Consider the following 49,516-nt stretch of genomic DNA (forward strand, 5'->3'; position numbering starts at 1 on the left):
TACCAGTTCATCAAGGCGATCCTCGCACATGTAGAGGACCTCGATATCGATAAGAACCACATGATGATCATCTCTCCGGATGAGGGTGGTATGAGCCGTGCGATCTACTACGCAAACGTGCTCGGCATCGACATGGGTATGTTCTATAAGAGACGTGACTACTCAAAGGTAGTCAACGGCCGTAATCCGATCGTGGCCCATGAGTTCCTCGGCGCAGACGTAGAGGGTAAGGATGTATTTATCATCGACGATATGATCTCCTCCGGTGAGTCCCTCATCGATACGGCCAAGGAGCTGAAGGAGCGTAAGGCGAGACGTGTATTCGCATGCTGCACCTTCGGTCTCTTCACTTCCGGCTTCAACAAGTTCGACCAGGCGTACGCAAACGGCACCTTAAACGGTGTCTTCACCACGAACCTGATCTACCAGCAGCCGGAGCTTTTGACGAAGCCGTGGTACATCAGCGTCGATATGGCGAAGTACATCGCCCTCATCATCGACAACCTGAATCATGATATGTCGATCTCCTCGATCCTGGATTCCAGCCAGAAAATCAACGATAAGGTCGCTGCCTACAGAGCACATCGCGAGGAGATGACCCAGCAGATGGAGCTTCCACTGTAAAACGCATGGATTGTGCCGTGTTCGGACGTGATACTGAATCAACTGCCCGGAGATGGCGGTGTGTATCAAAAGACGTTCCGATCCACAGGATCCGCTGACCGATATATGGATCGATATACGAAAGAGTCGCCGTTGCAGGCGGCTCTTTTTCTATGTAAAATAAAGGCTATGAATCCGACACAAGAAAACAGATTTCGAAATAAAATAAACTGGTTCGTCTTCCTGATGTCCCTGCTCGTCGTCCTGATTCACAGCGTAAACCTCGCGATCGACAACACGACGCTCAGCTCGATGATCCTGACCGCGGACCATACCGGCGCAGAGCTTGCCGGCATCACCGGCATCGCCGGCCACGTCGAGCATCTTCTGTCGAACGCCCTCGGGCAGATGGCGGTGCCGGGCTTCTTTTTGGTCTCCGGCTACCTCTTCTTCCGGACACTGCACGGCTTCCGGGATATCGGGCGGAAGTGGCAGGAGCGGGTCTGGTCGCTGCTCGTACCCTATGGTGCATGGAATGTGCTCTGGTACCTCGCTTACGTGCTGAGCGGCCGCCGACACTTCTCCCTCACGGCGATGAGTGAGGCTGCTGCGAACCACAGCTGTAATCCGACCTTCTGGTATATGTACCAGCTGATGCTGCTGACGCTCCTCGCGCCGCTGCTCTACCTGCTGCTCCGGAACGCGTTCGTGATGCTTCTGTCACTTCTCCTGCTCGCCACCGCGATCGGTGCAGGCGCCACGCTCCCGCTGGTCAATGCAGACGCCCTCATCTATTATGGCGTCGGCGCCCTGTTCGCCTGTCATGGACGGGGGCTGTTCGAAGGCGCCGCAGCGGACGCCCGGCTTCTCCGGAAGGCGATGCCTGGAAAGGTGAAAGGGGAGGCGGAGATCGTCGTCCTGCCGGTGGCAGCGAACGCCCGTCAGCGTCGCAGCTCCATGGAGAGAGGGTGCCGCATCGCCGGCATTGGCCTCCTGCTGCTGGCATGGCTGCTGCAGATCCTGACCCCGGCGAAGCTGATGAGCTTCGTGCTCTATGATGGGAGCGGCATCGCGCGGATGTCGATGCCGGCCTACCTGATGAGCGGAGGGGCACTGGCGCGCTGGATCGGAAAGTGCCTTCAGCAGCTTCCACTGTTTGTGCTTTCACTGTCCGGGAGTGGTCCGCAGGCGCTCGTCGCGATCGTGCGACGACTGCTGCTCGTGCTCGGCGTCTGGTTCGTCCTGCCCGGAGACCGTCTGCCGGAAGCGAAACCCTATATGAAAAACAGCTTCTTTCTGTACGCAGTGCATTATCCGATTGCGCGCGCACAGTATTATATGATACAGTACTTGGGCATTCCGTACGACGGATGGGGAGAAGCGGTGCGCCTCGCGCTGTACCTGCTGACCCCGGTGGTCGCTGTCGCGGCCGCGTATGGGCTGAAGCGTGTACTGAAACGGTACCTGCCGCTGCAGTGGAAAATTCTCAGCGGAGGACGATAGGAGTTCTATGTTTATTGCAGATCATTGGAAAGATTATGAGGTTATCGACACATCAAACGGCGACAAGCTGGAGCGCTGGGGGAAGTATATCCTCCGTCGCCCGGATCCACAGGTTATCTGGCAGACACCCTTCCGGAATCCGTACTGGAAGAAGCTGAACGGCCACTATCATCGCTCGAACAAGGGCGGCGGCGAGTGGGAGTTCTTCGATCTTCCGAAGCAGTGGAAGATTTCCTACGTGCTCGGTGGCGCGGATGCGGCCGCCTCGACCCTGAAGCCGGACGTGCGTGCGACCTACTGCCCGACGGCACCGGTCTATGCACAGCTCGAGAAGCTTCCTATAGAAAAACGCACCCTGACCTTCCACCTGAAGCCGTTTACGTTTAAGCATACCGGTCTCTTCCCGGAGCAGGCGGCGAACTGGGACTGGTTCGCGGATCGTATCCTCGGGGAAGTGGAGCGTCGGAAGCAGGCAGGTATCGACCGTCCGATGAAGGTGCTGAATCTCTTTGCCTATACGGGCGGTGCGACCCTGGCCGCGGCCGCGGCTGGTGCTCAGGTGACCCATGTGGACGCCTCGAAGGGCATGGTGCAGTGGGCGAAGGAAAACGCAGAGGCCTCCCATCTCAAGGATGCGCCGATCCGCTGGCTCGTCGACGACTGTATGAAGTTCGTAGAGCGTGAGATCCGCCGTGGAAATACCTATGACGCGATCATCATGGATCCGCCATCCTATGGTCGTGGACCGAAGGGGGAGATCTGGAAGATCGAGGATTCGGTCTATCCGCTCGTGCAACAGGCGGCGAAGCTGCTGACAGAAGACAGCATCTTCTTCCTCATCAATTCCTACACGACCGGACTGCAGCCGGCGGTCATGAGCTATATGCTCGGCACGGCGATCCGTGCACGCCTCGGCGGTGTGATCCACTCGGAAGAGGTTGGCCTGCCGGTGACGGAAACCGGACTCGTGCTGCCATGCGGCTGCAGCGGCCGCTGGGAAAGCTGCGAAAAGTCATAATAGTAGAGAAAACAGCATTGGCCGAAGGCGGTAGGCGTGACGAACGAAGCCACGGTGACGCGTGTGAATGTAAGAGAATCGTAAGCATTTCGCCGGGATTATTCAGTATTCTTCATGGAATAGAAATTGCATTTGCATGAGTGAAAGGCTATTATTATAGCATAAGTATGATGCAGACTGGAAAATCGTCCGGTGAGGCGCACACGAGCGCATACATCCGGTCCGAAAGAGGACGGCGGCGACCGGAGCCAGTGCATCCACAGGCGTTGGGGCCGGTAGAGCCGGGTCCGGAGGGATACGATATGATGAAAGAAAAGCTTAGAAAACTTCTGATCGCAGCCGGTGCGCTTGCGGTGATTTCCGCGACGAGTGCATTTGCGGCCGGCTGGACGACGAACACCAGCGGCGAGCCGGTATATATGCAGGATAACGGAACCGTGGCGGCGAACGCCTGGATCAAGGCGGAGAGCAACGGTCAGGTGATCTGGTACTACGCTACCGGGAACGGCACCCTGAAAAAGGGCGGCTGGCAGACCGTCGGCGGCTATCGCTACTACTTCGATGAGATGGGTGTGATGCAGACCGGCTGGGTAGATGGAAACAGCTACTACTGCAATCCGAACACAGGTGCCGCTGTTTCAGGCTGGCAGTACCTGACGATTCCGGAGGAGGACCAGAGCTTCTATGAGGACGATGTGAACTACAGCACGAATCATGCAGCCTGGTATTTCTTCGCCACTGGAACGAATAAAAAGTACGCGTCTGACAGCTATAACGTTACCGTAAAGACCATCAATGGCCTCAAGTACGGCTTCGATGAGAATGGCGTGATGCAGCTCGGATGGTCGAAGGTACAGGATACGACCCCGGAGATCAGCGGATACATGTATTTCGCGATGAAAACCGACGATCACTTCAAGCAGGGCCAGCTGATCGAGAACACCTGGTATACGACGACCGGACCGCAGAACAGCGACGGCTCCTATGATGAGAGTCTCGCCAGCGGTGATGTAGAGTATTTCTACTTCCGCTCGAATGGACGACCGGCAGCTGGAACGACCGGAAACTTCCTCGTGCAGTCGATCAGCGGTAAGAAGTACCTCTTCAACGAAAAGGGAAATCCGGTATATGGCATGCAGAAGGGCTCCACGACGACCGACGCAAGCGTGCATTACTACTACTGTGGATCCAGCAGGGCAGACTGCTCGGTAAAGACCGGACGTTTCGTGATGACTGAGGCGGATGGCGATAAGATCACTTACTATGCAGAGAGCAACGGCCGCGGCTACACCGGCGTGAAGAACGGTTACCTCTATTATGAGGGCAGACTGCAGCAGGCGGATCAGAGTGCGAAGTACCAGACCTGCTACGTAGATGGAAAGAACTACGTCATCTCTTACTCTGGATTGGTCATGAAGAGTAAAACAAATCTCCGCGATGCGGATGGTAATAAGGTATCGACTAATGCCGACGGTACGCTGAAGGCAAACCTCGATGGCAGCCTCGAGGCGATGACCGCGACTCCGCCGGATGTCGATGACATCGACTGAGGATGAGATTTCCTTTCTATATAGAAGAGGGCCCGTTTCCGAAAGGAGCGGGCTCTCTTCTGGTATAGAACAGATGGCTGCATTCGTTCATTTGCAGTCCGGGTCCCCGCTGAACTGCGATCAAAAAAGGTCTTGCAATTCAGAAAAACAGATGGTATGATATGACACGCACGGCGAGGTGGTTACCTGCTGTGCTGTACATTATATCGTGATACACACGGCAGTGTGGAAACGTGTATCGGATTTTATACACGTTTTCAGAAAAATTGCTTGCAATAAAAAAGCATGTGTGTTATCTTTGTACACGCTGTGACATGATAGCGTTGAAATGAAGATTGCTTGCATGGACGAAAGCCAAGATCCGTACAACAGTATCCTTTGGATCCAGTGAGCCTCCGGGCTCCGCCTGAGAGTTGAGACGGCAACCAAGTATAAGTCATGTAAGAGAACTTCAGGGAGCGAATGTCTAGTTTAGAAACTGACGGCAGGTCACTGTACTACAATTTAATCCATCAAACAGCAGATGGATTTGCGCAGATCGATCCTTTATCTCACATGGGACAGGTGTGCGCGTTAATGTACAGTCACCGACTTATCGTCAAATCACCGATAGGAGGCGACTTTTTTTATGGCAAGTCAAGTAATGAGAATCACACTTAAGGCTTACGATCACGTCCTTGTAGACGAGTCAGCCGCAAAAATTGTGGAGAACTGCAAGAAGACGGGTTCACAGGTATCCGGTCCGGTTCCACTTCCGACAAAGAAGGAGATCGTAACCATCCTTCGTGCTACACACAAGTACAAGGACTCTCGTGAGCAGTTCGAGCAGAGAACACACAAGAGACTTATCGACGTTATCAGTCCGAACCAGAAGACCATGGATGCTCTTCAGAGACTGGAGATGCCGGCTGGCGTTTATGTCGATATCAAGATGAAGAACAAGTAATGATTCTAGTATGAGTCTGAGAAATCGGGCTCCGCTGTAGAAAGGAGAACACATGAAGAAAGCTATTTTAGCAACAAAAGTAGGAATGACACAGATCTGGAACGAAGATGGCGTGTTAATTCCAGTAACTGTACTTCAGGCTGGTCCTTGTGTTGTTACACAGGTTAAGACTGTTGAGAACGACGGTTACGCAGCGATCCAGGTAGGCTTCCAGGATAAGAGAGAGAATCTCGTAAACAAGCCTATGAAGGGTCAGTTCGACAAGGCTGGTGTTCCTTGCAAGAGATTTGTGAAGGAGTTCAGACTTGAGGACGCTGAGAACTACAACGTTAAGGACGAGATCAAGGCTGACATCTTCGCTGAGGGCGACAAGATCGACGTTACCGCTATTTCCAAGGGTAAGGGATTCGAGTCCGCTATCAGAAAGTATGGCCAGTCCAGAGGACCGATGGGCCACGGCTCCAAGTTCCACCGTCACGCAGGATCCAATGGTACTTCCGCAACACCTTCACGTGTACTTCCGGGCAAGAGAATGCCAGGACACATGGGTGCTGTAAAGGTTACAACTCAGAATCTTACCATCGTTAAGGTAGATGCTGAGAACAACCTGCTTCTTGTAAAGGGAGCTGTACCGGGACCTAAGAAGGCTCTTGTAACTGTCAGAGAAGCAGTGAAGGCCTGAAACGTACGAAAGGAGGAACACATAAATGGCTAACGTATCAGTATTTGATATGCAGGGCAAGGAAGTTGGAAAGATGGATCTTAACGATGCCGTATTCGGCGTTGAGATCAATGAGCATCTCCTTCACCTCGCAGTTGTTGCTCAGCTTGCAAACAAGCGTCAGGGCACACAGAAGGCATTAACTCGTGCAGAGGTTTCCGGAGGCGGAAGAAAGCCTTGGAGACAGAAGGGCACAGGTCATGCAAGACAGGGCTCCATCAGAGCACCGCAGTGGAAGGGCGGCGGAGTTGTATTCGCACCGGTACCACGTGACTATACAACAACCATGAACAAGAAGGAGAAGAGAGCAGCTCTTAAGTCTGCACTCACCAACGCTGTTCAGGAGAACAAGCTCATCGTTGTTGATGAGATCAAGTTCGACGAGATCAAGACCAAGAACTTCCAGGCTATGCTGGATGCACTCAAGGTTGAGAAGGCATTCGTTCTTCTTGATTCGAACGATAAGAACACCGTTCTTTCTGCTAGAAACATCGCTGACATCAAGACAGCCGGTGTGAACGAGCTCAATGTATACGACGTTCTTAAGTACCAGACTGTAGTTGCTACGAAGGCAGCTGTAGAGAAGATCCAGGAGGTATACGCATAATGGCAGACATTAAGTATTACGACGTTATTCTCCGCCCGGTTATCACTGAGAAGTCCATGGGCGAGATGGCATCCAAGAAGTATACATTCCTTGTAAATCCGGACGCAACCAAGGCTCAGGTTCGTGAGGCCGTTGAGAAGATGTTCGAGGGTACAAAGGTAAAGGCTGTAAATACGATGAACGCTGACGGCAAGGCCAAGAGAAGAGGTCTCAAGCTCGGCAAGACAGCTGCAACGAAGAAGGCTATCGTTACTTTAACTGAGGATTCCAAGGAAATCGAGATTTTCAAGGGCCTTTAATTTACAGATAGCATAGTACGTCACGTGAAAAATTCTCTATTATACGTGACTAGTAAAAAGGAGAAAATAAGTCATGGGTATTAAGACATATAGACCTTATACACCTTCGAGAAGAAACATGACCGGTTCTGACTTTTCTGAGATTACGAAGAAGACTCCGGAGAGATCTCTTCTTTCTACAGTAAAGGAGAACGCTGGTAGAAACAATCAGGGTAAGATCACTGTTCGTCACCAGGGTGGTGGAAACAGACAGAAGTACAGAATCATCGATTTCAAGAGAAACAGCAAGGATGGTATCCCTGCAACTGTTATCGGAATCGAGTATGATCCGAACAGAACAGCCAACATCGCACTCATCGCTTATGCTGATGGTGAGAAGGCATACATCCTCGCACCGAACGGTCTGACCGACGGTATGAAGGTTATGAATGGACCTGAGGCTGAGGCAAGAGTAGGTAACTGCTTACCGCTTTCCAAGATTCCTGTAGGTACAAACGTTCACGCAATCGAGCTCATCCCTGGCAAGGGCGCACGTATGGTACGTTCTGCTGGTAACGCTGCTCAGCTGATGGCGAAGGAAGGCAAGTATGCAACTCTTCGTCTTCCGTCCGGCGAGATGAGAATGGTTCCTGTAGAGTGCCGTGCAACCATCGGTGTTGTAGGTAACGGTGACCACAACCTCATCAACCTTGGTAAGGCTGGTAGAAAGAGACACATGGGTTGGAGACCTACTGTTCGTGGTTCTGTCATGAACCCTAACGATCACCCGCACGGTGGTGGAGAAGGTAAGGCACCTGTCGGAAGACCTGGTCCTTGCACTCCATGGGGCAAGCCAGCACTTGGTCTTAAGACACGTAATAAGAAGAAGGCTTCCAACAAGCTTATCATCAGAAGACGTGATGGTAGAGCCATCAAGTAATTGAGGAGGAGAGAATAATATGGCACGTTCAGTTAAAAAAGGACCATTTATTGACGCTTCGCTGAAGAAGGCTGTCGATAATATGAATGCTTCCGGAAACAAGGCCGTTATCAAGACCTGGTCTCGTCGTTCCACCATCTTCCCGTCATTTGTTGGTCACACCATCGCAGTTCATGACGGTAGAAAGCACGTTCCTGTATATGTTACAGAGGACATGGTTGGACACAAGCTCGGAGAGTTCGTTGTAACCAGAACCTTCCACGGCCACACTGGCAACGAGAAGAGAGCATAACTCACGCATATTTGAAAGGAGGACATTTCTAAAATGTCAAAGGGTCATAGATCTCAGATTAAGAGAGAGAGAAATGCGAATACTGTAAAGAGACCTTCAGCTACTCTTTCATATGCAAGAGTATCCGTACAGAAGGCATGCTTCGTTCTTGACGCCATCAGAGGCAAGAACCTCGACGAGGCACTCGGTATCGTAACATACAATCCTAGATACGCTTCTACTTTAGTTAAGAAGCTTCTTGAGTCTGCTGCTGCTAATGCAGAGAACAACAACAACATGAATAGAGATAATCTTTATGTTGCTGAGTGCTATGCTGGTGCAGCTCCTACGATGAAGAGAATTCATCCGAGAGCACAGGGCAGAGCTTACAGAATTTTGAAGAGAAACTCACACATTACTGTAATTTTAGACGAGAGAAAGTAAGAAGGAGGCATATAAATGGGTCAGAAAGTCAATCCGCACGGCATGAGAGTCGGCGTTATTAAAGATTGGGATTCCAAGTGGTATGCTGACAAGAATACTTTTTCAGATGCACTTGTTGAAGACTACAACATCCGTAAGTTCCTGAAGAAGAGACTTTACTCTGCAGGAATTGCGAAGATCGAGATCGAGAGAGCTGCAAACGATAAGGTTCGCGTAGTGATCTACACTGCTAAGCCAGGTTTCGTTATCGGTAAGGGCGGCGCTGAGATCGAGAAGGTAAGAAAGGAAGTTCAGAAGCTTACCTCCAAGAATGTCAACATCGATATCAAGGAGATCAAGAGACCGGATCGCGATGCACAGCTCGTAGCTGAGAACATCGCGCAGTCCCTTGAGAACCGTGTATCGTTCAGAAGAGCGATGAAGCAGGCAATGCAGAGAACCATGAAGTCCGGCGTACTTGGTATCAAGGCTTCTGTAAGTGGTCGTCTCGGCGGTGCTGATATCGCAAGACGTGAGTTCTATTCCGAGGGAACCATTCCTCTTCAGACACTCAGAGCTGACATCGACTATGGCTTCGCTGAGGCTGCTACCACATACGGCAGACTCGGTGTGAAGGTATGGATCTACAAGGGAGAGGTTCTTCCTACCAAGAATACCAAGGAAGGGAGCGATAAGTAATTATGTTAATGCCAAAGAGAACGAAGTATCGTAAGCAGATTCGTGGAAACATGAAGGGTAAGGCTACGAGAGGTAATAAGGTTACTTATGGTGAGTTCGGTCTTGTCGCAACTGAGCCTTGCTGGATCAGATCCAATCAGATCGAGGCAGCCAGAGTTGCCCTTACAAGATACATCAAGCGTGGCGGTCAGGTATGGATCAAGATCTTCCCTGACAAGCCGATCACAGCTAAGCCACTCGGCGTCAGAATGGGTTCCGGAAAGGGCGCTGTAGAGTACTGGGTAGCTGTAGTTAAGCCAGGTAGAGTAATGTTTGAGATTTCCGGCGTACCTGAGGAGACGGCAAGAGAGGCACTTAGACTTGCTAGTCACAAGCTTCCTTGCAACTGCAAGATCGTTACGAAGGCCGATCTGGAAGGCGGTGATAACTAATGAAGAAGAAAACTTACGTAGAAGAGTTACAGGCGAAGACAACAGAGCAGCTCAATGCTGAGCTTGTTTCTGCAAAGAAGGAGCTCTTTAATCTGAGATTCCAGAACGCTACCAACCAGCTCGATAATACAGCAAGAATCACCGAGGTTCGCAAGAACATCGCGCGTATTCAGACAGTTATCACAGAGAAAGCAAAAGCGTGAGAAAGGAGAGCACAACAATGGAGAGAAATCTGAGAAAAACACGTACCGGTAAGGTCGTTAGTGCAAAGATGGACAAGACCATCGTTATCGCTATCGAGGATCACGTTAAGCATCCTGTCATCGGTAAGATCGTAAAGAGAACCGTTAAGGTATACGCTCACGACGAGAACAACGAAGCTGGCGTAGGCGACACTGTTAAGGTGATGGCTACAAGACCTCTTTCTAAGACAAAGAGATGGAGACTTGTTGAGATCGTTGAGAAGGCTAAGTAATTAAGAGGCAAGGAAGGAGCATTATATGATTCAGCAGGAAACAAGACTTAGAGTTGCTGATAACACAGGTGCAAGAGAGCTTCTTTGCATCCGCGTTATGGGTGGCTCAACCAGAAGATATGCTGCTGTCGGAGATGTAATCATCGCATCCGTGAAGGATGCCATCCCAGGCGGTCAGGTAAAGAAGGGTGACGTTGTCAAGGCTGTTGTAGTAAGAACCGTTGATGATATCCGTCGTAAGGACGGCAGCTACATCAAGTTCGACGAGAATGCAGCTGTTATCCTTAAGGACGATGGAACACCTAAGGGAACACGTATTTTTGGACCGGTAGCAAGAGAGCTTCGTGATCATGGTTACATGAAGATCGTTTCCCTCGCTCCGGAAGTACTGTAAGGAGGTTGCCAGATGCGTAGAATTAAGAAAGACGATATGGTAAAGATCATTGCCGGTAAGGACAATGGTAAGCAGGGCAAGGTCCTTTCCTTTGACCCGGCAACCAATAAGGTAGTCGTTGAAGGCTGCAATATGGTAACCAAGCACCAGAAGCCATCTCAGGTTAACCCGCAGGGTGGCATCCTTCACAAGGAGGCTCCGATCGACGCTTCCAACGTGATGCTCGTTGTTGACGGACAGGCTACTCGCGTAGGCTTCGAGGTTAAGGACGGCAAGAAGGTAAGAGTTGCGAAGAAGACCGGTAAGGTCGTTGAGTAAGAGAAAGGAGGAATTTTAAGATGGCTAGATTAAAGGATCTTTACAATAGCGAGATCAAGGAAGCTATGACGAAGAAGTTCGGTTACAAGAACGTTAACGAGATTCCTAGGCTTGATAAGATCGTTATCAACATGGGCGTTGGAGAAGCTAAGGAAAATTCCAAGGTTCTCGACAGTGCAGTGCGTGATCTCGAGATCATCACTGGTCAGCATGCTGTAACCACCAAGGCGAAGAAGTCTGTTGCAAACTTCAAGATCAGAGAGGGACAGGCTATCGGATGTAAGGTTACTCTTCGTGGCGAGAGAATGTACGAGTTCGCTGATCGTCTGATCAACCTCGCACTTCCGCGCGTAAGAGACTTCAGAGGCGTTAACCCGAACGCATTTGATGGCAGAGGTAACTATGCACTTGGCCTCAAGGAGCAGATCATTTTCCCTGAGATCGAGTTTGATAAGGTTGATAAGGTAAGAGGTATGGATATCATCTTCGTTACGACTGCAAAGACGGACGAAGAGGCAAGAGAGCTTCTTAGACTGTTCAACATGCCGTTCGCAAAGTAATCGGAGGAAAATATGGCTAAGTTATCAATGAAGTTAAAGCAGCAGAAGGCTCCGAAGTTCTCCACCAGAGCATATACCAGATGCAAGATCTGCGGAAGACCTCACTCTGTTCTTAAGAAGTACGGTATCTGCCGTGTATGCTTCCGTGAGCTTGCATACAAGGGCGAGATCCCTGGTGTTAAGAAGGCTTCCTGGTAATCAGGACCTTTCACCATTTGAGCCTGCGGCAATGTGATCCTTCGGGATTGTGTTGTCAAGGGCGATAATTTCTGGATTGTATTTAAAGAAGTACATAATTTACTTCAAAAAGATACGCCGGACCGGGTTGCAACTCGGAGAAAAATGGTTATAATGTAAATGTTGCGCCGCAGGCCGCACAGCATATGCTGTGCCATTTGACTAAGCATCGGATCCCGTATCCTATGGACTGGTCAGGTGAGATCACCCTGTTGACGCGGCATTTGCTTTGCCCGAAATTATACGGACATATAACAAACTATATTTTTTTAAGAAAGGATATCCGTAAACATGAGTATGAGTGATCCAATCGCAGATATGCTTACAAGAATCCGTAATGCAAACACTGCAAAGCACGACACAGTAACTATCCCATCCTCCAAGATGAAGCTTGCTATCGCTGACATCCTGGTAAATGAGGGCTACATCGCAAAGTATGAGCTCGTTGACAACGGCAAGTTCAAGGATATCAAGGTTACTCTTAAGTATGGCGCTACGAAGAACGATAAGATCATCGGCGGCATCCGTAAGATTTCCAAGCCGGGTCTGAGAGTATACGCTGGCAAGGAGAACATGCCTTCCGTACTGGGCGGTCTTGGTATCGCCATTGTTTCCACCAATCAGGGCGTTATGACTGATCGTGAAGCAAGAGCAAAGGGCGTAGGCGGCGAAGTTCTGGCATTTGTTTGGTAATTTAGTTTAATTAACCCACTAAACTATATTCTGAACAGTCTGAACAGGCTTACAAATAGTAACTAGTAATCTGAAAACTGTCTGAAAAGGCAGAGAATTTAAGAGAGGAGACATTAGTATGTCACGTATCGGAAAATTACCGGTAGTAATCCCAGCAGGCGTTACTGTTGAGATGAAGGACAACAACGTTCTTTCTGTAAAGGGACCGAAGGGTACTCTTGAGAAGCAGTTCGCTCCAGAAATCGGCATCGAGCAGAAGGACGGCGAGATCGTTGTTACCAGACCAAACGATAATAAGAAGGAGAAGTCCCTTCACGGACTTACCAGAGCGCTCATCCACAACATGGTTGATGGTGTAACCAACGGCTTCGAGAAGAAGCTTGAGATCAACGGTGTAGGTTACAGAGCAGCGAAGCAGGGCAAGACACTGACCCTTACACTCGGCTATTCTCACCCGGTTACCATGGAAGATCCGGAGGGTGTTGAGACTGTACTTGATGGCACAAATACCATCTTCGTTCGCGGCATTGACAAGGAAGCAGTTGGTCAGTACGCAGCTGAGATCCGCAGCAAGAGAGGACCGGAGCCATATAAGGGCAAGGGTATCAAGTATGCTGATGAGATCATCAGACGTAAGGTTGGTAAGACAGGTAAGAAATAATTAGGAGGAAAGTGAAATGGTAAGTAAGAGAAATAAAGCTGAACTTCGCCAGAAGAAGCACGAGAGACTTAGAAACCGTTTTTCTGGTACTCCAGAGAGACCACGTCTTTCCGTATTCAGATCTGACAAGCATATGTATGCACAGATTATCGATGATGTAGCAGGCAACACTCTTTGCGCTGCTTCTACTCTTGATAAGGATGCAAACTTAGAGAACACAAGCAATATTGAGGCTGCTCAGTACGTTGGTAAGGCCATCGCGGAGAAGGCTCTGGCTAAGGGAATCAAGCAGGTTGTATTTGACCGTGGCGGCTTCCTGTATCATGGTAAGGTTCAGGCTCTCGCAGATGCTGCAAGAGAAGCTGGCCTTGAATTCTAATCGAGAGGAGAAACAAGCAAGATGAAGCGTGAAAGAATTGATGCAAATCAGTTAGAATTAAACGACAACGTCGTAGCCATCAAGCGTGTTGCAAAGACCGTTAAGGGTGGTCGTACCATGAGATTCTCTGCTCTCGTAGTAGTTGGTGACGGCAATGGTCATGTAGGTTGTGGTATCGGTAAGGCAGTCGAGGTTCCAGAGGCGATCCGTAAGGCTCGTGAGGCTGCTGTAAAGGCTATCGTTACAATCCCTGTAACCGAGGAGAAGTCCGTGCCGCACGATTATGTTGGTAAGTTCGGAAGCTCTACTGTTCTTCTGAAGAAGGCACCGGAAGGAACTGGTATCATCGCTGGTGGTCCTGCTCGTTCTGTACTTGAGCTTGCTGGTATCAAGAACATTCGTACCAAGTCTCTGGGCTCGAACAATAAGACAAACGTTGTACTCGCTACCCTTCAGGGCCTCACTTCCATGAAGACTCCTGAGGAGTTTGCTGCACTCCGCGGCAAGACTGTAGCTGAGATCACAGGTTAATAGGGGGTATCAAAATGGCAGATAAGAAGTTAAAGATTACACTTGTTAAGTCTCCAATCGCAGCTATCCCTAAGCAGAGAGCTACTGTTCAGGCTCTTGGTCTCCGTAAGATCCGTCAGAGTGTAGAGCTTCCGGACAACGGTGCTACAAGAGGTATGATTCAGAGAGTTAACCATCTTGTAAAAGTTGAAGAAATCTAAGGAGGCATACAATGGAGTTAGCTAATTTAAAGCCGGCTGACGGCGCAAAGCAGTCAAAGAACTTCAGACGTGGCCGTGGCCATGGTTCAGGAAACGGCAAGACCGCAGGTAAGGGTGCAAAGGGCCAGAAGGCAAGATCTGGAGCACCAAGACCAGGATTTGAGGGTGGTCAGATGCCTCTGTTCAGACGTATCCCGAAGAGAGGATTCACTGATCGTAATTCTAAGGTTATCACAGGTATCAACCTTTCTACTCTTGACACTCATTTCAACGAGGGTGAGGAAGTAACCATCGAGGCTCTTCTCGAGAAGGGCATCATCAAGAAGGTTAACGATGGCGTTAAGATTCTTGGTAACGGCGAGCTTACAAAGAAGCTCAATGTAAAGGTGAATGCTTTCTCAGCATCTGCTAAGGAGAAGATCGAAGCTTTAGGCGGCACCTGTGAGGTAATCTGATAATGTTCAAATCACTACTTAATGCATTTAAGGTAAAAGAACTGAGGAAAAAGCTTCTCTTCGTTTTCCTGATGCTCGTAGTAATTAGGTTTGGATCGAATCTTCCTATCCCGGGTGTGAACGCGCAGTACTTTAGCGAGCTGTTTAACAGCATGTCCAATAATGATGCATTCGGTTGGTTCAATACGATGACCGGTGGCTCCTTCGAGCAGCTGTCGATCTTCGCACTGTCCATCACACCGTACATCACTTCATCCATCATCATCCAGCTGCTCACCGTGGCCATTCCGGCCCTCGAGGAGATGCAGAAGGATGGTGAAGAGGGAAGAAAGAAGCTCACTGAGTACACCAGATACGTAACGATCGGTCTGGCTCTTATCGAGTCACTTGCGATGGCTATCGGATTTGGCGGTCAGGGACTTCTGATCGGTTTCGCCGAGGCGAGCACAGGAAGAAAGATCGCTGATATCGCGATCGCTGTTATAGCGATGACGGCGGGCTCGGCACTTCTGATGTGGATCGGTGAGCAGATCACAGATAAGGGTGTGGGCAATGGTATCTCCCTCGTCCTCCTCTTCAATATTCTGTCTTCTGTTCCGAGCGATTTCCAGACGCTGTACATCAGATTCATAAGCGGAAAGAATGTGGCAACGATGGTTGTCGCAGCGATCATCATCGTTGCAGCAATTATCGGACTAGTTGTATTTACGATCATCCTCAACGACGCGCAGAGAACCATCCCGGTTCAGTACAGCCGGCGTGTGCAGGGCAGAGGCCTGGTGGGCGGACAGTCCTCCAACATCCCTCTGAAGGTCAATACAGCAAGTGTTATGCCGGTTATCTTCGCCAGCTCACTGATGACCATGCCGGTTGTGGTCGGTCAGATTATCAAGGTGGATTACAGCACGATTCCTGGTCAGATCCTTATGGCACTGAACTCAGGCTCCTGGTGCAATCCGGACAGACCGATCTACTCGATCGGACTGGTGATCTACATTCTGCTGCTTTACTTCTTTGCATATTTCTATACATCGATTTCCTTTAATCCGTTAGAGATTGCAAATAACATGAAGAAACAGGGCGGTTTTATCCCGGGTATCCGTCCGGGTAAGCCAACCAGCGATTACCTTGATAATATTCTTACATATATTATTTTCATCGGTGCGACAGGACTGGCCATCGTCGCGATCATTCCGATCTTTATCTCCGGAGTGTTCAATGTTGGTCGTATCTCCTTCGCCGGTACGTCTCTGATCATTATCGTCGGTGTCGTGCTTGAGACCGTGAAGGCAATTGAGTCTCAGATGGTTGTAAGAAACTACCAGGGATTCCTGAACGATTAATCGTCAACACCAAGCCTCCTCAGACATACGATCTGGGGAGGCTATCAGTGTTTATTACTATAGTACTATCGGGAGAACGCAAATGAAGATTGTTATGTTAGGTGCGCCTGGTGCCGGTAAGGGTACACAGGCGATCAAGATTGCTGATAAGTATGATATTCCACACATTTCGACGGGTGATATCTTCCGTGCGAACATCAAGGGTGGTACAGAGCTCGGACAGAAGGCAAAGTCCTACATCGATAAGGGCGAGCTGGTTCCGGATGAGGTAACGATCGGAATGCTGCTGGATCGTATCGCACAGGATGACTGTAAGAACGGTTATGTTCTCGATGGTTTCCCACGTACGATTCCGCAGGCGGAAAGCCTGACAGAGGCACTGAAGAGCCAGGGCGATCGGATCGACTTCGCACTGAACATCGATGTTCCGGATGAAGCCATCATCAAGCGTATGTCCGGCAGACGTGCCTGCCCGAAGTGTGGTGCAACCTACCATATCGTATACGCAGCACCGAAGACAGAAAACATCTGTGATAAGTGCGGTACCGAGCTCATCATTCGTTCGGATGATAAGCCGGAGACCGTAAAGGATCGTCTCAATGTTTACCATCAGCAGACAGAGCCGCTCATCGCGTACTACAAGGCCGCCGGCGTGCTTCGTGAAGTTGATGGAACACAGGAGCTTCCGAAGGTATTTGAGGATGTCGTAGCGATCCTTTCCGAGAACTGATTCTTCGGAAGGTGAGTGACAGAACAGCCTCTGCTGTAAAACATTAAGCGTATTCAGAAAGAAGTACTCATGATTGAAATCAAATCAAAACGTGAAATCGAACTGATGCGTGAGGCAGGCAAGATTCTCTTCGAGATGCACAATCGTCTCGGAGAGAAGATCGCCCCTGGTATCAGCACGAAGGAACTGGATGAACTGGCCGAGGGCATCATGCGGAAGCTCGGTGGCTTCCCAAGCATGAAGGGTTTATATGACTTCCCGGGAACCTGTTGCATCTCTGTCAACGAAGAAGTCATCCATGGTATCCCTGATCGTCATGTGATTCTGAAGGATGGTGATATCGTCTCCATCGACACCTGCACCAGCTATCATGGCTATAATGCAGATGCGACCAGAACCTGGGCGGTGGGTGAGATTTCCGAGGATGCGAAGCGGGTGATCAGAGTCTGCCAGCAGAGCTTCTTCGAAGGTATGAAGCAGGCCGTCGCCGGTAATCATCTGAACGATATTACGTCGGCCATCGGTAATTATGTAGAGTCTCAGGGCTGTGGCATCCTGAGAGAATATTGCGGACATGGTATCGGAGCGGAGATCCATCAGGATCCGGAAATTCCGAACTATGATATGCATCGGAAAGGACCGAAGCTCTGCGCTGGTATGACACTGGCGGTGGAGCCGATGATCACATCAGGATCACCGATCTGCCATACACGGGATAACGGCTGGAATGTCGTTCCGGATGACGGCAGTCTTTCCTGCCACTATGAAAACACGATTCTCATCACCGACGGTGAGCCTGAGCTGCTGACGATGCCGGGTGAGGATAAGAGTTTATTAATCACATTAAATAAATAAGAAGGAGAACTGAATGTCTAAATCAGATGTAATCGAGATTACTGGCAAAGTAATTGAAAAACTTCCGAATGCCATGTTCCAGGTTGAGCTTGAGAATGGCCATCAGGTACTGGCACACATTTCCGGAAAGCTTCGTATGAATTACATTCGAATTCTTCCAGGTGACAAGGTGACCATCGAACTTTCACCGTACGACCTTTCCAAGGGACGTATCATCTGGAGAGACAAATAAAGCGGTCGATATTCTTACAATTCCTTTAAAAAGGGCTTTACAATAGTGGAGCGCTTTGTTAGAATGATACGGCAACTTTGTTCGAATTCGTTATTAGAAAGGGGAATTACTATGAAGGTAAGATCATCAGTAAAGCCTATCTGCGAGAAATGCAAAGTCATCAAGCGGAAAGGCTCTATCAGAATTATCTGCGAAAACCCTAAGCACAAGCAGAGACAAGGTTAATTTTTACAGGAGGAAACAAAAATGGCTCGTATTGCAGGTGTCGATTTACCGAGAGAGAAGCGTATCGAGATTGGTCTGACATACATTTATGGTATCGGTCAGTCCAGCGCTGATAAGATTCTCGCGGCAACAGGCGTTAACCCTGACACACGTGTTAAGGATCTCACTGACGATGAAGTCAAGGAGCTTGCGAACTACATCGCTGAGCACCAGGTAGTAGAAGGTGACCTCAGAAGATCAACAGCTCTGGACATCAAGAGACTTCAGGAGATCGGCTGCTACCGTGGCATCCGTCACAGAAGAGGCCTTCCGGTTAGAGGTCAGAAGACCAAGACCAATGCCAGAACACGTAAGGGACCGCGTAAGACTGTTGCTAACAAGAAGAAGTAATCTATTAGAGAGTATTCTTCTTTAAGGTAAGAGAAAGTCCAGATCAGAAATGATCACACTGATGTAGAATCAGAAGTAACTATTGTGATCTTCATGTTTTAAATACAGGAAGACAGAAAAAGGAAAGTAGGTTAGTTTTAATATGGCGTCAGGTAAGAGAATTACAAAGAAGCGCGTAAAGAAAAACGTTGAACGCGGACAGGCACATATTCAGGCATCTTTCAACAACACTATCATTACACTGACAGATGCTGAAGGAAACGCTCTTTCATGGGCAAGTGCTGGTGGTCTTGGTTTCAAGGGTTCAAGAAAATCTACTCCATATGCAGCTCAGATGGCTGCTGAAACTGCTGTTAAGGCAGCTTTAGTACACGGCTTAAAGTATGTGGATGTAAGTGTTAAGGGACCAGGATCAGGACGTGAGGCAGCTATTCGTGCACTCCAGGCCAACGGTCTCGAGGTTACTTCCATCAAGGATGTAACACCGGTTCCACACAACGGATGCCGTCCACCAAAGCGCAGAAGAGTATAATCCTGATTTTTCTGGATTATCTTGAGTTGATTCACCACAGACATAGGCCGCAGTATGTATAAAATAGCGGCAGATCTGTCCGACGAAGCCCACGGGTGTAAAGGACGTATCACGTAAATTACTTGATATTATAAGGAGAAAGAATTATGGCAGTTGACAAAACTCCCGTACTTAAAAGATGCAGGTCACTCGGACTTGACCCTGTATTCTTAGGAATTGATAAGAAGTCAAACAGACAGCTCAGAAACCAGCGTCGTAAGATGTCTGAGTACGGTCTTCAGCTTCGTGAGAAGCAGAAGGCGAAGTTCATCTATGGCGTACTTGAGAAGCCTTTCCGTAACTACTATGCAAAGGCTAACCAGATGAAGGGCCAGACCGGTACCAACCTCATGGTTCTTCTTGAGTCTCGTCTGGATAATGTGATCTTCCGTATGGGCCTTGCTCGTACTCGTCGTGAGGCACGTCAGATCGTTGATCACAGACTCATCACTGTAAATGGAAAGGTTGTTAACATTCCTTCCTACCTTGTATCCGCTGGCGATGTAGTTGCTGTCAAGGAGTCCAAGAAGTCTCTTCAGAGATTTAAGGATATCCTCGAGGTTACCAACGGTCGTATGGTTCCGGCATGGATCGATTGCGACCAGGAGAACCTCAAGGCGACTGTAAAGCAGCTTCCTTCCAGAGAGGAAATCGACGTTCCAGTAAACGAGATGCTTATCGTCGAGTTGTATTCAAAATAATTAGCCTGCAATAAAGGAGGCATTGCATGTTCGATTTTGAGAAACCAAACATTGAGATTGTTGAGATTTCAGATGATAAGAAGTACGGCAGATTCGTATGCGAGCCGCTGGAAAGAGGCTACGGTACTACGCTGGGCAATGCGCTGAAGCGCATCATGCTCTCTGCTCTGACCGGTGCTGCAGTTTCTCAGGTCAAGATTACCGGTGCCGATCGGGATGGCGATGCGATCCCGGGTGTAAAGGAGTCTCTGACTGAGGTCATCATGAACCTTAAGAGTCTCGAGATTCAGAACACTTCAGCCTCCGATGACGCAATGGTTGTATATCTTTCGCATATGGGTGAGGGCGTCGTTACGGCGTCCGACATCCAGCTGGCAGAAGGTCTGGAGATCCTGAATCCGGAGCAGAAGATTGCAACTCTTGACGCTCAGGATGCGAAGCTCGAGATGGAAATCACCATCACATCGGGCAGAGGCTATGTCGGTGCAGACCGTTCCAGAATCGCAGAACTTCCGGAAGGAGTTTTCGACGTGGATGCGATCTACACACCAGTAGAGCGTGTAAATATGGCCATCAGCAACACACGTGTCGGTAACAAGATCGATTACGATAAGCTGACACTGGATGTATTTACCAGCGGTAAGATGAGCCCGGATGATGCTGTTTCTGAAGCAGCGAAAATTCTTTCCGAGCATCTGACCCTCTTCATTGATCTGTCTCAGAATACGCAGACGACCGAAGTCATGGTTGAGAAACCAGTCGACGGTAAGGAGCGTATCCTCGAGATGAACATCGATGAGCTGGAGCTTTCCGTTCGCTCATATAACTGTCTCAAGAGAGCCGGGATCAACACCGTACAGCAGCTCTGTGCGAAGACACCGGATGATATGATGAAGGTTCGTAACCTGGGTCGTAAGTCACTTGAGGAAGTTCTTGCAAAACTGAAGGAGTTAAATCTCAGCCTTTCCACTCAGGAGGAGTGATCCATCCGGGATGGTCTGATTCGTCTGCAGGGAGCTGCAGAAGCTGAGATACATAAAAACCGGTAAGACCGAAGTGCACGGTGGGGGAAATAGATTATGTCAAATTATAGAAAGTTAGGTAGAGAGTCCAGCCAGAGACAGGCCATGCTTCGCGCACTGACCACTTCTCTGATCGCAAACGGCAAGATCGTTACAACCGAGGCTCGTGCGAAGGAAGTTCGTAAGCAGGCTGAGAAGCTGATCGCACTTGCAGTTCGTGAGAAGGACAACTACGAAGAGGTTACCGTTAAGGCTAAGGTTGCTCGTAAGGACGCCGATGGCAAGCGTGTAAAGGAAGTAGTTGATGGTAAGAAGGTTACCGTTTATGACGAGATCGAGAAGACCATCAAGAAGGATAAGCCATCCAGACTTCATGCACGTCGTCAGATGCTTGCATACCTTTACCCGGTAACGGAGGTTCCTGCAGCTAAGGCTGGTCAGAAGAAGAACACCAAGAGTGTTGATCTCGCTGCCAAGCTTTTCGACGAGTATGGTGCGAAGTATGCTACCCGTAACGGTGGTTACACTCGTATCGTAAAGATCGGTCTCCGTAAGGGTGACGCTGCTATGGAGGTTCTTCTTGAGCTCGTTTAATGCTTAAGAGAACATCAGGCGATTTTTTAAAGACGAAATCATCTTCGGATGGTTTCGTCTTTTTTGTACATATCCATGAGAGGGCCATCCGCAGCGTGGTGCGTCAGAATTTCGTAAACTATTTGAGATTGATTGTTGATCCTGGTCTAGTATACTTAGATTAGAGAATACTAGGGAGGTTCGTATGAAAAGACAGATGAAGAAGAGCGCGAAACGATCCTTGTGGCAGTGCCTGCTGCTTATCGTCCTGCTTCTGATGATGAGTGTGACCGTCTGGGCGGCCGATCGAAATGCACGTATCAGTACGGTGAAGATTACGGTTTCAGACTATCTGAAGGATCTGAGCCTCGAGGGAGGAGATCATGAGCTTCCATCCCTGTCCGAGAGTGATTTCGCTGTCCCGGATACCGACCAGTATGTCATCGACAGTGCAGAGTGGTATGACACGAACGGCAGCCTTACGGTGGGCACGCAGCCGAAGGTTCTCCTCTACCTTTCAGCCCAGGAGAAGGAACACGCCAATGGCTACAGTACGTTTTACTACTTCAACGGCTCGTATAACAGCTCAAACGTCCGTATCAGCGGCGGTACCTTCGTATCGGCTCAGACCATCGGAAATTATGGGCTGCGCGTCGTTCTTTCACTGAAGGGGATCAAGGGCACTTACGGCGAGCCGGTTAGCCCGCGATGGAGTACGGCCCTCGGCATGGCGACCTGGGGTCAGCCGACGATGAGCTCCGGCTACTATAAGGTGACGCTTTTCCGGGATGGAAGCCGCGTTACGACGATCACGACCGACCAGACGAACCTGAACCTGTATCCGTATATGACACGGGCTGGCGGGTATTACTTCGAGGTCAGCAGCATACCGTATGGAACGAGCCAGAGTGGTGGACAGGCGTCCCTCGGCATTCAGTCCGACAGCCTGATCGTCACGGAGAGTCAGATCTCTTCAGGCTCCGGTCAGTATCCGAATGGCACGTATATCCTGAATCAGAACCAGAATCAGACGATCACCAACCTCTACGGTTCCGGCAGCACGAACACGGTGATCAGTACGAACGGTACAAGCACCGGCGTCGATCTGTATAACTCCGGTACCTCCTATACGGTGTATAATGCAAACACCGGGCACACGAGCACCCTCCCGGGAGTCAACCTTGGCACCGGTAATGGAACCACGACCGGGACGCAAACGCTCGGTACGGGAAACAACACGACCTATACGGTGTACGGCGATACGACGAACGACAGCATACAGTCACAGGGCGCACTCAGCGGCAGCTGGTATAAGAGCGGCGGAAGCTGGTACTTCCGTACCGTGACCGGTCAGAACATGGCGAACACCTGGCTCCTCTGGCAGGATCACTACTATCGCTTCGATGCGAGCGGTCGTATGCTGACCGGCTTCTACACGGATACCAACGGCGCCACCTATTACCTCAGGGATTCCGGGGCGATGAAGGTTTCCTGGGCCGTGATCAACGGCGCATGGTACTACTTCAATCCGGCTGAAGGCCCATATTACGGTATGATGTTTAAAAACCAGATCGCCATCGTCGGATCGAAGACCTACTACTTCGACCACGACGGACGCATGCGTACTGGCTGGGTGATCATGAAGGACAGCAGCGGCCAGGACCAGTACTACTACTTCTACCCAAAGACCTCGGAAAACGACAGCAATTACGGCCACATGGCGAAAAGCACCACCGTCCTCGGCGGGTACACCATCGCCGCCGACGGCCACTGGGTGCACTGAAGATCGAATTAAAAATCATACCCGTTCAGGTAGGGGCCCCTGCCCAAACTGCTACCTGAAAATGTATGAAAGAGCGGACCACAGGGGTCCGCTCTTGTGTTTTTCAGCCGTTTCTAATATACTAATTGGGCTATAAACCACAAAGCTGATATGAGGTTAACAAATTGAAAATCATAGATGCATTACATCTGGCGTATGACTACATCCGCACAGATGAGAACGATAAAGTCGTAGAGAGGACCCGGGCCCTGGATAACATCAACCTGTCCATCGAGGCCGGGAGCTTCGTGTGTGTGCTCGGCCACAACGGTTCCGGCAAGTCGACCCTGGCAAAGCTCATCAACGGTCTCAACCTGCCGAGTGAGGGAACCATGCTCGTCAGTGGCCGCGATACGAAGGATGAAAAGGAAATCTGGAATATCCGAAAGGAAACCGGCATGGTTTTCCAGAATCCGGATAACCAGATCATCGCCTCCGTCGTCGAGGAGGATGTCGGCTTCGGCCCGGAGAACATCGGCGTACCGACCGACGAGATCTGGACACGTGTGAATCGTGCGCTTGAAGCCGTCGATATGGTGCCGTACCGTATGAAGTCCCCGAACCGTCTCAGTGGCGGGCAGAAGCAGCGTGTCGCGATCGCCGGTACGATGGCGATGCTTCCGAAAACCATCGTTCTCGATGAGCCGACGGCGATGCTCGATCCGAGCGGTCGGAAAGAAGTGATCGAGACCATCCGGGAGCTGAATCAGAAGATGGGTGTGACGATCATCCTCATCACCCACTATATGGAGGAAACCGTCGATGCGGATCGAATCATCGTCATGGACGGCGGTAAGGTCGTTATGGACGGCGCACCACGTGAAGTGTTCTGCCATGTCGAGGAGCTGAAGGCCATCCACATGGATGTACCGGAGGTGACGGAGCTTGCGTGGAAGCTGCAGAAGGCCGGGATGCCGGTACCGGATGCCGTCCTCACCCGCGAGGAGCTCGTGGCCTGTCTCCAGTGCTGTCTTCCGAAGCAGGTGGATTTCGAGCCGAATTTCGTGAAGAAGAAGCCGGCTCATATGGACATCACCGATCCGGTCATCCGCGTACAGCATTTAAGCCATGTCTATCAGAAGGGTACGGCCATGGAGAGCTATGCCCTGAAGGATGTCTCCTTCGAGATCCAGCGGGGCTCCATCGTCGGATTTATCGGCCACACAGGCTCCGGCAAGTCAACATTGACCCAGCATCTGAACGGCCTTCTGAAAGCGACGGAGGGCACGATCGAAGTGAAGTTCCGGGACGAGACCGACTTCCGGAAGCCGCGGAAGGACCAGAGCGCGAAGACCCGGAAGGCGGCACAGGCAGCGGATGCAGCCGCGCTCGTCAGCCCGGACGGCTTCCTGAACATCTATGCACCGGAGTTCAACATGAAGGAGCTTCGCTTCAAGGTGGGCCTCGTGTTCCAGTACCCGGAGTATCAGCTCTTCGAGGTCGACGTCATCACGGATGTCATGTTCGGCCCGAAGAACCAGGGGGTGCCGGAGGCAGAAGCACGGAAGCGTGCAGAGGAAGCGCTGCGTATGGTCGGCCTCGGCGAGGCGTTCTGGCAGAAGTCGCCGTTTGAGCTCTCTGGCGGACAGAAGCGGCGTGTTGCGATCGCCGGCGTACTGGCGATGCGCCCAGAGGTTCTGATCCTCGATGAGCCGACCGCCGGCCTCGACCCGGCCGGAAGAGACGACCTCTTCCATCAGATCCAGCTCCTGCATAAGCAGAGCGGCATGACGATCGTCCTCGTATCACACTCGATGGACGACGTGGCACGCTACACGGAGCAGGTTATCGTGCTGGATCACGGTGAGCTGCGCATGAGCGGCACTCCGGAGGAGATCTTCAAGCGCTACCTCGAGCTCGAGGAGATGGGACTCGGCGCACCGCAGATGACCTACCTCATCCATGAGCTGAAGGATGTCGGCATCCGCTTCAAGGACCGCCCGGACACCGTAGATGAGATGTGTGATGCCATCGTGGACCTCTGGAAGCGCTATACGACATCCCTCGCCGGGAAACAGCCGGTGAAAACAGCACAGGAGAGCAGGACAGCAGCCGACGACTCGCTGGCACAGGATGGTCAGATCAAGCCAGCCGCAGCGACTCCGCAGGAAAGTAGAGAACAGGCAGGAAAGGAGGACGGCGTATGCTGAGAGAAGTAACCTTAGGACAGTACTATCCGGTCGACTCCGTGATCCATCGTCTGGACCCGCGGGTGAAGCTGCTCGGCACCGTGCTTTTCCTGATCTCCCTCTTCATCGTGAAGAGCTGGATCATGTATGGCGTCGCTGCGCTCGCCCTCGCGATTCTCATCAAAATCAGTAACGTGCCGTTCCGCTTCATGACGCGGGGGCTTAAGAGCATCGTGATTCTGCTCCTGATCTCCGTGAGCTTCAACCTCTTCCTGACTCCAGGCGAGGTGCTCGTGCAGTTCTGGATTCTGAAGATCACCCGTGAGGGTCTCCACATCGCACTCATGATGGGTGCACGTCTCATCCTTCTCGTGCTCGGCTCCTCGCTCATGACACTGACGACCACGCCGAACCAGCTCACCGACGGTTTGGAGAAGGGACTCGGTGTCCTGAAAAAGGTCGGCGTACCGGTTCACGAAATCTCGATGATGATGTCGATCGCACTCCGTTTTATCCCGATCCTCATCGAGGAAACGGATAAGATTATGAAGGCACAGCAGGCCCGCGGCGCCGACTTCGAGAGCGGGAATCTGCTCCAGCGCGCAAAGGCGATGGTGCCGATCCTGGTACCGCTCTTCATCAGTGCCTTCCGCCGCGCGAACGACCTCGCGATGGCGATGGAGGCCCGCTGCTACCACGGCGGCGAGGGTCGTACGAAGATGAAGCCGCTTCGCTATGCTGCGCGCGACCGCATCGCCTACGCCCTCATGCTCCTCTACCTCGGCCTGTCTGTGGTTTCCCGCTTCGTGGCGCTGCCGTTCTGACACGGACACCCATGACTTTGGTCGCCGTATCGCCTTTCCTGGGCCAATGCAGGCGACCTTCACTTTTATGGCGCTGCGGAGGAAGCAGCGTGCACAGGAAAGATCAGATGAGAAGAATCAGGCTCACAATCGCATATGATGGCACGAACTACCGGGGCTGGCAGATCCAGCAGCCTACAGCAGCCCACCCGGAGGGCAGTTTCCCGACGATCCAGGGCGAGCTCCAGCGTGCGCTCGGACAGCTCCTGCCGAAGGAGGCCGTCTACGGCGCAGCACCGGAAAAAAGTCTGGATCCGCTGACGTCACCAGACCATGTAGACGAAGCCACAGCTCCGGGCATCCTCCCGGTCGTGGGCGCAAGCCGCACCGACAGCGGCGTCCATGCGCTCGGGAACGTCGCCTGCTTCGACACCGAAAGCACGATCCCGGCGGCGAACTTTCCGAAGGCCATCAACCGCTACCTGCCCCCGGACATCCGTGTGATGCAGGCGGACGAGGTCAGCATGGACTTCCACCCGCGCTTCGTGCCACACGAAAAGTGCTACGAATACCGCATCGATCATGGCCGCGTCGCGAACCCGCTGACGCGCCTTTATGCGTACAACTACACCTACCCGCTCGACCTCGAGCGTATGCGGGCAGCCGCCCGTGAGCTCGTCGGCGTCCATGACTTCACGAGCTTCGTGAACCCGGACAGCCAGGTCTTCGAGCACGGCGGCGACGCCGTCCGCGAAATCTACAGCATCGATATCCTGAAGGAGGGGACACAGCTCGTCATCCGCATCCGCGGCGACGGCTTCCTCTACCACATGATCCGCATCATCGTCGGCACGCTCCTCGTCATCGGAAACGGACGACGCGCGCCAGAGGATATCCGGACCATGCTGGCGGCGAAGGACAGAACCACCGCGGGACCGACCGTGCCCGCGCACGGACTGTGCCTCTGCGCACTTCACTACGACGAAGCTGCCACCGCAGATGATGCGCGTGACGATGGGGATATAAAGACATTGGCCACACAAGATAGGGTTTCTGAAAATGAATGATACCCAGTCTGTGAAAGCAAGATGGAACGCGCCGAATATCGGCCAAGATGCAGAGACCATTTGATATAAACGTATCTGCAGAAAAAAGGAGAAACAGTATGACTTCAGAGAGACTTCCGATTAAGGCATTTATCTTCGATATGGACGGTACACTCTTCGATACCGAGCGCCTGTACCGCACAATGTGGTTCAAGCTCGCACCGATCCGTGGCTTCCACATCGACGACGAGATGCTCGATCAGATGCGCGGTGCCTCCCTCGAGTACGGATCACAGGTCTTCGAGGCCGCGAATCCGGGCTTCAGCTACGCCACAGAGCGCGCGATTCGCATGGAAGAGGTGTTCCGCTACGTCGACCGCGAAGGTGTGCCGAAGATGAAGGGCCTCGACGAGACCCTCGCCTGGCTGAAGGCGCACGGCTATAAGATCGCCATCGGCTCCTCCACACGCACCCCACAGGTCATGCACTACCTCCGCGAAGCGAAGATGGAGGATACCTTCGACTTCGTCGGCTGCGGTGACCTCACCACCCACGGAAAGCCGGAGCCGGACCTCTTCCTCATCTGCGCAGAGCGCCTCGGTGTAGACCCGCGCGCCTGCGTCGTCGTGGAAGACTCTGTAAACGGCGTGAAGGCTGGCTACGCCGCCGGTGGCTATGTGCTCGGCATCCCGGACATGAACGACCTCTCCGGCCTCGTGGACCTCTGTGACGCTCAGATCGACAGTCTCGACCGTATCATCCCGTGGATGGAGTCCCTCCCGAAGGAGATCTCTGGACTGAAATGAACGGTTACAAAGGTCGGCCCCGGAGCGCTGCCACCAGAAGCACAGTACTCCGGGGCCGGCCTGTGGGTTCGGCCTGCCAACGGAATTTCACGAAAATCCATTGACAGGCCGGACGATTCCGCATATACTATTAAAGCTGTCGCCTGAAGGGGCATATCATGTCCGGAATGCGACGGGGAACTAATTAAGCAAGGGCTCAGAAACTGAGACCCAGGCTACATTAAATACTGAAATCAGTCTCAGAGTGGACCACTTGCAGAGCGCGAGCATTCAAACCCAAATGCGGTGACCGTTTTACAGAAGTTCTGTTTTGGACAGAGACCAGAGTAAGTAGCCTTATCACAGGAGGTTGTTATGAATTCATACGTAGCTACAGCTTCTACAATCGACAGAAAGTGGTATGTAGTAGATGCAGAGGGCAAGACGCTCGGACGTCTTGCATCAGAGGTTGCTAAGGTTCTTCGTGGAAAGAACAAGCCAACCTACACACCGTTCCTTGACTGCGGCGATTATGTAATCATCGTAAACGCAGACAAGATCGCTGTAACCGGCAAGAAGCTGGATCAGAAGGTTTATCGCACACACTCTAAGTATGTAGGTTCCATGAAGGAGACCACACTTCGTGAGCTTCGCGATAACAAGCCTGAGAAGGTAATCGAGTATGCTGTTAAGGGTATGCTTCCTCACGGACCATTAGGCAGACAGATGTATAAGAAGCTTTTCGTATACGCTGGCGCAGATCACAAGCACCAGGCACAGAAGCCTGTTGAGCTTACATTCTAAGGGAGGATATTACAATGGCTACAAACAGAAATTACGGTACAGGTAGAAGAAAGTCTTCCGTTGCCAGAGTATACATCATGCCGGGCACTGGTAAGATCACAATCAACAAGAGAAGCCTCGACGAGTATTTCGGCCTTGATACCCTCAAGACCATCGTTAATCAGCCGATCGTTCTGACTCAGAACGAGGGCAAGCTTGACATCCTCGTAAATGTTTGCGGTGGTGGTATCGCTGGCCAGGCTGGTGCAATCCGTCACGGTATTGCAAGAGCTCTCTGCGAGATGGATGCTGAGTACAGACCAGCACTCAAGAAGGCAGGATTCCTCACCAGAGATCCGAGAATGAAGGAGAGAAAGAAGTACGGTCTCAAAGCCGCTCGTCGCGCACCTCAGTTCAGCAAGCGATAATTACATCTCCACAGTGCATTCAGGTGCATCAGACCCGGAAAGCTTCGGCTTTCCGGGTTTTTCTATTGTATTTCTTTTAGAATTTGCTTATCTGCCGAGATAAGATTATGATGATTGAGATATAATTCACAATCAGTCTGCTTCCGCGTCATCGCCCCGTTCGCTACAACGGTATGCGGTGTCGCGTGGGGCAGAGACCAGAATTTCATTCATGCTGATCAGGAGGACGATGATGAAAAAAATGAAATATTGGAATAGGATGCTCGCCGCTGTACTCGCGGCATCGATGCTCGCCGGCTGTGGCGCATCCACCACCCCGCAGGCGACGACCTCAGCTGTAACCGAGGCCAATGCAGACGACCAGAAGACGAGTGCTGCTGCCGAGGAGACGACGGCTGCAGAAACAGAGAAGGCGACGGAAACCGCAGCAGAAACAACCGCTGCCGCAGAAAAGACCGAAGAGACCAGTGCGGCAGAAGTGCTGACCATCGGCGAAGCTTCGGACGAGGTGCTGCGTGTCGGCTCCCTGAAGGGCCCGACCACCATGGGCCTCGTAAATCTCATGAGTGAGGTCGAGAGCGGTGCGAAGAGCGGCTACAGCTTCGAGATGCAGAGCCAGCCGGACGTCATCATGAGTGAGCTCGTTTCCGGCAAGCTCGACATCGCCCTGCTCCCGGCGAACGTAGCCGCGGTCGCATATAACAAGACGAACCACGGCGTCAGCGCCATCGACATCAACACCCTCGGCGTGCTCTACTGCGTGACCGGCGATGAGAACATCAAGTCCGTGAAGGACCTCGCCGGCAAGACCGTACTTTCCACCGGCCAGGGCGCATCCCCGGAGTACGTACTGAACTATCTCCTCGAGAAGAACGGTGTCACCGACTGTGACGTGCAGTTTAAGTCCGAGGCCACCGAGATCGCCGCGCTCCTGAAGCAGGATCCAGCCCAGATCGCGATCCTCCCACAGCCGTTCGTAACCGTGGCCACCGCGCAGAACGACCAGCTGAAGGTCGCCTTCTCTCTCACCGACGAGTGGAAGAGCGTATCCCCGGATTCGAAGCTCCTCACCGGCGTCACCGTCGTTCGTAACGAAGTACTCGAAAACCGTGCCGCAGAAGTCGACCAGTTCATCGCCGATCACCAGGCATCCACAGAAAAGGCAGCCACCGACGTCGACGCCACCGCAGAGCTCGTCGCGAAGTACGGCATCATCGCGAAGGCACAGGTAGCGAAGAAGGCACTCCCGAACTGCAACATCGTCGCCATCGCCGGTGACGAGCTGAAGACCGACCTCGCAGGCTACCTTCAGGTACTCTTCGACGCAAACCCGAAGTCCGTCGGCGGCACCATGCCAGACGACGACTTCTATTACATCCAGAAGTGATGAAAGCTCAAAATAGGGCCCCGGAAACCGGGGCCCTATTTATTTTGCAATAACTTAAAAGACATACTCAGAATGTCTGATATGCCAAATCCGAAAGACTGACGCTCGATTTCTACTTGCTATTCTACAAATCATGACGCATACTTATTTCATCAGAGCAAGTGATTTCTTTAAGTTATAAAGATCGCTCTGAACATGTTTCGGGATTCATGAAACAGGGGATTTGAAACAAAAAGACACGTGCAGAAAAAGAAGGGGGCTTATGTTTTCTGTATTCTACAGCAGTTAAAGACACAGAAACTGCGAACTTTTCCAGAACAGGAGGACTTCATCATGAGTGAGAAGAAAAAAAGCAGCGGCGCGCTCTTAGGAGCAGCATTTCTGATGGCCACATCCGCGATCGGACCTGGCTTCTTGACACAGACCGCCACATTTACCGGCCAGTACAAGGCGAGCTTCGGCTTCGTCATCCTGGTATCGATCATTCTCTCAGCGGTCGCACAGCTTAACATCTGGCGCGTACTCTGTACGACCGGTCTTCGCGGACAGGATGTCGCGAACAAGGTTCTCCCTGGACTCGGTTACTTCGTATCCTTCATGGTCGTGCTCGGCGGCCTCGTCTTTAACATCGGCAATGTCGGCGGCGGTTCGCTGGGCCTGAACACCCTGCTCGGTATTCCGACCACCATCGGATATGTCATCGCGGCAGCCATCGCCATCGTCGTTTTCCTCTTCAAGAACGCGAAATCCGCGATGGACACCCTGACGAAGGTTCTCGGCGCCATCATGATCGTGGTCATCTTTATCGTGATCATCGTGGTCAAGCCACCGGTAGGTGATGCACTGAAGAACACCGTCGCGCCGTCCACCGGTATTCAGCCACTCTTCCCGGCAATCCTGACCCTCATGGGTGGCACCGTCGGCGGCTACATCACCTTCTCCGGTGCGCACCGTCTGATCGATGCCGGCATCACTGGTAAGGACAATGCAGCCGAAATCAACAGAAGCTCGGTCATGGGTATCAGCATCGCCACCATCGTACGTATCTTCCTCTTCCTCGCCGTGCTCGGTGTTGTCAGCAGGGCAGGTGTAGAGCTCGATGCGTCGAACCCGGCAGCAGACGCGTTCAAGCAGGGTGCAGGTGAGATCGGATACCGCTTCGCAGGTCTCGTACTTCTGTGTGCAGCCGTAACCTCCATCATCGGTGCCGCGTACACTTCTGTATCCTTCTTAAAGACCTTCCACCCGGCGATCGCAAAGAACGAGAATGCCGTCATCATCGGATTCATCGTCGTTTCGACAGCCGTGATGATCGTCCTCGGAAATCCGGCGACCCTCCTCGTACTCGCAGGTGCATTCAACGGCCTCATCCTTCCGATTACCCTCGGCATCTGCCTCATCGCTTCCCAGAAGAAGTCGATCATGGGTGCGGATTATCATCATCCGACCGTCCTGCTGGTACTCGGCGTCCTCGTCGTGATCTTATCGGCCTATATGGGCATCCCGACCTTCGTTACAAAGATCGGCGGATTATTCTAAAAGACCTGCAGCGGCGAGGGTGATCTGAGCCGGAACCGATGCAGCACAGGGAATTGGTACAGCGTTTCACTGTACCAATTTTCTGCACATATATAGAACGGTCTACGCAACACATTTCGGACACATGGATGTGGTAGACCCGTATGCATGACATGATATCGTCTTCAGGTTTACGTACCGCGTCTTACCTGGAGAAAGGAGATTTACAGTATGGAAGATATTCGTATCTTAACCGCCGGGGACAGCTCGCTGCTGATCGAGTTCGGTCACGAGATCAACCCGGAGATCAATCGAAAGATCAAATCGATGGTGGAGCTCATGAAGGAGCAGCACATCGAAGGTGTGCTGGATGTCATCCCGGCCTTCTGCTCTCTGCTCATCAACTATGATCCGCGTGTCACCTCCTATGCGGAGATCACACGGCGGATCAAGAAGCTCCTGAAGGTGGAAACCAGTGCAGGCAGCGAGAAAAAGAAGGTGTATGAGATTCCGGTCTGCTATGGCGGTAAGTATGGTCCGGACCTTGCATTCATCGCGGAGCATGCCGGCATGAGCGAAGAGGAGGTCATCGCTCTCCACAGCTCGAAGGATTACCTGATCTACATGCTCGGCTTCCTGCCGGGCTTCTGCTACCTCGGTGGTCTCGATGAGTGCCTGCACACACCGAGACTCGCGACTCCGAGAATTAAAATCGACGCCGGCAGTGTAGGCATTGGCGGCTCCCAGACCGGCATCTATCCGATGGACTCGCCGGGAGGCTGGCAGCTGATGGGTATGACACCGGTGAAAACCTACGATCCGGAGCGTGAAACGCCGATCCTGTTCGAGGCGGGCGACTATATCCGCTTCGTGCCGGTGGATGAGGATGAGTACCTGCGAATCAAGGAGCAGGTGGCACGCGGTGAATACGAGTGCACGATTCGCGAAGGTGAGGTGTAGTATGGGGATTCGTATATTAAAAGCGGGACTGCTCACGACCGTGCAGGATATGGGGCGCACCGGATACCAGAGCCAGGGCTTCGGCGTTTCCGGCGTCATGGATGTTCGCTCCTTTAAGATCGCAAACCTTCTGCTGGATAACCCGGAGAACGAGGCGGTGCTGGAGTTCACCCTGATCGGACCGACGCTGGAGTTTACGTCCGCCTGCATCATCGCCATCACCGGCGGTGATTTTCATCCGGAGGTGAACGGGGAGCCGGCGCCGATGTACACGGCACTCTATATGAAAAAGGGCGATATTCTGAAGCTCGGAAGTGCGCGCACCGGAAGCCGCGGCTACATCGCCTTTTCCGGCTATCTCAAGATTCCGGTCGTGATGGGCAGCCGCTGCACGAGCTTAAAGAGTAAGATCGGTGGCTTCAAGGGAAGAAAGCTGATGGAGGGCGACTATATCAGCTTCCGTATCAAGCGGAATTACCTCCCGTTCTTCCTCTCGAGAAAGCTCGAGCTTCACGAGTATGACGAGGAGAGCGTGACGCTCCGCGTGGTGATGGGCCCACAGGATGACATGTTCAGTAAGCAGGGCATCCATAATTTCCTGAACGAGGAGTATACCGTCACCAGTGATTTCGACCGTATGGGCTGTCGACTCGAGGGCCCGTTTATCGCACCGAAGACCACCTCGGATATCATTTCAGAGGGGATCGCGCTCGGCTCCATCCAGGTGCCGTCGCATGGTAAGCCGATCATCCTGCTCGCTGATCGACAGACCACCGGTGGCTATGCGAAGATCGCGACGGTCATCAGTGTCGACATTCCGAAGCTGGTACAGCGGAAGACCGATCAGAAGATCCGCTTCGAGGCGGTGTCCGTCGAGGAAGCACAGCGACTGTATCAGGAAGAGGAAAACAGCTACATCGCGATGCACGCGCTGATCCATAAGCCATGTAAGGAAGTACTGGTTGTGCGGCAGGTAGCGAAGCGCATCCGCCGTCTGTTCCCGGATGAAGACTGATCGGGACCGGAGTAAACGATACGAACTTCTGTATGCGGGGCACGTGCAGACCGAAGCGGGAAGCCGACCGGTGTGCAGACAGTGCGTCAGAAGTGGTTATAGATTGATGATAAGGAGATGTTCATATGGATTTAGAGAAGATTGAAGGACTGGTAAAGATCGTTGAGAATTCCTCCCTGACAGAGTTTTCCATCCGAGATGGGGAGACGGAGATCACGATGAGTAAGCTCACCCATCCACCGGTGATCGCCGCTGGCGTTCCGGCTGCACCGCTGGCCGCAGCACCGGCACAGCCGGTCGCTGCAGAAGAGAAGGCGGAGGCCGCGGACGAGTTCGAGCTGATCCTCGCACCAATCGTCGGCACCTTCTACTCCGCTGCGGCACCGGATGTACCGGCCTATGTCAAGGTCGGCGATCATGTGAAGGCCGGTCAGACGGTATGTATCCTCGAGGCGATGAAGCTCATGAATGAGATTCAGGCGGACTATGACTGCGAGATCGAGGCCGTGCTCGTCAGCAATGAGCAGAAGGTCGAGTATGGTCAGCCGTTGTTCCGCGTAAAGAAACTATAAGAACAGGAGGCGCGGCCGATGTTTGAAAAAATACTAATTGCCAATCGAGGCGAGATCGCGGTCCGCATCATCCGGGCCTGCCGGAACATGGGCATCCAGAGTGTCGCGGTCTACTCGAAGGAGGACCAGAACAGTCTGCACACGCAGCTCGCGGATCAGCGGATCTGCATCGGAGAGGGTCCGGCGAAAAACAACTACCTGAATATGGACCAGCTCATCACGGCAGCCATCAACACCGGTGCCGATGCGATCCACCCGGGCTATGGCTTCCTGTCGGAGAACAGTGAGTTCGTACGCCGCTGTAAGGAAAACGGCATCGCCTTTATCGGACCGGATGCGGACGTCATCGACCGCATGGGCAACAAGTCCCATGCCCGGAAGACGATGATGGATGCCGGTGTGCCGGTCGTTCCGGGCACCCGCGAGCCGGTCTACGATGCCGAGACCGGAAAGAAGCTCGCCCGTGAGATCGGGTATCCGGTGATCATCAAGGCCTCCTCCGGGGGCGGCGGCAAGGGCATGCGCGTCGCGACATCTGAGGATGAATTCGAGTTTGAGTTCGGCCTCGCGCAGCGCGAGTCTGCAAACGCCTTCGGGGATGACACCATGTACATCGAACGCTATATCGAGAAGCCTCGCCACGTCGAGATCCAGATCATGGCGGATGACTTCGGTCATGTCGTCGCCCTCGGCGACCGTGACTGCTCCGTCCAGCGAAATCACCAGAAGCTGATCGAGGAGTCGCCATCCCCGGCCATCAACGACGAAACCCGTGCCGAGATGAACCGCTGTGCGATCCTCGCAGCGAAGACTGTACAGTATACCAATGCAGGCACCATCGAGTTCATCGTGGACCCGCAGGGGCACTTCTACTTTATGGAGATGAACACGCGAATCCAGGTCGAGCATGGCGTGACGGAGATGGTGACCGGCACCGATCTCATCATCGAACAGATCCGTGTCGCGGCGGGCGAACCGCTGAGCTTCACGGAGGAGGATGTGAAGCCGCGTGGACATGCCATCGAGTGCAGAATCAACGCGGAAATCCCGGCAAAGAACTTCATGCCGAGCCCGGGGGTGGTGAAGCACCTGCATCTGCCGGCCGGCAACGGCGTCCGCGTCGATACCGGACTCTATACCGGCTACCGGATCCCGTCCGAGTATGATTCGATGATCGCGAAGGTGATCGTCCATGCTCCGACGAGAGAAGCCGCCCTCATGAAGATGCGCTCCGCCCTCAACGAGATGCTCGTGGTCGGTGTCGAGACGAACCTCGACTTCCAGTACCAGATCATCAAGCATCCGGTTTTCGCCGAAGGAAAGGCGGATACCGGCTTCATCGAGGACATCATGCATCTTACGTGATGCAGACTTCGAAGTGCAGGACATCTGTACAGGGCAGGACCGGGGCAGCATGCAGCCTCGGTCAGCATGGCGCGAGGGGTGGCACCTCACGCGAATGATGGATAACAGGAGGAAGAAACGATGTATCGTGTAGATTTAAACAGCGACCTCGGCGAGAGCTTCGGCCGCTATACCCTGGGCTCGGATGATCAGATCATCCCGCTGATCACCTCGGCCAACGTGGCATGTGGATTTCATGCATCTGATCCGGTCGTGATGAAAAAGACCATCGAGATGGCACGGGAGGCCGGCATCCATGTCGGCGCACATCCGGGCTATCCGGACCTCATGGGCTTCGGTCGCCGCAACATGACGATCAGCCCGGCGGAAGCGAAGGCCTATACGCTGTACCAGATCGGCGCGCTGGATGCATTCTGCAAGGCTGCCGGTCTGGAGATGCAGCATGTGAAGCCGCATGGCGCGTTCTACAACATGGCCGCGAAGGACTACAAGCTCGCACACGGCATCTGCGAAGCCATCGCAGAGTACAATCCGAAGCTGATCCTCATGGCCCTCTCCGGCAGTGAGATGATCCGCGCCGCCGAAGACTGCGGCCTCCGTGCCGCTTCGGAGGTCTTCGCCGACCGCGCGTACGAGGAGGATGGTACCCTCGTGAACCGCGCGAAGGAAGGTGCGATGATCACCGACGAAGACGAGGCCATCGCCCGCGTCGTCCGCATGATCAAGGAGAAGAAGGTTACCGCCATCACCGGCAAGGACATCCCGCTGAAGGCAGACTCCATCTGCGTACATGGTGACGGCGCAAAGGCCCTCGCCTTCGTCGCAAAGATCCGCGAGACCCTCACGAAGGAAGGCATCGAGATCTGTCCGCTTGCGCAGATGCTGTAAGTGCGATCGCGTCCCAAACGCCGTCGGCATCATGATCTGTCTGCTTGCACAGATGCTGTAAATATATGATAGAATAGAGGAGTCGGCAGGGCGTGTATGCCCTGGCCGGCTTCTTGACGTCTACTGAACGTAGTTACTGTTCAAACGTAATTAAGTCAAGGCGTGGCTACTGCCTGCCGAACCACAAGTGAACAGTAACGAAATGTACGCGCCCTCGTCGGCGCTGGGAATATTATGAAAACATCAAGGAAACTTCTAATCATCGCCTTCTGGCTTCTGCTCTGGCAGGCGCTGGCGTTTCTTATTCACAACTCGATTTTGATGGTGGGGCCCGTCGAGACGCTCCGTTCGCTTGGGGCAATGCTCCAGACCACGATGTTCTGGCAGTCCCTCGCCTTCAGCTTCGTCCGCATCATCGCGGGCTTCCTGATCGGCTCTGCGCTCGGCATCCTCCTCGCGTGGGAAAGCTACCGCCGCCCCTTCCTCGAGGAACTCCTCGCGCCCTTCATCCTCGCGCTGAAGGCCGTGCCGGTGGCGAGCTTCGTCATCATCCTGCTGATCTGGGCGGGCAACCGCATGCTCTCCCTCTATATCAGCGCCCTCGTCGTCCTCCCGCTCCTGTATTTAAACACCCTGAGCGGTCTGAAGGCGACGGACCCGAAGCTCCTCGAGATGGCGACGGTCTTTCACATGCCGACCACGCGCCGCCTCTGCTTCATCTACCTCCCGGCGCTCTTCCCGTACCTCTACAGCGCCTTCCAGACCGCGCTCGGCATGGCCTGGAAGAGCGGCGTCGCCGCCGAAGTGATCGGCCAGCCCCTCGGCTCGATGGGCAACGGCCTCTACAACGCGAAGATCTACCTCGAAACCGGCGAACTCCTCAGCTGGACGATCGCCATCATCCTAACCTCGTACCTCTTCGAGCACCTCTTCCTCGCCGGATTCCGCGCACTGTTCCACCAGAAATAACATGAATCTGATGCCCCGTTTGAAATCAACCTTATAACAGTAAATTGTTCAGCCAGGGAACCCGGAGGGCCGGCAACAATCAAAGGAGTAACCATGCTGCTTACATGCAACCATCTCACCAAATCCTACGACGGCCAGCGGGTCCTCGACGACCTCAGCTTCCGCATCGACAGCCAGGCCGACAACCGCGACCTCCTGCTGCTCGGCCCGTCCGGCGTCGGGAAGACGACCCTGCTCCGCATCCTCGCGGGGCTCGAGACCCCGGATAGCGGCACGATCGACATCACGATGGGCGAGGCCGCAACCGCCGGCGCACATCTCCGGATCGGCATGATCTTCCAGGAGGACCGTCTCCTGGATTCGCTCGATGCCGTAGCCAATGTCTCCGCCGTTTCGCCGATGATTTCCCGTGCACGAGCGGCAGCAGAACTCGCGAAGCTCCTCCCGGAAGACGCCCTCACGAAGCCAGTCCGCGAACTCTCCGGCGGCATGCGCCGCCGCGTCGCCCTCGTCCGCGCCCTCCTCCCCGCCTCCGACCTCCTCCTCATGGACGAACCCTTCACCGGCCTCGACGACCAGACCCGCCAGCAGGTCATCCACTACATCTTCGAAACCAAAGCCCACCGCCCCCTCATCCTCGCCACCCACGAAACCGACGGCCTCCCACCCATGCGGACACTGCATCTGAAATCCAGATAAATCTGCTGAGGTTCAGCCAGCACCCCGGAGGGCAGCCAACAGAATGCCATACGTAGAGACCGTGTGAAATCAAGCCAGGTCCCCTTAGTGGCACTTGGTACATATTTTCCTTAGCACCCTCTGCAACGCTGAGTTTTCATAAAGAAAACTCAGTGATTGCAGAGGGCCTAGTGCCACTTAGGGTCCCTGGCTTAGATTGAACCGGTCTCGGAGTACTGTGCTTCTGTTGGCTGCCCTCCGGGGTACTGGGCCGGCGCAGCTCTGAATTCACAAAATCAACTTATTCTGAACACATTTGAAACACATTTTCCGACTAAAACCAGCTTTTAGTTGGAGAAGAAAAATCCTCCAACAAATCTGAATTTACTGGGGGAAACATCATGACTACTTCGAAACATATTTCCGGCGCTCATGCACTTGCTTTATCAGCCTGCGTGGGCGCTTTTACCTTACTCAGCGCCACCTGCCTCGCGACGCCGGCATTGGCCGCAGGCGGACTCGAGATGTCCACAGACTACACGGGCATCACCGCGAAGCCGGGCGACACCCTGAACTTTAGCCTCGACTTCACGAACCAGACCGGCGCGGGCCTCAACACGAGCCTCAGCGCGAGCGGCCTCGACGACAGCTGGAAGGGCTACTTCGAGGGCAACAACAAGGAGGTTTCGAACGTATTCGTGAAGTCTGGTGCAGACGCGGATTCGAACGACGGCCTCGTCACCTATAGTGTGACCGTCCCGGACGACGCACAGAAGGGCAGCTACAACGTGCTCCTGCATGCGGCGAGCGCGGGCGAGGCCAGCAGTGATCTCCAGCTGACGATCAATGTCTCCGACGAGACCACGGGCACGAACCAGCTGACGACCACCTACCCGGAGCAGCAGGGCGCGAGCGGCACGACCTTCACCTTTAACTCCACCGTACAGAATAATTCATCAGGTGCCCAGACCTACAGCCTCGCCGCCGATGCACCGACCGGCTGGACCGTCAGCTTCAAGCCGAGTGGTGCGAGCAATGCCGCGTCCAGCGTCGACGTCGATGCCCACGGCTCTCAGAGTGTGACCGTCACTGTAACGCCGCCGGATAAGGTCGCTGCCGGCGATTACGAGATCCCGATCACCGCGACGAGCTCAGCCCAGAGCCTGAGCCAGACCCTGAAGGTCACCATCACCGGCACCTATAAGATCGACCTCACGACCACGGACGGCACCCTCAGCTTCGACGCAAATGTCAACAAGAAGCAGTCGGTTCCGATCACCGTCACCAACAGCGGCAACATCGACCTAAACAACGTAAACCTCACGACCACGGCACCGTCCGGCTGGACCATCGAGTTCTCTGAGAGCACGATCGACACCCTCGCGGCCGGCGAGAAGAAGGACGTCGTCATGTACGTCACCCCGTCGAAGGACGCCATGTCCGGTGACTACGCGATGACCGTCAGCGCACAGAATGAAGACACCTCGCTCGACCAGTCCTTCCGTGTCACCGTTAAGACCTCGACCCTCTGGGGCGTCGTCGGCATCCTCATCATCGCAGCCGTCATCTGCGGCCTCGGCGAGGTATTCCATAAGTACGGGAGGCACTGATCATGACCGAGCTTCAGAATAGAACAGTCGCCACGCGGGTCACGGCCAATGCAGACGACCACTACGCCGAGTGCGCTGCGGAAGTCGCCGGCAGCGCTGGGGCGACGAAGCCTGAATGCAGCGCCCGATTTTTTCATCCGCATGTAGCGGGTGGCGCATGCAGCGAGAAGTGTACAGACCAGGCATCTGTCGACAGCGATGAGGCGGTCGGGGACCCTGCCGACTGGCGTTCCGAGCGGAATGAGGGACTGCATGAGATCATCATCCGGACCAGCGAGCTGGTGAAGCAGTACGGCGACGTGACCGCGGTCGATCACCTGAACCTTGAGATTCATAAGGGCGAGGTCTTCGGTCTGCTCGGTCCGAATGGTGCCGGTAAGACCACCACGACCCTGATGCTGCTCGGCCTTACGGATCCGACGTCCGGCACCGCTGAAATCAGCGGCCTCGACTGTACGCGCGATGCGCTGGCGGTCAAAAAAATCGTCGGCTACCTGCCGGATAATGTCGGCTTTTATCCGGATATGAGCGGTCGTGAGAACCTGATTTTCTCCGGCATGATGAACGGCCTCACACGAAAAGAAGCGGAAGAGCGGGCCAGCGGCCTCCTCGAGCGGGTCGGCATGACCTACGCCGCTGATCGAAAAACCGGCACCTATTCACGTGGTATGCGACAGCGTCTCGGTATCGCCGATGTTCTCATGAAGGATCCGGAAATCATCATCATGGATGAGCCGACCCTCGGCATCGACCCGTCCGGCATGCGTGAGCTCACCGCGCTGATTCGTGAGCTGAGCGTCAAGGATGGTCGTACCATCCTGATCTCCTCCCACGAGCTCTACCAGATCCAGGAAATATCCGACCGCGTCGGCATCTTCGTAAAAGGAAGGATGATCGCCTGCGGACGCATCGACGAGCTCGGACAACAGCTGCAGAACGAAGGCCTTTATATGGTAGACTTCCGCGCAGAGAAGACTGCGAATGGGCAGCGTGCTGCAGCGCATAGAACAGTGTCGGATGCATATGCAGAACGGGACACGATGAAGACCACGGCAGAGACATTGGCCTCTGCGGATGGGACCTCGACATCTGCCGTGAAGAGCGGCGCAGCGGAAGAGAGCGCGTCTGGCGAGACCGAAGAGCTGAAGGCTCTGGTGCGCGGCATCGCGGGCGTGCGTCTCGTCGGCGTGAAGGAGGATGGAACCCTCCACGTCGAGTCCGGCCGCGACATCCGCGCGGAGCTCTTCCGGAAGCTGACGGACGCCGGATATCTTCTCATCGAGCTCCACGAGCGTGGCGGTGACCTCGATGAAATCTATCGCAAATATTTCGAAAAAGCAGGAGGTGACGAGAACTATGACAATCGCACAAATCACACAGAAAACAAGACAGAAAAGCGATCACTCAGAGAGAAGCTTCTCAGGCGCAGCCGCTGATTTTTCGCAGTGCAGTAGAGTTGGAGCGGCACCGATGCATGGCAGTGTTTCGATAAATGCGGCTGGCATAAATATGATGACAGGATCTGTAGCGGAAGCTTCTGCGACTGCAGCAGAATCATCTCCATTTGACGCACAAAATGATGGGATGGAGGCTTCAAAGGCTACAACGCCAGATGCAGGTAAGAAATCTGCCGGTAACCTGCTGAAAAAAATCGTCGACTGGTTCATGGAGGAGGATGATCTCCTGCCGGGCGAGACACCGGAAAGTCATGCGTCGAATGTACGGACCAACCGCCGCGGCATGGCGGTGCTCTACCGAAAGGAGCTCGCGGATCATCTCTGCAGCCGTCGCTTCTGGGCACTCTTTGCGCTCCTCATGATCGTCTCGGTGGCGAGCCTCTACGGCGCCATCGGATCGCTCCGGCAGACAGCATTGGCCGCACAGTCCCAGGGACAGGGCGTCAGTGAATTCCAGTTTCTGAAGCTGTTTACGACCGCCGGAAGCTCGATCTACAGCTTCCAGAGCTTCCTCGGCTTCCTCGGTCCGATCTTTGGCATCATGCTGGGCTTCGACGCCATCAACAACGAGCAGGCGCAGGGCACGCTGAACCGCCTCGCTGCACAGCCGATCTACCGCGATACCATCATCAACGCGAAGTTCCTCGCGGGTGCGACGGTCGTCTTCCTGACGGTCTTTTCACTCGGTGGCGTTCTGTCCGGACTCGGGCTGCTGCTGAGCGGCACAAAGCCGGTGGCCGAAGAGTGGGTGCGCCTCGTGATCTTTCTGCTGCTGAGCGGCGTGTACATCTCGGTATGGCTCGCGATTTCTGTCCTCTTCTCGACACTTTCACGCCATGCCGCGACCTCGGCGCTTTCCTCCATCGCGCTCTGGCTCTTCCTCACCATGTTCCTTTCGCTCGTGGCGAGCGGCCTCGCAAACGCGATGTTCGCCGGTACCCATGCCTCTGCGCAGGATGTGATCAGCGCGTACCGCCTGCAGACCGGCATCAACCGTATCTCGCCGTACTACCTCTTCAGTGAAGCCGCCTCCGTCCTCATGAACCCGAACGTCCGCTCCCTCGACATCATGTCACTCGTCGAGTACCAGAACGGTGCCCTCGCTTCGTACCTGAGCCTCGGACAGTCGCTCCTTCAGATCTGGCCGCACCTCGTCGCCATGATCATGGAAGTTGTCATCGGCTTCGCCCTCGCTTACATCAGCTTCATGCGGAAGGAAATCCGCGCGTGAAGGCGTGAAGAACGCCGGCAGAAATCGAGCTCGGCTCCAGGGAGCATGAGCTCGGACATCCGCTCCTGAAGATTATGGATACGGATGCTTTCGCCGATGTCATACGAATATATTTGAAACATGAGAGAAACCGCGCCGCAGGACCTCGAAACTGGTCCCGCGACGCGGTTTCAGTTTTTCTGACATTAGTACCGTCCACGATTAGAAAGCAGACATTGTAGCGTGCTCAGCTTCCTCCGTATTGACAATCCGTATCCATAGCGGAAGCCGTCCCGCGGCGCAGTATCTAGTATCAGCGGATTTTAAAAATACTGGATATCTATTTGGCGTTTTTTATGAGCCTACGAGAGAAAACTATCTAATATTGGACGATTTTTTAAATGATGGATACTCAATCCTTTTATTTCGAAGCAAGCTTCATACTGGACTATCTATAAATTTCGGAAAGATTACATATTGGATATGCCCTTAGCAAAATGGAGCATTTAATAGCCAAATCAACTATCCACTATTTTCAAAAGGAATCTATTATAGATAGTACGCTTTTAAGCGTATGTGCGATTTCGAGCAAAACTATCCAAAAAGGATCTGATTTTAAAATAGTGGATAGTTTTGAATCCGGCAAAGGTTTTCATGGATCTGCCAATTTGATCCAGTATTTTCGAATATGAAAGAAAGTAGATATCGTTGACTGACTGGATGTGGATCACTGATCAACGGAATGCTTTGGACTCAAATTACATCTGCGACCACATTTTGACAGCGTTTGAAATCCATAACAGACAAATATTTATCTTTTTTCCATCACATTTCCGAAGTAGTATTCGAGCAGATGATTCACATAAACCTCATCGATCGGCGTATCCTTTGTTTCAAACGACATGATCAGGTTCACGCCAGGATAGATTCCGTTATTCAGAAAGGTTCGCATCTTGCTTAAGAAGTCTTGCTGGTAATTCGGATCATCCATCATGCCGAAATGTTCATAGTAGTAGGTCTTCCCATTATTTGGATTCAGAATCGTAAAATCCGGATAGTTCGGCCTTCGGGCATGCTCCAGCTCCAGCTTGCATTCATAACGGAATGGAAGATTCGCATTGCGCAGCAGGTTATAAATTGCGCGCTCGGATTTCGAACGAACATATTCACCAGCTATTGTGGGCACTTTCAGATTTTCTGGATTTGCCGGATTTTTTTCGTAGTCAGCATTGACCCACTCCGCAAGATCCTGTGGCAAATAGTAGAGGTAGTGGGCCGTCAATACGCGCAGTGCTTCTGAACGTTCCAGCAAATGCTCTACTCGATGAGCTTTTTCCAGCGCTTTCAAACAGTTTGAGTAGGCGGCGATCTGCTGATCGATATCCTTGAGCCGGGCACGATAGAGACGCTTCAGCGCTAGCTTTTCTGCGAGCTCCACCTCTGTTCTTGAAAGATAACGTGCTTTCTCAGAGTCTGGTGCGCGATACAGCCATGCAGCCCCAGGCTCATTATTATGGAAGTAAAGACTCCCCTCCGGCGCGGTTTCCAGCCAGCGTTCATATTGAGCACGGGTATGCTGCAGTTGCTCGATTTCATATTTCATTTTTTCAGATAAATCCATAATCCTCCCTATATCGTCAAGTGGTTTTCCTAAAAAAACATGACGCTTGTGTTTCATGTCTGTACTTCTTTGATGACAGACAGCGTCCGCCCATGCTTTCCCACCGGGCCATGCTCGCATACACTTGTCATCTCGAGCCCCGGCAGTGCCTGTGTTTGTCATCTTCGGCATCTGCAACGCCTGTGTTTGTCATCTCCGACATCTGCATCGTCTTTGTTTGTCATCTTCGGCATCTGCAGCGCCTGCACTTGTCATTCCGAGCCCCAGCTCCCGCCATTTTTCGGACCTCTGCATGGTCTGCCAATGTTTCCGGCTTCACTTCGTCTCGTCCCGGACGAACAGCGTCGCGACCCAGCTTGCGGCGGCTGCGCTGAAGTAAGCGGTCGGGTAGTCCACGCCACCCTGGCTCTTACGGGTGCCTAGGACAATGCCGGCAGCCTCTCCTTTGGTGGTTGGGAGGAAGGTCTGATGCGGCCTGCCGTTGAATCTGTATTCGCTTAATTTCAGATAGCCAAGCTCCGCCAGCTTTCGATTGATGGTCGCACCAGACAACTTCTTTCGCTCCCGAACGCGCGGCTTTTGCTGATTCGTTAATTCGCCCGGGTTCTTCGCCGCCACTGCATCTGATATCTGTATTTCGCCCGGGTTCTCCATCGCCACTGCATTCGATGTCTGCGTTTCGCCCGGGTTCACCGTCGCTACTGCATCTGATATCTGTGTTTCACCCGGGTTCTCGATCGCCACTTCTGCTGATATCTGTGTTTCGAACGGGTTCTTGGTCGCCACTGCATCCGATATCTGCGTTTCGAACGGGTTCCCCGTCGTCACTGCGGCTGACGTTGATCCATTGTCCGAAACGCCGACATCGATTGACGCGATGGGACTGTTCGTAGAAGAGATTTCCTCCGCTTCCGCGACGAGCGCGTTCAGAAGCGCGGCGATTTCCGGCGAGCGCAGGCCATCTGCGCAGCGGAAGGAGGCGGCTTCTGCCACGGTCAGGAAGAAGTCCTGCTTTTTCTTCACCTGCTTCCGCGTCCGCTGCTGCAGGTACTTCTCCTCGAGGAAAGCCAGCAGGACATCATCCGGAATGAAACGATATTTCGGATTTTTCTGTGATTCTGACCTTTCCTGTGGAATCGGCTTTATAACACTCGTCGCGATAACAGGGTCTGAAGACGGCGCATATGTACCTGGCACCCGCTTTACGCGTGTAGCGTCCACCGAGTCATTCATGCCGGTACGCTCTCCGGCTGTACACTGAACCTCTTCCGACGCATTTGCATAGAACTCTGCGACGCGTGCCGGGTCCGCCGAGTCATTCATGCCGGTACGCTCTCCGGTCACACAGGCTCCGGTACCATCCTGCATATCCACCTGCATCTCTTCCGACACGTTTTCATAGAAATCTGCGACATACGCAGGATCGAGGGCTTTCCGGATCTCATCGATGAAGGCTTCGTAGTGGAGTTCCAGCTTCCGCTGACCGACGCCATAGATGCGTGCGAATTCCTCGCGGGTGAGCGGGAGCATACGACACATCTCCACCAGTGATTTGTCGGTGAAAATCAGATACGCCTGAACACTCCGTTCCATCGCGAGCCGCTTCCGAAGCGCCTTCAGATTTCCGAGCAGGTGTGTCCGCATCTCGGGCGAAATCTCGAGACGGGCGTTTTCAAGCAGCCGAAGCTGCTGTGCTTCCGCTTCGCCATCGCTGGTCCGGGCATATCCGCCCCTGCCGGCCTCGGCATCGTCAGTCCGGGCATATCCGACACTGCCGGCCTCGTCATCGCTGCCACGCGCATATCCGCCCCTGCCGGCCTTGCCATCGTTGGTCCGGACAGAGGCATTGCCCTCGCATGGCGTGGTAGCCGGGAGACGGTCGTCCGCTGGGGATTCTGGCACGCTTGATGATGCCCCCGGCGCAGTCGATGCGTGCGCAGGTGTTTCGATCGACGATTTGGATGATTGACCGAGCACCGCGGCCATCGTAGCTGCTGTTTTCTGATATTCGACTTTTCGCATCGCCATAATCCTTCCTGTGCACTTCGTGTGCGCATCATAATCAAAGTGGTACGGTTTTTCGCCTGCCTTCCACAGACGGATCTTCCGCCCGACATCCATATCCGTCTCGAGCTGGTGCCGATGTTCGCGCATCCGTTCCTGCAGGCCCATGGTGTCGCTGATGCCATAGCGGTCTTCTTCGAGAAAGTGTTCCGGATCACAGTTCACGCAGCAGCTGTCACGTGGGATGGAAAATGCCCGGAAGCGCTGCACGCGGATGCCGGGCTCGCACAGCTCCCATGGATCCGTGCGGAGATGTTCATATTTGTAAGCCTGGTTCTTCATGTATGCCTGATCTGCGTAGCGGATGAAGATATGCTGCTTCTCCGCACGCTTGAGCTGCATCGACACCTTCTGGACGCGGTTTTTCGGGTAGTGTCCGGACTGTCGGATCGTCCGCAGGCTTTCGTCGACCGGCAGCTCTGCGCTCGTCAGCACGCGATTCCGTGACGGCAGCGTGATGACTTCATAATCGACGGGATCTTCACCCCCGAAATAATCCCGGAGAAAGGATCGCAGGCACTGGTGCGTCATCGCGTAGCGACGCATCGCCTCCAACTGTCGCTTCACCTGCGCGACGGCTTCCGGATACGCCTGGTAGCCGAGCGTCACCTTCTCGAGCTTCGTGCGCTGGAGCTCGAAGTCGCGCTCGTTCGCGAGGAGAATGCATTCGGCCGGAAGTCCGTCACGCCCCGCGTGGACGAGCTCCTGATAGTAGCGCCCGAGACTTTCCGGCATCGTGTAGTGCAGCACGAAACGCACATCCGACCGGTCGAGCTCGAGAAAAGGATCCGGCGTCACGACGAGGATCCGGGCACCGGCATGGGCCTCGGCATCGTGTGTGGACGACCGCTGTATACGCCGGTCGGACGAAGGAGCGCCGGCGCAGAATGCACGGGCATTCGCCATGCGTTCCTCGCGGGTCAGACCTGCGTGGTAGGACAATGCCGGGAAACCGCTGCGATTGAGCAGCTGCGCGATGTGCTCCGTCAGCCGATGCTCGGTGCAGTAGATGATGCCTGCCTCATCTTCGTGGCGGCGCAGAAAATCGAGAAGAAATGGTGCCTTGCGCTGCGGGCGATGCACGGATAGAAAGAGATTCGGACATTCAAACGAGTGACGGACGAGAAGTGGATGCTGAAGTGAGAAAAAGTGCCCGATGTCCTGCTCCATCTGACGCGTTGTCGGCAGTGTCAGTGCAAGGACCGGCGGACGGGAGGATGCTGCATGGCGTTCGAGATCCTTCAGCAGAAGTGGAATCGAGTGATAGAGCGGCTGGAAATGTGGTGCGTGGATCGAACAGATCTGTGCTTCGTCGATGACGATCAGAGATATCGTCGTTTTGAAGACGAGAAACGAGCGCATTTTCGGGTCCTCTAGAAGGCCCGGTGAGGCAAAGAGCACCTGGAAATGACGGCGTCGGATGCGCTCGAGCTGTGCAGCCATGGCATAATCCGACAGTCCGGAATGCAGCATCGCCGCAGGGATGCCATCCTTTTCGAGGATATCGATTTCTTTTTCCATACGCTCTTTATATGAAGAAATGATCAGCGTGATGCCTGTAAGCTGCTTCACAAGCTGCCGGTAGCAGTCCAGACGAAGCGAACCGACTGGTGGCATCGCCAGCACATCCCTGCCGCTTTCCAACGCAGAAAAAATACGCGCATAGGCTGAGGCCAGAGACATTGCCCATGTCATGTGCTGTGGCTTTTTCGGAGGCGGCAGAGAAGACGGTACATCATCGACCGCCGGACATGCGGCTGCCATGTTTTTAGTTTCTCCAGATGATTTCTGTAGGGAAGAGGTGGAGGTGGTTGATATGGCGGACTTCACAGAAGCTTCAGATCGATGTACATCGGGCATTTCGAGTAGTTCCTTTCGCTCGGAATATAATAATCATGACGGCAACAACGAAATCAGAATTCTGAAATCAAACAACGATGAAATCAGAATTCTGAAAAGAAGCAACGACGAAATTAGAATCCTGAAATCAAAATTCAGAAGGCAGAAAGTAAAGAGCAGAAATCAGTGTAAAGTATATGCTGTGCCTATAGCTTGTATAGAATAACTGCATGCGTTCTTAAAAAAATCCGTCGTTTTGTATATCTGTATCGTAATATAAGTCCTTGCTTTTGACAAGGTCGACAAACGGACTATATTTGCTTTTAACAGCTGCCTGCGGTATTACCTACGATTATGTCACTGCTTCGAAATCGTCCGAACTTGTTGTCTCGGATCCATCTACCACCTGGCAGTTTAATAAATCATCCACTATTTTTGAAAAAGCTTATATTTTGGATATTTTTTCGAAAAAAAGAACATACGCATATAAGCGTACTATCCAGAAAAGTGCTTTTAGAAAAATACTCGATAGTGTTTTGGGTGATGATTGATTTGATTTCAAGGAATAAGTATCTAATAATCGTGACATTTTATAATAGTGGTTATTCAAAGAAGAGCAGGCTTTCTGAATTAGCAGCTACTATATCCAGTAATTTCGAAAAAGCACCGAAGTGGATAATTTCCCAGGATAAATCCTTTTTCAACCTGAAAATCATAACTATCTTTTGAAAAATCGTCATATATTGGATAGTTGGCCGTCGCATCCAATATTGGCTAGATGGCCGCTCGCTCTCCAACCACCGCATATAGAAATCATATTCATTTCAGATATAGAGATCATATTCATTTCAGGACTTGCGCTTGCGAAGAGAAAAGTATAACATGAACATCATTATTCAGGCATGCTCAGCTGCGCCAATGCAGACGACGGAACCTGTATGGCTCCGCTTGCTGCGCCCGCCGCGCCGTCCGCACCGCACCCGCGTCGCCGCCCCGCGCCGCTGCCCGCCCCGCACTGCGGCCGCTGAGCCC

At 53.0% G+C, this 49,516-nt stretch carries 56 protein-coding genes (1 of these 56 running past the window's edge); 54 read left to right on the forward strand and 2 right to left on the reverse strand.

Going from position 1 to position 49,516, the window contains the following annotated elements:
* From ACTQ52_RS08205 to ACTQ52_RS08470, 54 genes are all read left to right on the forward strand, one after another.
* Window positions 1–624, forward strand: partial view of a ribose-phosphate pyrophosphokinase gene (locus ACTQ52_RS08205; RefSeq protein WP_441982325.1) — the 3' portion only. The gene continues 591 nt to the left of window position 1, outside the view; only the last 624 of its 1,215 coding nucleotides appear in the window; the start codon falls outside the window, past its left edge; the stop codon is at window positions 622–624.
* A 168-nt stretch (window positions 625–792) separates the two neighbouring features.
* Window positions 793–2,106 (forward strand): acyltransferase family protein, encoded by a 1,314-nt coding sequence (locus tag ACTQ52_RS08210; RefSeq protein ID WP_441982326.1) that lies wholly within the window; start codon window positions 793–795, stop codon window positions 2,104–2,106.
* Between the two features lie 7 nt (window positions 2,107–2,113).
* Window positions 2,114–3,124, forward strand: a complete 1,011-nt coding sequence (locus ACTQ52_RS08215) for a class I SAM-dependent methyltransferase (protein WP_410042681.1) — start codon at window positions 2,114–2,116, stop codon at window positions 3,122–3,124.
* Between the two features lie 302 nt (window positions 3,125–3,426).
* Complete coding sequence (locus ACTQ52_RS08220) at window positions 3,427–4,674, forward strand: cell wall-binding protein (RefSeq protein ID WP_441226396.1); 1,248 nt, start codon at window positions 3,427–3,429, stop codon at window positions 4,672–4,674.
* 628 nt (window positions 4,675–5,302) lie between these two features.
* Complete coding sequence (rpsJ, locus tag ACTQ52_RS08225; protein ID WP_441226395.1) at window positions 5,303–5,620, forward strand: 30S ribosomal protein S10; 318 nt, start codon at window positions 5,303–5,305, stop codon at window positions 5,618–5,620.
* 52 nt (window positions 5,621–5,672) lie between these two features.
* Window positions 5,673–6,302 carry a 50S ribosomal protein L3 gene (rplC, locus tag ACTQ52_RS08230; protein ID WP_441226394.1) on the forward strand — a complete coding sequence of 210 codons (630 nt, stop codon included), beginning with the start codon at window positions 5,673–5,675 and terminating at the stop codon, window positions 6,300–6,302.
* A 25-nt stretch (window positions 6,303–6,327) separates the two neighbouring features.
* Window positions 6,328–6,948 carry a 50S ribosomal protein L4 gene (gene rplD / locus ACTQ52_RS08235; protein WP_410042677.1) on the forward strand — a complete coding sequence of 207 codons (621 nt, stop codon included), beginning with the start codon at window positions 6,328–6,330 and terminating at the stop codon, window positions 6,946–6,948.
* Complete coding sequence (rplW, locus tag ACTQ52_RS08240) at window positions 6,948–7,247, forward strand: 50S ribosomal protein L23 (RefSeq protein WP_410042676.1); 300 nt, start codon at window positions 6,948–6,950, stop codon at window positions 7,245–7,247. The genes rplD and rplW overlap by 1 nt, the downstream gene beginning before the upstream one ends.
* Before the next feature lie 73 nt (window positions 7,248–7,320).
* Window positions 7,321–8,166 (forward strand): 50S ribosomal protein L2, encoded by an 846-nt coding sequence (gene rplB / locus ACTQ52_RS08245; protein WP_410042675.1) that lies wholly within the window; start codon window positions 7,321–7,323, stop codon window positions 8,164–8,166.
* A 19-nt stretch (window positions 8,167–8,185) separates the two neighbouring features.
* Window positions 8,186–8,458 (forward strand): 30S ribosomal protein S19, encoded by a 273-nt coding sequence (rpsS, locus tag ACTQ52_RS08250; protein WP_410042674.1) that lies wholly within the window; start codon window positions 8,186–8,188, stop codon window positions 8,456–8,458.
* A gap of 33 nt (window positions 8,459–8,491) precedes the next feature.
* Window positions 8,492–8,881, forward strand: coding sequence for a 50S ribosomal protein L22 (gene rplV, locus ACTQ52_RS08255; protein WP_441982327.1), 390 nt, complete (start codon window positions 8,492–8,494; stop codon window positions 8,879–8,881).
* 15 nt (window positions 8,882–8,896) lie between these two features.
* Complete coding sequence (gene rpsC / locus ACTQ52_RS08260; protein WP_410042672.1) at window positions 8,897–9,559, forward strand: 30S ribosomal protein S3; 663 nt, start codon at window positions 8,897–8,899, stop codon at window positions 9,557–9,559.
* A 2-nt stretch (window positions 9,560–9,561) separates the two neighbouring features.
* Window positions 9,562–9,990 (forward strand): 50S ribosomal protein L16, encoded by a 429-nt coding sequence (rplP, locus tag ACTQ52_RS08265; protein WP_410042671.1) that lies wholly within the window; start codon window positions 9,562–9,564, stop codon window positions 9,988–9,990.
* A complete protein-coding gene (gene rpmC, locus ACTQ52_RS08270) occupies window positions 9,990–10,193 on the forward strand; it encodes a 50S ribosomal protein L29 (RefSeq protein ID WP_410042670.1) in 204 nt (67 codons plus the stop codon). Before rplP ends, rpmC begins: the two co-directional genes overlap by 1 nt.
* A gap of 17 nt (window positions 10,194–10,210) precedes the next feature.
* Window positions 10,211–10,465 carry a 30S ribosomal protein S17 gene (gene rpsQ, locus ACTQ52_RS08275; RefSeq protein WP_410042669.1) on the forward strand — a complete coding sequence of 85 codons (255 nt, stop codon included), beginning with the start codon at window positions 10,211–10,213 and terminating at the stop codon, window positions 10,463–10,465.
* A gap of 25 nt (window positions 10,466–10,490) precedes the next feature.
* Window positions 10,491–10,859 (forward strand): 50S ribosomal protein L14, encoded by a 369-nt coding sequence (gene rplN, locus ACTQ52_RS08280; RefSeq protein WP_410042668.1) that lies wholly within the window; start codon window positions 10,491–10,493, stop codon window positions 10,857–10,859.
* Window positions 10,860–10,871: 12 nt separating this feature from the next.
* Entirely contained in the window at window positions 10,872–11,177 is a 306-nt protein-coding gene (rplX, locus tag ACTQ52_RS08285) for a 50S ribosomal protein L24 (protein ID WP_410042667.1), read from the forward strand.
* A gap of 20 nt (window positions 11,178–11,197) precedes the next feature.
* Entirely contained in the window at window positions 11,198–11,737 is a 540-nt protein-coding gene (gene rplE, locus ACTQ52_RS08290; RefSeq protein ID WP_410042666.1) for a 50S ribosomal protein L5, read from the forward strand.
* A gap of 12 nt (window positions 11,738–11,749) precedes the next feature.
* Window positions 11,750–11,935 (forward strand): type Z 30S ribosomal protein S14, encoded by a 186-nt coding sequence (locus tag ACTQ52_RS08295; protein WP_410042665.1) that lies wholly within the window; start codon window positions 11,750–11,752, stop codon window positions 11,933–11,935.
* 330 nt (window positions 11,936–12,265) lie between these two features.
* Entirely contained in the window at window positions 12,266–12,667 is a 402-nt protein-coding gene (gene rpsH / locus ACTQ52_RS08300) for a 30S ribosomal protein S8 (RefSeq protein ID WP_441226393.1), read from the forward strand.
* 118 nt (window positions 12,668–12,785) lie between these two features.
* On the forward strand, window positions 12,786–13,328 hold the full coding sequence (gene rplF, locus ACTQ52_RS08305) for a 50S ribosomal protein L6 (protein WP_410042663.1): 543 nt from the start codon (window positions 12,786–12,788) through the stop codon (window positions 13,326–13,328).
* A 16-nt stretch (window positions 13,329–13,344) separates the two neighbouring features.
* Entirely contained in the window at window positions 13,345–13,707 is a 363-nt protein-coding gene (gene rplR / locus ACTQ52_RS08310) for a 50S ribosomal protein L18 (RefSeq protein ID WP_410042662.1), read from the forward strand.
* 21 nt (window positions 13,708–13,728) lie between these two features.
* Complete coding sequence (gene rpsE, locus ACTQ52_RS08315; RefSeq protein WP_410042661.1) at window positions 13,729–14,238, forward strand: 30S ribosomal protein S5; 510 nt, start codon at window positions 13,729–13,731, stop codon at window positions 14,236–14,238.
* 14 nt (window positions 14,239–14,252) lie between these two features.
* Window positions 14,253–14,438, forward strand: a complete 186-nt coding sequence (rpmD, locus tag ACTQ52_RS08320; RefSeq protein ID WP_410042660.1) for a 50S ribosomal protein L30 — start codon at window positions 14,253–14,255, stop codon at window positions 14,436–14,438.
* 11 nt (window positions 14,439–14,449) lie between these two features.
* Window positions 14,450–14,893 (forward strand): 50S ribosomal protein L15, encoded by a 444-nt coding sequence (rplO, locus tag ACTQ52_RS08325; RefSeq protein ID WP_410042659.1) that lies wholly within the window; start codon window positions 14,450–14,452, stop codon window positions 14,891–14,893.
* A gap of 2 nt (window positions 14,894–14,895) precedes the next feature.
* Window positions 14,896–16,236, forward strand: coding sequence for a preprotein translocase subunit SecY (secY, locus tag ACTQ52_RS08330; protein WP_410042658.1), 1,341 nt, complete (start codon window positions 14,896–14,898; stop codon window positions 16,234–16,236).
* An 82-nt stretch (window positions 16,237–16,318) separates the two neighbouring features.
* A complete protein-coding gene (locus ACTQ52_RS08335; RefSeq protein WP_441982328.1) occupies window positions 16,319–16,966 on the forward strand; it encodes an adenylate kinase in 648 nt (215 codons plus the stop codon).
* 69 nt (window positions 16,967–17,035) lie between these two features.
* Window positions 17,036–17,821 (forward strand): type I methionyl aminopeptidase, encoded by a 786-nt coding sequence (gene map / locus ACTQ52_RS08340; RefSeq protein WP_441982329.1) that lies wholly within the window; start codon window positions 17,036–17,038, stop codon window positions 17,819–17,821.
* A 13-nt stretch (window positions 17,822–17,834) separates the two neighbouring features.
* On the forward strand, window positions 17,835–18,053 hold the full coding sequence (gene infA, locus ACTQ52_RS08345) for a translation initiation factor IF-1 (protein WP_007157657.1): 219 nt from the start codon (window positions 17,835–17,837) through the stop codon (window positions 18,051–18,053).
* Between the two features lie 111 nt (window positions 18,054–18,164).
* A complete protein-coding gene (rpmJ, locus tag ACTQ52_RS08350; RefSeq protein ID WP_003022746.1) occupies window positions 18,165–18,278 on the forward strand; it encodes a 50S ribosomal protein L36 in 114 nt (37 codons plus the stop codon).
* A 21-nt stretch (window positions 18,279–18,299) separates the two neighbouring features.
* On the forward strand, window positions 18,300–18,668 hold the full coding sequence (gene rpsM, locus ACTQ52_RS08355; RefSeq protein ID WP_410042655.1) for a 30S ribosomal protein S13: 369 nt from the start codon (window positions 18,300–18,302) through the stop codon (window positions 18,666–18,668).
* Window positions 18,669–18,810: 142 nt separating this feature from the next.
* On the forward strand, window positions 18,811–19,200 hold the full coding sequence (gene rpsK, locus ACTQ52_RS08360; protein WP_441982330.1) for a 30S ribosomal protein S11: 390 nt from the start codon (window positions 18,811–18,813) through the stop codon (window positions 19,198–19,200).
* 146 nt (window positions 19,201–19,346) lie between these two features.
* Entirely contained in the window at window positions 19,347–19,940 is a 594-nt protein-coding gene (rpsD, locus tag ACTQ52_RS08365; protein WP_410042654.1) for a 30S ribosomal protein S4, read from the forward strand.
* 26 nt (window positions 19,941–19,966) lie between these two features.
* Entirely contained in the window at window positions 19,967–20,923 is a 957-nt protein-coding gene (locus ACTQ52_RS08370; RefSeq protein WP_410042653.1) for a DNA-directed RNA polymerase subunit alpha, read from the forward strand.
* A 96-nt stretch (window positions 20,924–21,019) separates the two neighbouring features.
* Window positions 21,020–21,556 carry a bL17 family ribosomal protein gene (locus ACTQ52_RS08375; RefSeq protein WP_410042652.1) on the forward strand — a complete coding sequence of 179 codons (537 nt, stop codon included), beginning with the start codon at window positions 21,020–21,022 and terminating at the stop codon, window positions 21,554–21,556.
* A 184-nt stretch (window positions 21,557–21,740) separates the two neighbouring features.
* A complete protein-coding gene (locus ACTQ52_RS08380) occupies window positions 21,741–23,318 on the forward strand; it encodes a hypothetical protein (RefSeq protein ID WP_441982331.1) in 1,578 nt (525 codons plus the stop codon).
* A gap of 164 nt (window positions 23,319–23,482) precedes the next feature.
* Window positions 23,483–25,507, forward strand: a complete 2,025-nt coding sequence (locus ACTQ52_RS08385; protein ID WP_441982332.1) for an energy-coupling factor transporter ATPase — start codon at window positions 23,483–23,485, stop codon at window positions 25,505–25,507.
* Window positions 25,501–26,310: an energy-coupling factor transporter transmembrane component T family protein gene (locus tag ACTQ52_RS08390; protein ID WP_410042649.1), complete on the forward strand. Its 810-nt coding sequence runs from the start codon at window positions 25,501–25,503 to the stop codon at window positions 26,308–26,310. Before ACTQ52_RS08385 ends, ACTQ52_RS08390 begins: the two co-directional genes overlap by 7 nt.
* Window positions 26,311–26,417: 107 nt before the next feature.
* Window positions 26,418–27,356, forward strand: coding sequence for a tRNA pseudouridine(38-40) synthase TruA (truA, locus tag ACTQ52_RS08395; protein WP_441982333.1), 939 nt, complete (start codon window positions 26,418–26,420; stop codon window positions 27,354–27,356).
* 98 nt (window positions 27,357–27,454) lie between these two features.
* Complete coding sequence (locus ACTQ52_RS08400; RefSeq protein WP_441982334.1) at window positions 27,455–28,141, forward strand: HAD family hydrolase; 687 nt, start codon at window positions 27,455–27,457, stop codon at window positions 28,139–28,141.
* Between the two features lie 354 nt (window positions 28,142–28,495).
* Window positions 28,496–28,924 carry a 50S ribosomal protein L13 gene (rplM, locus tag ACTQ52_RS08405; protein ID WP_410042646.1) on the forward strand — a complete coding sequence of 143 codons (429 nt, stop codon included), beginning with the start codon at window positions 28,496–28,498 and terminating at the stop codon, window positions 28,922–28,924.
* 14 nt (window positions 28,925–28,938) lie between these two features.
* Entirely contained in the window at window positions 28,939–29,331 is a 393-nt protein-coding gene (gene rpsI / locus ACTQ52_RS08410; protein WP_410042645.1) for a 30S ribosomal protein S9, read from the forward strand.
* A 229-nt stretch (window positions 29,332–29,560) separates the two neighbouring features.
* Window positions 29,561–30,718, forward strand: a complete 1,158-nt coding sequence (locus ACTQ52_RS08415; protein WP_441982335.1) for an ABC transporter substrate-binding protein — start codon at window positions 29,561–29,563, stop codon at window positions 30,716–30,718.
* Window positions 30,719–31,051: 333 nt separating this feature from the next.
* Window positions 31,052–32,257, forward strand: a complete 1,206-nt coding sequence (locus ACTQ52_RS08420; protein ID WP_410042643.1) for an NRAMP family divalent metal transporter — start codon at window positions 31,052–31,054, stop codon at window positions 32,255–32,257.
* Between the two features lie 210 nt (window positions 32,258–32,467).
* Window positions 32,468–33,196 (forward strand): 5-oxoprolinase subunit PxpB, encoded by a 729-nt coding sequence (pxpB, locus tag ACTQ52_RS08425; protein WP_441982336.1) that lies wholly within the window; start codon window positions 32,468–32,470, stop codon window positions 33,194–33,196.
* Between the two features lies 1 nt (window position 33,197).
* Window positions 33,198–34,211, forward strand: a complete 1,014-nt coding sequence (locus ACTQ52_RS08430) for a biotin-dependent carboxyltransferase family protein (protein ID WP_410042641.1) — start codon at window positions 33,198–33,200, stop codon at window positions 34,209–34,211.
* A gap of 125 nt (window positions 34,212–34,336) precedes the next feature.
* Window positions 34,337–34,783 carry an acetyl-CoA carboxylase biotin carboxyl carrier protein gene (gene accB, locus ACTQ52_RS08435; protein ID WP_441982337.1) on the forward strand — a complete coding sequence of 149 codons (447 nt, stop codon included), beginning with the start codon at window positions 34,337–34,339 and terminating at the stop codon, window positions 34,781–34,783.
* An 18-nt stretch (window positions 34,784–34,801) separates the two neighbouring features.
* The gene (gene accC, locus ACTQ52_RS08440) at window positions 34,802–36,148 is read left to right on the forward strand and encodes an acetyl-CoA carboxylase biotin carboxylase subunit (protein WP_441227041.1); all 1,347 of its coding nucleotides are present in this window, start codon (window positions 34,802–34,804) and stop codon (window positions 36,146–36,148) included.
* Window positions 36,149–36,268: 120 nt separating this feature from the next.
* Window positions 36,269–37,036, forward strand: a complete 768-nt coding sequence (locus ACTQ52_RS08445; protein WP_441982338.1) for a LamB/YcsF family protein — start codon at window positions 36,269–36,271, stop codon at window positions 37,034–37,036.
* A 234-nt stretch (window positions 37,037–37,270) separates the two neighbouring features.
* The gene (locus tag ACTQ52_RS08450; RefSeq protein WP_410042637.1) at window positions 37,271–38,005 is read left to right on the forward strand and encodes an ABC transporter permease; all 735 of its coding nucleotides are present in this window, start codon (window positions 37,271–37,273) and stop codon (window positions 38,003–38,005) included.
* Window positions 38,006–38,098: 93 nt separating this feature from the next.
* On the forward strand, window positions 38,099–38,704 hold the full coding sequence (locus ACTQ52_RS08455; protein ID WP_441982339.1) for an ATP-binding cassette domain-containing protein: 606 nt from the start codon (window positions 38,099–38,101) through the stop codon (window positions 38,702–38,704).
* Window positions 38,705–39,084: 380 nt separating this feature from the next.
* Entirely contained in the window at window positions 39,085–40,293 is a 1,209-nt protein-coding gene (locus tag ACTQ52_RS08460) for a COG1470 family protein (protein WP_441227043.1), read from the forward strand.
* A gap of 248 nt (window positions 40,294–40,541) precedes the next feature.
* Complete coding sequence (locus tag ACTQ52_RS08465; protein ID WP_441227082.1) at window positions 40,542–41,729, forward strand: ABC transporter ATP-binding protein; 1,188 nt, start codon at window positions 40,542–40,544, stop codon at window positions 41,727–41,729.
* Window positions 41,730–41,877: 148 nt separating this feature from the next.
* Window positions 41,878–42,981 carry an ABC transporter permease gene (locus tag ACTQ52_RS08470; RefSeq protein ID WP_441982340.1) on the forward strand — a complete coding sequence of 368 codons (1,104 nt, stop codon included), beginning with the start codon at window positions 41,878–41,880 and terminating at the stop codon, window positions 42,979–42,981.
* A gap of 790 nt (window positions 42,982–43,771) precedes the next feature.
* Here the strand turns inward: ACTQ52_RS08470 and ACTQ52_RS08475 are convergent.
* Together ACTQ52_RS08475 and ACTQ52_RS08480 are read right to left on the reverse strand one after the other, a co-directional pair.
* Window positions 43,772–44,638 carry a hypothetical protein gene (locus ACTQ52_RS08475; RefSeq protein ID WP_441982341.1) on the reverse strand — a complete coding sequence of 289 codons (867 nt, stop codon included), beginning with the start codon at window positions 44,636–44,638 and terminating at the stop codon, window positions 43,772–43,774.
* 258 nt (window positions 44,639–44,896) lie between these two features.
* Window positions 44,897–48,409: an HRDC domain-containing protein gene (locus ACTQ52_RS08480; RefSeq protein WP_441982342.1), complete on the reverse strand. Its 3,513-nt coding sequence runs from the start codon at window positions 48,407–48,409 to the stop codon at window positions 44,897–44,899.
* Between the last annotated feature and the right edge of the window lie 1,107 nt (window positions 48,410–49,516).

Source organism: Oribacterium sp. Sow4_G1_1, from assembly GCF_052116105.1.
In the GTDB taxonomy this organism is placed as follows: domain Bacteria; phylum Bacillota; class Clostridia; order Lachnospirales; family Lachnospiraceae; genus Oribacterium.

What these genes read in the sequence shown, in the direction of transcription:
- ACTQ52_RS08210 (WP_441982326.1), top strand. Translation starts at nt 793, where the DNA reads ATGAATCCGACACAAGAAAACAGATTTCGAAATAAAATAAACTGGTTC.
- ACTQ52_RS08215 (WP_410042681.1), top strand. Translation starts at nt 2,114, where the DNA reads ATGTTTATTGCAGATCATTGGAAAGATTATGAGGTTATCGACACATCA.
- ACTQ52_RS08220 (WP_441226396.1), top strand. Translation starts at nt 3,427, where the DNA reads ATGATGAAAGAAAAGCTTAGAAAACTTCTGATCGCAGCCGGTGCGCTT.
- rpsJ (WP_441226395.1), top strand. Translation starts at nt 5,303, where the DNA reads ATGGCAAGTCAAGTAATGAGAATCACACTTAAGGCTTACGATCACGTC.
- rplC (WP_441226394.1), top strand. Translation starts at nt 5,673, where the DNA reads ATGAAGAAAGCTATTTTAGCAACAAAAGTAGGAATGACACAGATCTGG.
- rplD (WP_410042677.1), top strand. Translation starts at nt 6,328, where the DNA reads ATGGCTAACGTATCAGTATTTGATATGCAGGGCAAGGAAGTTGGAAAG.
- rplW (WP_410042676.1), top strand. Translation starts at nt 6,948, where the DNA reads ATGGCAGACATTAAGTATTACGACGTTATTCTCCGCCCGGTTATCACT.
- rplB (WP_410042675.1), top strand. Translation starts at nt 7,321, where the DNA reads ATGGGTATTAAGACATATAGACCTTATACACCTTCGAGAAGAAACATG.
- rpsS (WP_410042674.1), top strand. Translation starts at nt 8,186, where the DNA reads ATGGCACGTTCAGTTAAAAAAGGACCATTTATTGACGCTTCGCTGAAG.
- rplV (WP_441982327.1), top strand. Translation starts at nt 8,492, where the DNA reads ATGTCAAAGGGTCATAGATCTCAGATTAAGAGAGAGAGAAATGCGAAT.
- rpsC (WP_410042672.1), top strand. Translation starts at nt 8,897, where the DNA reads ATGGGTCAGAAAGTCAATCCGCACGGCATGAGAGTCGGCGTTATTAAA.
- rplP (WP_410042671.1), top strand. Translation starts at nt 9,562, where the DNA reads ATGTTAATGCCAAAGAGAACGAAGTATCGTAAGCAGATTCGTGGAAAC.
- rpmC (WP_410042670.1), top strand. Translation starts at nt 9,990, where the DNA reads ATGAAGAAGAAAACTTACGTAGAAGAGTTACAGGCGAAGACAACAGAG.
- rpsQ (WP_410042669.1), top strand. Translation starts at nt 10,211, where the DNA reads ATGGAGAGAAATCTGAGAAAAACACGTACCGGTAAGGTCGTTAGTGCA.
- rplN (WP_410042668.1), top strand. Translation starts at nt 10,491, where the DNA reads ATGATTCAGCAGGAAACAAGACTTAGAGTTGCTGATAACACAGGTGCA.
- rplX (WP_410042667.1), top strand. Translation starts at nt 10,872, where the DNA reads ATGCGTAGAATTAAGAAAGACGATATGGTAAAGATCATTGCCGGTAAG.
- rplE (WP_410042666.1), top strand. Translation starts at nt 11,198, where the DNA reads ATGGCTAGATTAAAGGATCTTTACAATAGCGAGATCAAGGAAGCTATG.
- ACTQ52_RS08295 (WP_410042665.1), top strand. Translation starts at nt 11,750, where the DNA reads ATGGCTAAGTTATCAATGAAGTTAAAGCAGCAGAAGGCTCCGAAGTTC.
- rpsH (WP_441226393.1), top strand. Translation starts at nt 12,266, where the DNA reads ATGAGTATGAGTGATCCAATCGCAGATATGCTTACAAGAATCCGTAAT.
- rplF (WP_410042663.1), top strand. Translation starts at nt 12,786, where the DNA reads ATGTCACGTATCGGAAAATTACCGGTAGTAATCCCAGCAGGCGTTACT.
- rplR (WP_410042662.1), top strand. Translation starts at nt 13,345, where the DNA reads ATGGTAAGTAAGAGAAATAAAGCTGAACTTCGCCAGAAGAAGCACGAG.
- rpsE (WP_410042661.1), top strand. Translation starts at nt 13,729, where the DNA reads ATGAAGCGTGAAAGAATTGATGCAAATCAGTTAGAATTAAACGACAAC.
- rpmD (WP_410042660.1), top strand. Translation starts at nt 14,253, where the DNA reads ATGGCAGATAAGAAGTTAAAGATTACACTTGTTAAGTCTCCAATCGCA.
- rplO (WP_410042659.1), top strand. Translation starts at nt 14,450, where the DNA reads ATGGAGTTAGCTAATTTAAAGCCGGCTGACGGCGCAAAGCAGTCAAAG.
- secY (WP_410042658.1), top strand. Translation starts at nt 14,896, where the DNA reads ATGTTCAAATCACTACTTAATGCATTTAAGGTAAAAGAACTGAGGAAA.
- ACTQ52_RS08335 (WP_441982328.1), top strand. Translation starts at nt 16,319, where the DNA reads ATGAAGATTGTTATGTTAGGTGCGCCTGGTGCCGGTAAGGGTACACAG.
- map (WP_441982329.1), top strand. Translation starts at nt 17,036, where the DNA reads ATGATTGAAATCAAATCAAAACGTGAAATCGAACTGATGCGTGAGGCA.
- infA (WP_007157657.1), top strand. Translation starts at nt 17,835, where the DNA reads ATGTCTAAATCAGATGTAATCGAGATTACTGGCAAAGTAATTGAAAAA.
- rpmJ (WP_003022746.1), top strand. Translation starts at nt 18,165, where the DNA reads ATGAAGGTAAGATCATCAGTAAAGCCTATCTGCGAGAAATGCAAAGTC.
- rpsM (WP_410042655.1), top strand. Translation starts at nt 18,300, where the DNA reads ATGGCTCGTATTGCAGGTGTCGATTTACCGAGAGAGAAGCGTATCGAG.
- rpsK (WP_441982330.1), top strand. Translation starts at nt 18,811, where the DNA reads ATGGCGTCAGGTAAGAGAATTACAAAGAAGCGCGTAAAGAAAAACGTT.
- rpsD (WP_410042654.1), top strand. Translation starts at nt 19,347, where the DNA reads ATGGCAGTTGACAAAACTCCCGTACTTAAAAGATGCAGGTCACTCGGA.
- ACTQ52_RS08370 (WP_410042653.1), top strand. Translation starts at nt 19,967, where the DNA reads ATGTTCGATTTTGAGAAACCAAACATTGAGATTGTTGAGATTTCAGAT.
- ACTQ52_RS08375 (WP_410042652.1), top strand. Translation starts at nt 21,020, where the DNA reads ATGTCAAATTATAGAAAGTTAGGTAGAGAGTCCAGCCAGAGACAGGCC.
- ACTQ52_RS08380 (WP_441982331.1), top strand. Translation starts at nt 21,741, where the DNA reads ATGAAAAGACAGATGAAGAAGAGCGCGAAACGATCCTTGTGGCAGTGC.
- ACTQ52_RS08390 (WP_410042649.1), top strand. Translation starts at nt 25,501, where the DNA reads ATGCTGAGAGAAGTAACCTTAGGACAGTACTATCCGGTCGACTCCGTG.
- truA (WP_441982333.1), top strand. Translation starts at nt 26,418, where the DNA reads ATGAGAAGAATCAGGCTCACAATCGCATATGATGGCACGAACTACCGG.
- ACTQ52_RS08400 (WP_441982334.1), top strand. Translation starts at nt 27,455, where the DNA reads ATGACTTCAGAGAGACTTCCGATTAAGGCATTTATCTTCGATATGGAC.
- rplM (WP_410042646.1), top strand. Translation starts at nt 28,496, where the DNA reads ATGAATTCATACGTAGCTACAGCTTCTACAATCGACAGAAAGTGGTAT.
- rpsI (WP_410042645.1), top strand. Translation starts at nt 28,939, where the DNA reads ATGGCTACAAACAGAAATTACGGTACAGGTAGAAGAAAGTCTTCCGTT.
- ACTQ52_RS08415 (WP_441982335.1), top strand. Translation starts at nt 29,561, where the DNA reads ATGATGAAAAAAATGAAATATTGGAATAGGATGCTCGCCGCTGTACTC.
- ACTQ52_RS08420 (WP_410042643.1), top strand. Translation starts at nt 31,052, where the DNA reads ATGAGTGAGAAGAAAAAAAGCAGCGGCGCGCTCTTAGGAGCAGCATTT.
- pxpB (WP_441982336.1), top strand. Translation starts at nt 32,468, where the DNA reads ATGGAAGATATTCGTATCTTAACCGCCGGGGACAGCTCGCTGCTGATC.
- ACTQ52_RS08430 (WP_410042641.1), top strand. Translation starts at nt 33,198, where the DNA reads ATGGGGATTCGTATATTAAAAGCGGGACTGCTCACGACCGTGCAGGAT.
- accB (WP_441982337.1), top strand. Translation starts at nt 34,337, where the DNA reads ATGGATTTAGAGAAGATTGAAGGACTGGTAAAGATCGTTGAGAATTCC.
- accC (WP_441227041.1), top strand. Translation starts at nt 34,802, where the DNA reads ATGTTTGAAAAAATACTAATTGCCAATCGAGGCGAGATCGCGGTCCGC.
- ACTQ52_RS08445 (WP_441982338.1), top strand. Translation starts at nt 36,269, where the DNA reads ATGTATCGTGTAGATTTAAACAGCGACCTCGGCGAGAGCTTCGGCCGC.
- ACTQ52_RS08450 (WP_410042637.1), top strand. Translation starts at nt 37,271, where the DNA reads ATGAAAACATCAAGGAAACTTCTAATCATCGCCTTCTGGCTTCTGCTC.
- ACTQ52_RS08455 (WP_441982339.1), top strand. Translation starts at nt 38,099, where the DNA reads ATGCTGCTTACATGCAACCATCTCACCAAATCCTACGACGGCCAGCGG.
- ACTQ52_RS08460 (WP_441227043.1), top strand. Translation starts at nt 39,085, where the DNA reads ATGACTACTTCGAAACATATTTCCGGCGCTCATGCACTTGCTTTATCA.
- ACTQ52_RS08470 (WP_441982340.1), top strand. Translation starts at nt 41,878, where the DNA reads ATGGAGGCTTCAAAGGCTACAACGCCAGATGCAGGTAAGAAATCTGCC.
- ACTQ52_RS08475 (WP_441982341.1), bottom strand. Translation starts at nt 44,638, where the DNA reads ATGAAACACAAGCGTCATGTTTTTTTAGGAAAACCACTTGACGATATA.
- ACTQ52_RS08480 (WP_441982342.1), bottom strand. Translation starts at nt 48,409, where the DNA reads ATGGCAGCCGCATGTCCGGCGGTCGATGATGTACCGTCTTCTCTGCCG.